Below are 57,671 nucleotides of genomic sequence, written 5' to 3'. Positions count from 1 at the left end.
CGTGGCTGGACCGCGTCGTGACGACCGTCGGACTCGCCGGAAGGCTCAAGCACCGCCCGGCGCAGCTCTCCGGGGGCCAGCAGCAGCGTGTCGCCGTGGCCCGCGCCCTCGCCGCCCGGCCCGAGATCATCTTCGGGGACGAGCCGACCGGCAACCTCGACTCCCGCGCCGGGGCCGAGATCCTCGGCTTCCTGCGCCGGTCGGTCGACGAGCTCGGGCAGACCATCGTCATGGTGACCCACGACCCGGTGGCCGCCTCCTACGCCGACCGCGTGCTCTACCTCGCCGACGGCCGCATCGTCGACGAGATGCACGCCCCGACGGCCGACGCCGTCCTGGAGCGGATGAAGTCCTTCGACTCGCGAGGCAGGACGTCATGACCGTGCTGCGGACCTCCCTGCGCAACTTCCTCGCGCACAAGGGCCGGATGGCCCTCTCCGCGGTCGCGGTGCTGCTGTCGGTGGCGTTCGTCTGCGGGACGCTGGTCTTCACCGACACGATGAACGCGACCTTCGACAAGCTCGTCGCCACCTCCGCCTCCGACGTCACCGTCAGCCCCGCGAAGGTGGACAACGCGCAGCAGACCGGGACGCCGGACACCCTGCCCGCCTCGCTGCAGGCCCGACTCGCGCGGGTGCCCGGCGTGGCCGCCGTCGTGCCGGAGGTCAGCAGCCAGCAGGCCACCGTCGCCGACGGCCGCAACCAGGACATCGGCTCCACCACCGGCGCGCCGACCATCGTGGCGAACTGGAACCCGACCCAGACCAGGACCGTCGCCATCACCTCCGGCCACACCCCGCTCGCACCGGGCGACGCGGTCCTGGACGCCGACACCGCGGCCAAGCACCACCTGGGCATCGGCGACACGCTCCGCGTCATCGCGGGCTCCGGCGACTTCAGGGTGACGATCAGCGGGATCGCCACCTTCAAGACCACCAACCCGGGCGCGGCCGTCGTCTACCTCGACACCCCGACCGCGCAGCAGGGGCTGCTGGGCTCGCGGAACGCGTACACCGACTTCGCCCTGGACGCCGCGCCCGGCGTCAGCGACGACCAGCTCAAGGCCCGGGTCGACGCGGCCGTCGGTCACGGCTACCAGGTGCAGACGGCCGCCGAGATGCAGGCCCAGAACCAGAAGGACATCGGCTCCTTCCTGGGCCCGATGAAGTCCGTGCTGCTCGGCTTCGCCGGGATCGCGGTCCTCGTGGGCGTCTTCCTGATCGTCAACACCTTCTCCATGCTGGTGGCTCAGCGCACCCGGGAGATCGGGCTGATGCGGGCGATCGGTGCGAGCCGTCGTCAGATGAACCGCTCGGTGCTGGTCGAGGCGGTGCTGCTCGGCGTCGTCGGCTCGCTCGCCGGGATCGGCGCGGGGATCGGCCTGGCCGTCGGCCTGATCAGGCTCATGAGCGCGCTGGGGATGCACCTGAGCACCGCGGATCTGACGGTCAAGGCGGCGACGCCGCTGATCGGCCTGGCCGTGGGCGTCGTGGTGACCGTGGTGTCCGCGATGCTGCCGGCCCGCCGGGCCGGGGCGATCTCCCCGATGGCGGCGATGCGCGACGCGGGCACCCCGGCCGACGCCCGCGCGGGTCGCGTCCGTGCGGCGCTCGGGGTGCTGCTGACGGCGGCGGGCGGGACCGCGCTGGCCCTGGCCGCGACCGCCTCCTCCGCCTCGGCCGGCTCCGGGCTGCTCGCGGTCGGCGTGCTGCTGACCCTGGTCGGCTTCGTCGTGGTCGGCCCGCTGCTCGCCGGGCTCGTCGTGCGGATCCTGGGCGCGGTCACGCTGCGGTGGTTCGGGCCGGTGGGCCGTCTGGCCGAGCGCAACGCGCTGCGCAACCCGCGGCGCACCGGGGCCACCGCCGCCGCGCTGATGATCGGTCTGGCGCTGGTCGCGGGGCTGTCGGTGGTCGGCGACTCCCTGGTCGCCTCGGCGACCTCCCAGATGGACCGGTCCGTCGGCGCCGACTTCATCATCCAGGCCGGAAACGGCAACCCGATCAGCCCGGCCGCCGCGAGGGCCGTCCACGCGGCCGGTCACCTGGCCCACGTCACCGACCGCACGGACGTCGCCGCGACCGTCACCGCTCCCGACGGCTCGAAGGACAGGACGACGATCGCGGCGGCCACGCCGTCCTACACCGACGACCTCCAGGCCAAGACCGTGCAGGGACGGCTGATCGACGCCTACGCGCCCGGCGCGATGTCGGTGCCCGCGGGGTGGGCCAAGTCCCACAAGGTCGCCCTCGGCGACCGGCTCGACGTCGCCTTCACCAGCGGCAGGGCGACACGGCTCACGGTGGAGGCGATCACGTCGGACGACACGGTCTTCGACCGGGGCGCGATGTACATGAACATCGCCGACGCGAGGAAGTACCTGCCTGCCGACAAGTTCCCCGCGAACGACATGATGTTCGCCGCTGCGCTCCCCGGTCAGCAGAGCCAGGCGGCCGCCGCGCTCAAGGCCGCGACCGCCGACTACCCGCAGATCAAGGTCCGCGACCAGACCGACTACAAGAACATGATCCAGCAGCAGCTCGACCAGCTGCTCAACATGATCTACGCCCTGCTGGCGCTCGCCATCGTGGTCGCCGTCCTCGGTGTGGTGAACACCCTCGCCCTCTCGGTCGTCGAGCGCACCCGCGAGATCGGCCTGATGCGCGCGATCGGGCTCTCCCGCCGCCAGTTGCGCCGGATGGTGCGGCTGGAGTCGGTCGTCATCGCCCTGTTCGGCGCGGTGCTCGGCGTGGGCCTCGGCATGGGCTGGGGCGTCGCGGCCCAGAAGCTGCTGGCCCTGTCGGGACTGGGGGTGCTCAGCATCCCGTGGACCACGATCGGCGTCGTCTTCCTCGGCTCCGCAGTGGTGGGCCTGTTGGCGGCGCTCTTCCCGGCCTTCCGTGCCGGTCGGATGAGCATCCTCAAGGCCATCGCCACGGACTGACGGGACCGGCTGAACCAACGGAGACGAAGGCGGACGAAGCAGTGACGGAGCGACCGGGGCCCACGCAGGGCCCCGGTCGCTCCGTCGTGCGCGGGCGCTACCGATCGGCTGTCGTCCGAGGCGTGGTGACCTGCCCCGAGTCGTGGGTGCACGACGGGCGGAGGGTGACGGGGTCGGTGGCGGCGTGCGAGTCCGCTCCACGCGCGACAAACCCGGCGACGTCGGCGGTCACCCCCCGCGATACTGGTCGCCCATGGACGAGGTCGAAGTCGTGGTCGCCCACTCCGAGCGCGCGACCCTGCGCGTCGGTGACGTGTTCCTGAAGGTGGACGCCGATCAGGCGCGCCTCGACGTCGAGGTCGAGGCGATGGCCCTCGCGCCGGTCCCGACCCCGGAGATCCTTTGGCGCAAGCCGTCCGTGCTCGCGGTCGCCGCGCTCCCGGGGGCGACGCTCGGGCGCCTCGGCGGGCCGTCGACCGGGTCGCCGGCGGCGTGGGCCGCGGCGGGTACCGCCATCCGGAAGCTGCACGACGCGCCACTGCCGCCCCGGCCGGGCCGGGCCGGGCGGAGCATCAGCGCGCTGGCGGCGGAACTCGACGACGAGTGCGGGTTGCTCGTGACCAACGGCGTCCTGCCCGCCGACCTGGTCCGCCGCAACCGCCAGGTCGCCGAGGCCGCGCTCCGGCCGTGGACGCCGGCGTTCACACACGGCGACCTGCAGATCGCGCACGTCTTCGTCGACGACGGCGAGGTCACCGGCATCATCGACTGGTCCGAGGCGGGCCAGGGTGACGCCCTGTACGACCTGGCCACCTTCACGCTCGGACACGAGGAGCACCTCGGCGACGTCCTCGCCGGCTACGGCACCGACGTCGACCTCGACGTGATCCACGCCTGGTGGTCGCTGCGGAGCCTGCTGGCGGTCCGCTGGCTGATCGAGCACGGCTTCGACGCCTTCGCGCCGGGCTGCGAGGTCGACGTGCTCAGATCCCGGATGTGAGGCTGCGTGCGGCCGCGGGGATGGACTGTCGGCGGGGATGCGCGCGGTCTGCCTGCCCGCGCCGTCGAACGCCAGGAACTCCTTGCCGTCCTGCACGTTCGGCCCGTTGATGGTGCTCATCGACGAACCGACGTACAGCACCACCGGGTTGGTCGAGACCACCGCCCGCAAGCCGTAGTCCTGCCCGGGCGGGGTGGCCGCTCCGATCCTCACCGACCGCCGGGCGCACCGAGGAGCAGGTCGGCGATTTCTGCGACGCGTGCTGCGGTGATGCCGTCACGCTGTTCGACCGCCAGGGGGTGGTCGGTGGGCTCCAGTTCGATGAACGGGCGACGGCCGAGCGTGCGGGTGTGCACATGGGTCTTGAGGTTGACCGTGGTGGTGCCGTACAGCGGCAGTTCGGTGGAGAGCCAGCCGAAGTACGGCGGCTCGTCCTCCCGGTTCGGGTCCTCCCAGTGCTCGAGCGTACGCGCCCAGCTCTGCGGGCTCAGGGAGGCCCACACGCCCCAGGAGAAGGTCTCGCCGGTATCGCGGACGGGTATCTCGATCAGGCCGTGGATGAAGAAGGCCTGGCCCTTGATGGCACACAGGTCGTCCGTGAGCATGCTGGCCGGGTCGGTGGCGAAGTCCGGATGCCACAGGTCCGGGGCTTCCGCGCCGTAGGACAGCGAGGGTCCGGTGTGCTCGCCCTGGCAGCAGGGGCAGGTGAAGGAGTGCGCGGTGTCGGACATGGTCCGGGAGCGTAGCGCGATGGGCTGACGTCCTCGCCGGCCACCGCGTGGGCCAGGTCGAGCCACGGTACCGCGGCAAGCCCAACACCTGGACGCCACCGGCCCGTTCTCGCGGAGGGCGGCGAGGCGAGCATTCCTTCAGAAGAGTTGGGGGTAAGCGGGCCGTGCCGCTGCCGGTTCGTCAGCAGGGGCACGGCCGTCACGCCGTGCGGACGTCGTCGTCAGCGGGATTCCGCGGAGCCCGACACCCGGGCGATCCACGCCTCCACGTCGTGGGAGCTGCGTGGCATCGCCGCGGACAGGTTCTCGTAGCCGTCCTCGGTGACCAGCACGTCGTCCTCGATGCGCACGCCGATGCCGCGGTACTCCTCCGGCGCGAGGAGGTCGTCGGCCTTGAAGTACAGGCCCGGCTCGACCGTGAGGACCATGCCCGGCTTCAGTTCGCCGTCCATGTAGTCCTTGCGCAGCAGCAGCTGGCAGTCGTGCACGTCCATGCCGAGGTGGTGGCTGGTCCCGTGGACCATCCAGCGGCGGTGCCAGCCGCCGTGCTCCGGGTCGAGGGTCTGCTCCAGGGTGACCCCCTCCGGCAGCAGGCCCCAGGCGTGCAGGTACTCGGCGATGACCTTGTTCGCCGCGGCGTGGATGTCGCTGAACTTGTTGCCGGGCTTCACCGCCTCCATGCCGGCCTGCTGGGCCGCGTGGACCGCGTCGTAGATCTTGCGCTGGATGTTCGTGAAGCGGCCGCTCACCGGAAGGGTGCGGGTGATGTCGGCGGTGAACAGGGAGTCGATCTCGATCCCGGCGTCGACCAGGATCAGGTCGCCCTCGCGGACCTCGCCGGTGTTCTTGATCCAGTGGATGGTGTTGGCGTGGTCGCCGGACGCACAGATCGACTCGTATCCGACGCCGTTGCCCTCGTGCCGGGCGTAGAGGCCGAAGACGCCCTCGACCCACCGCTCGCCGCGGCCCTTGCTGACCGCCTCCGGCAGGGTGGAGATGATCGCCTCGAACCCCTTGTGGGTGGCGGCGATCGCCTTGCGCATCTCGCCGACCTCCCACGCGTCCTTGACGAGGCGCATCGCCGACAGCGCGTGGGCCAACTCGCCGTCGGCCTCCTCCTGCTGCTCGGCCGTCAGGGACGTGCCCGCCTGGGTGCGGGTGGCGTCGACGAGCTCCGCGACCTTCGCGTCGGCCGAACGGACCACGCGCAGCCGGGCGGCGGCCTCGTCCTTGGCCAAGTCGTCCTCCAGCGTGTCGATGTGACGGGCGCTGAGGCCGAGCTCGGACTCCAGGTCGGCGAGGGTCGGGCGGTAGCCGACCCAGAACTCCCCGTACCGGGAGTCGGTGTAGAACTCCTCGGTGTCGCGCGGGGCCGGCGGGCGGACGTACAGGACGGCCTCGTGGCCGCCCTCGATGCCGGGGTGCAGGACGAGGACGCTGTCGGGCTCGGCCTGCGAGGCGAGGCCGGACAGGTGGGCGAAGGCGGTGTGCGGCCGGAAGGTGTAGTCGGTGTCGTTGCTGCGCACCTTCAGACCGCCGCCGGGGATGACGAGCCGCTCGCCGGGGAACCGCTGGGACAGGGCCTCCCGTCGGCGGGCGGCGGGATCGGCCGCCTCGGCGCGGGGCGTGGGCGGCCGGTCGTCGGCCGCCCATCCGGAGGCCATGAAGTCGCGGAACTCGGTGCTGACGGGAGTCTCGCGGTGGCCGGCCTTGGGCTGATTCTCGCTGGTCATGAAGAATATCCTGTCATATTGTACTGGCGTACGGGAGCCTGATAACAGGTCAGGACTGCTCTGCGGTGGCTTGGTTGCGACAGCGCACCAGGAACGACCGCTCGAAGACGATGACGTCCTCACCCGTGGACTTCGTGCCCGTCGTCTCCACCGTGATGATCCCCTGCCCGGGTCGGGACCGGGACAGCCGCTTGCCGAGGATCCGGCTCGTCGCGTAGAGGGTGTCGCCGACGAAGACGGGCTCCTTCAGCCGGACCCTGTCCCACCCCAGATTGGCCACCGCCCGCGCGGACAGCGCCTGCACGGTCATCCCGCCGATCAGGCACAGCGTGATGCCGCTGTTCACCAGCACCTTGCCGTACTCCGCGCCGGCACCGTAGTGCTGGTCGAAGTGGAGGGGGTGCTGGTTCATCGTCAGCAGGGTGAGCCAGGTGTTGTCGGCCTCGGAGAGGGTGCGGCCCGGCCAGTGCCGGATCACCATGCCCGGCTCGAAGTCCTCGTAGTCCCCGCCGTGTTCCTCGACGTACTCGTTGTCGCCGACATGACGCAGGGTCATATCGCCACCATCACGTTGTCGGAGCTGCTCGTCCGTCCGCGGACGCTGACGATCCCGGCCGTCCCGTCGCCGAAGAAGCGGCAGAACAACCCGGCCGGACGTCGGCCGAACACCAGCGGTCCCAGCACCGGGGCGACATCGACGTCGTGGGGTTCGTCGGAGCCGTCGGCGATCAGCGCGACCCGGCAGGTCTGCGGCTGCACGAACTCCTGCACGATGCTGCTGCCGAAGCCGTCACGGACTCCGTCACGCACGTCGGCGCCGACGGCCTCGCCGACGGCGGACTCCCAGGCGGCCTGGTCGACCTCGCGGCCGAGGACGACCTGCTTCCCGCACTCCCCCAGGCCCGCCTTGAGCACCAGCAGCTCCCGGTTCGCCAGCACGAACGGGACCAGGTCGACCTGCTCACCCCGACGGTCGGTCTTGCGCTCCGACAGGATCCGCGTCCACGGCAGGTACCGCTCGACGAGCCTGCGCTCGCCCTCCGTCATCCACGGCCGCCCCTCCGACAGCAGGCCCATGGTGAGCTTGCTGTGCATGAAGGTCGAGGTCTGCGTGCCCACCAGGACGCAGCCGTGGTCCAGGGCGTGCTGGACGGGCGTCGTGTCGAGACCCACCTCCAGCCAGTCCGGAATGGTGAAGTTGCGCAGCCCGACCGGGTAGCGCAGGTGCGGCGGGCAGTCCCACGCCTGGTGCAGTTCCTCCGGCTCGAAGAAGCGGGCGGTCAGGCCGTGGGCGTTGTAGTAGTCGGCCTCCATCTCGAAGTACCGCGGCTGCACGCCGATCACCCGGGAGCTGCCGACGACGGCCACCCGCGGCGCCAGCGCCAGCTCCGCGCTCAGCGAGCGGAACATCTCGGCGCGGACGGCGAGCGGGCTCGGCGACCGGTACGGGGTGCGGCCCTCCTCGTCGGCGTGGAGCCTGTTCCACACCGCCAGCCGGCTCTGCGTCTCCACCACGCCGCCGAGCGCGCCGCTGACGTTGAACTCCAGGAACTGCGGCCCGTCCGGGCCGATCACCAGGTCCGGACGGACCACGCTGTCGGCGTACTGCTCCTCGATGAACGTGTCGTCCATCCACAGCCGGTCCTCCTCGGCGGGCATGCCGTAGGCGGCCAGCCGGTCGGCGGTGGTGCGCCCGGTCTCCAGGGCGGTGCGGCGCAGCAGCTCGATCAGCGCGACGCTCACGCGGAAGATCTCGGCGTAGGTCGCGCGCGGGATCGCCATCGGCGCCGCCGGAAGGACCGGCTGGTACGGCCAGCCGGTGTCCCGCAGCTCGTGCCGCAGCATCTGCCGGATGGTGTCCGCGGACGCGGCGGGCCGGATCCGGTGCTCCCCGAACCACGGGTGCCCGGTTCCCGCACCGAGGTGCTCAAGCGTGTCCATCCGGCACTCCCTTGCTTGTCGGTGGAACGGCGGATGTCGTCGGAACGGCGGACGGCTCGACCGGTCCCGGCCCGGCCGCGCCGCACTGCTCGAACAGCGCCACCGCGGCGGCGGTGTCCTCGATGGCCATGCCGACCGTCCGCAGGACCGAGGTCCGGCCGGCGACGGCGACCTCGCCGCTCACCAGCCTGCCCAGCTCGTACAGGTCCTCGGCCTTGATCAGGCCGCCGGCCAGGGCCGCGCGGATCTCCCCCGCGCCGTCCAGGGCCGCGGCGCGTTCCTCGACGACGGTCACGGCGTCGGCCAGGAGGGCCGGGTCGAGCTCGACCGCGTCGGAGTGGGTGCCGCCGATCACGTTCACATGCGCCCCGGCGGCCACCCAGTCCCGCTCCACCACGGGCGTGGCGTCATCGGTGGAGGTGGCGGTACAGATGATCATCGCGTCGGTGACGGCCTCGCGCGCGGTGTCGCAGACCGTGGCGCGGACGGGACGCGGGGCGGTGTCCCGGATCCAGTCCGCGAGCCGCTCGGCGCCGGCGCGCGTGCGCGAGTGGATCCGGACGGAGCGGATCGGGCGTACCGCCGAGACCGCCCTGATCAGGGCGCGCGCCTGCACGCCCGCGCCGATCACGGTCAGGTCGTCGGCGTCGTCGGCCGTGCACCAGCGGGTCGCCAGGGCGGCGACCGCGCCGGTGCGGACAGCGGTGAGCTCGGCGCCGTCCAGCAGGGCGGTGATCCGCCCGGTCTCCAGGTCGGTGAGCGCGACGATCCCGTGGATCAGGGGCAGCCCGCGCGCGGGGTTGTCCGGGGTGAGCGTGGTGACCTTGACGCTGCCCACCCCGCGCTGCTCCCAGACGGCGGGGCTGGCCAGCAGGACGCGCCGGTCACCGTGCTCGACGACGGTGCGGGCCGGGGAGTTGGTCAGGCCGGCGGCGAGGTCCGTGAACATGTCGCCGAGCACGTCGATCACGCGCCTCATCGGCAGGACCCCGGACATGTCGGCCGCGCCGACCATCACCGGTGCGGCGGTCATGACGTGCCGCCTTCGCCGCCGTCGGCGGTGCCTCCCGCGACTTCCGCACCGTCTCCGGCGTCAGTGTCGGCGGCGTCGGCGTCGGTGCCGTCCTCCCGGCCGAAGCGGCTCGTCCAGGCGTCCTCGCGGGCGACCGTGTCGCGTGCCAGGCGGGCGAACGGCGGGCCGACCATGTTGCCGTCCAGGACGGCGATCCCGCCGTTGGCCGCGGCCACGGCCTCCGCCACCCGGCGCGCCAGCGCCAGTTCGTCGGACCGGGGCCGCAGGAGGCGGTTGATGACCTCGAGTTCGCGCGGGTGCACCGTCGCCTTGCCGTGGAAGCCCAGCGCCCGCACCCGGTTGGTCTCCTCGGCGAGGACGTCGGGTTCGGCGAGCCGGTAGTTGGCCGTGTCGATGCACGCCGTGCCGAACCGGGCGCAGGCCATCGCCATCGCCTGGCGGGCGGCCTGCATGGCCTCCCAGGTGATGTCGACCCCCAGTGTGGCGGCCAGATCGGCGGAGCCGAACACCAGGCCGTCGGCACAGCGCGCGACCTCGTCGATGCGGTCGACCGCCTCGACGGTCTCCACGGTCACGTACACCTCCGGACGCGCGCCCGCCGACGCCAGCATCCGGCGCAGCAGCTCGACCTCGTCCGCCGAGGTCACCATCGTCATCAGGACGATGCCGGGCCTGACCGGGCTGTCGGCCAGCATCAGCACGTCCTGCACGGCGGCGAGGCTGCCGAGTTCGTTCATGCGCACGGCGACGTTCGCCGGGCGCGGCGCCTTCTCCAGCGCGGCCCGGCAGACCGTGCGGGCGGCCGGCTTGTCGGCCGGCGGCACGGAGTCCTCGAGGTCGATCAGGTGGACGTCCGCGTCGTACGACCAGGACTTCACCACCCGTTCCAGCGACAGGGCCGGGGTGTACAGGATGCTGCGCGGTACGGCCCGGGCCACACCGGTCACTCGGCCACCGACCCGGCCGGCGCTGCCTGCGCGGCGGCCCCCGGACGCGCGCCGGCCTTGACCAGTGCGGCGGCGAGGCGCCTGATCTGGTCCTCGGTCTGGCCGGCCCGCAGCATCACGCGGAGCCCCGCGGTGCCGCGCGCGACGATCGGGAAGAAGACCGGCGAGGTGTAGAACCCAGCCGCGAAGACCTGCTTGGCGGCCTCGACGACCGTCTCGTCGGTCATCGGCACGACGCGGATCGGGAACGTGCTCTCGGCCTGCTCGGTCGCGACGAGCGAGTCGAACAGCGCGATGTTGGCCCGCAGGCGCCCCTGGAGCTGGGTCAGTTCCTCGGTGCGGTGGATCTCGGCCGAGGCCATCGCCGCACCGACCGCGGCAGCGTTCATCTTCTGCGAGTACCCGAGGGGGCCGGCGAAGCGCTCGATGAGCCGACGGGTCTCCTGGGAGTAGCCGTCGAGCAGGATCGCCGTGCCGCCGGCCCCGAACCCCTTGGTCAGGGTCGCCACGGTGATGGTCCGCTCGTCCAGCACCGGCGAGTGCGTGCGCACGTAGCCGATGCCGCGCTCGCCGTAGGCGGACAGCGAGTGGGAGTCGTCGTAGAAGACCAGGAGGTTGTACTTCTCCTGGAGTTCGGCCAGCTCGACCACGGGCGCGTACCCACCGAGGCTGTCGGAGCCGTCGACCACGTAGCAGACGCGCTCGTAGGTGCGGCACATGTCCTCGAGGAATTCGAGGTCGTGGTGACGGCTGGTCACCACCTCGGTCTCGTCCGCGCAGTTCGGCTTGGCGTTGCCCATGGAGACGTGGGCGTTCTTGTCGAAGACCATCAGCGGCCGGGTGCCGTTGCCGAGGTGCCCCGACGCGATCAGCGGCAGCAGGCCGGTGGAGGCCGCCGCGGTGGAGACCGCGTTGATGACCATGGCGCCGAACAGCTCGCCGAGCGACTCCTCCAGCTCCAGCACGACCGGCGTCTGGACGCGGGTGCGCGGGATGCAGTGGTCCAGCATGCCGAAGCGGCGCAGCGACTCGACCGCACCGTCGATGACCTTGGGGTGGGTGTCCAGGTCCAGGTAGGAGCAGACCGTGAAGTTGACGAACTCGTGCCCGTCGGCCATCCGGAACACGCCGTCCTTGAGGTCGCCGACGACTCCGGCGACCCCGTTGTCGTAGGACGTGTCCCAGAAGGCGTTGCCGATCCCGACGAGCTTGTCGTTGTTGCGGTACCGGTGCGTGGGAGTGATGGTCTTGCGCTCGCTCATCAGGAGTTCACCTCGGTGGGCTGGTAGCTGTAGACACCCTTGAGCCTCCGGTAGGCGAACGTGTACAGCGCGACGCCGAGCACGTGCGGCCTGCGGAGGATCTTCTTGGACTTGAGCCAGAAGTTGACGTTGATGTTCATGTCGTCCAGCGACTCGGCCTGGTGCCACCAGCCGAGCGGCAGGTACAGCATGTGGCCGGGTTCGAGGACGAAGTCCCGGCGCTGCGCGAGCCGGGCCGCCAGCCTCGGGTAGCGCCTGAGGTCCACGTCGCCGAGGTCGACCACCTGCGACTTGTCGCCGAAGCCCCGCAGCACCGACCGCGGGTAGTAGTCCCGCACGCCCGGCGGGGCGATGATGAACCGCTTGCGGCCCTCGAGGGCGACGTTGAAGTTCTCGAACTCGTCGAAGTGGCTCTTGGTGAAGACGCCCCGGTGGCTGATCCACAGGTTGGCGGCGTACAGGGCGTTGCCGTAGCCGAAGAGCTTCTCGGCGTCGAAGCCGATGACGGCGTTGACGTCGGCCGGGCTGCTGCGGATGTTGGACACCACCCGGTGCCAGGTGTCCGTGCTGGTGAGGTGGCGCTCGTCGGCGAAGAACTCGCGGAGCTTGATGTCCCGTGTCTCCCAGCGTCCCGGGTGGTTCTTGTCGCCGGGCTCGGTGAACAGGGTGACGGTCAACTCGGCCAGGCGCGCCGCTACTTCGTCCCGGCCGAGCCCCTGCACGCTGCTCGGCAGCTTGATCACCACGGGCTGGTCGGCCGCGTACAGCCCCTGCGGACCGACGGCCATGAATTCCTCGAACGACATGCGGGCTACTTCGACGCCCGCTGTCCCGTTCGACTCGGGCAGGGCTTCCGATACTGCCATGTCGTCTGTCCTCTTCTCTGAAGCCGGGTCACATACCGTCGTCAGCCGTCGGTCCTGCGGCTGCTCAGCTCCGCCACCACGTCCACGATCAGGTCCTCCTGGCCGGCGATGGCCTGCCGTCGCCCGAGCTCGAAGAAGACGTCGCGCGGGTCCACACCGGCGGCCGCCGAGAGTTCGACGACCCGGTGCTTGAATCCGGAGAACACTCCCGCGAGGCCGCTGACGATGCTCATCGAGGCGGTCACCGGCGGCGCGGGCATGAGTTCGCGCTCGGCGAGGTCGGCGGCGTCGAGCAGCGCGTACAGGTCGATGCCGGTGGCGTACCCGCTCCGTTCCAGCACCGGGACCAGGACCTCGAGCTGGGTGTTGCCCGCCCCGGCGCCGAAGCCGCGGGCGCAGCCGTCGATGATCAGGGCGCCGGCGTCGGCCGCGGCCACCGAGTTGGCCACGGCCATCCCGAGGTTGTTGTGCCCGTGGAAGATCACCGGGACGGCGTCGACCGCCTCGACGATCGCGCCGATGCGTGCGGTGACGTCCGCGGGCAGGAAGTGGCCCGCGGAGTCCATGATCCCCACGGCCTGCGCCCCGTACCCGACGGCCCGCACGGCCTGCTCGGCCAGCTCCTCGGGGGCGGCCATATGACTCATCATCAGGACGCAGTGGGCCTCGGCGCCGGCGTCCCGCAGGACGCCCAGGTGGCGCTCGGCCAGCGACGCCTCGGTGGCGTGCACCCCGACGCGGAAGACGTCGACCCCGTGGGCCATGGCCCGGCGCAGGTCGTCCGAGGTGCCCCAGCCGGGCAGCATGAACACGCCCATCCGGCTGTGGCGCAGCGCCTCCCGGACGGTCGCGAGCATCTCCTCGTCGCCCACCGCCGCCTGCCCGACCTGGAGCGAGGAGGCTCCCAGACCGTTGCCGTGGCCGACCTCCACCACCGGGATCCGTGCGGCGTCCGCCGCCTCGGCGTAGCGGCGCAGCTCGGCGAGCCCGAGGCGGTGGCGGACCGCGTGCTGGCCGTCCCGCAGCGTCGGGTCGTGGATCACCAGCTGCCTCACGAGGCCACCCCCGCCCGCAGTGCCCGGTCCGGTCGGGTCGCGTACTGCTCGGCGACCATGACGGCGGCGGAGTTGATGATGTCGAGGTTCCCGGCGTAGGGCGGCAGGACGTCGCTGTGCGCCATGACCTCCAGGGTGATGGTCACCAGGTCGCCGGTCGCGGTGCAGGCGACGACCTCGTACCCGGGAGCGAACGACCGCACCTGCTCGGCGGCCCGTTCGGCCACCGCGCGCACCGCCACCGGGTCGGCGTCCGCCATCCGGGCGTGGACGGCGGTGCGGAAGGTCGCCGGAGGCACGGCGGGGCTGATGTTGAGGATCGCCTTGACGTCGGTCACGCCGGAGAACGTCGTCACGGCGTTCGCGGTGGTCGCCACGTACTCGTCGAGGTTCAGCCTGGTCGCACGGCCCGCGACGTCACTGGCCACCGTCGAGACGACCTCGAAGTAGGACACCGGGAAGTGGGCGGCGAGTGCGTGCACGACCGGGACGGACGCCTGACCGCCGCAGCTGATCAGATTGACGTTGCGTCCGGTGGCCGGAGACACCCCGGTCACGGTGGGCGCCACCATCTGTCCGACCTTGCTGGGCGTCAGGTCGATCACCAGCGTCCCGAGCGGTTCGAGCAGCGGCCAGTGGTCCCGGTGGGACGCGGCGCTGGTGGCGTCGAAGACGACGTCGAAGGGGCGCGGGGCCGTCAGCAGGGCCTCGATTCCGTCCGCGGTGGTGGCGTAGCCGAGGCTCTCGGCGTACCGCAGGCCTGCGGAGGCCGGATTGCGCCCGGCCACCAGCCGACAGTCCAGCGCCGGGGACCGGTCGATCTTGCTCACCAGGTCCCGGCCGATCGCCCCGGTCCCGATGACGGCGACGGTCACCGGATCGGCGACCTTCGGACGGGCGCTCGTCAGCCCCGCCGCGGGGCTCAACGTATGCCTCTGTGGGACCCGAGGTGGCAGGTCCGCTGTTGACTCTGGAGGCAACGGCGAGTGGCGTTGGTAGGCCTCACCGCATCCGGTTCGCAGGTTCCCATTGAACGTTGTCCTCATCTTTCGATGTGCACGGCTGCTCCGTGGCAGCCCTGACTGCAACACTCAGGTGACTCACCGGGACGTCCTCGACCCCGGACGCGCGTCGACGACGTCCGCCGCGGGGCGCGGCATGACGGAGTCGATGTGGTCGGGTGTGTGGAGGACCAAGGAAGACCGCTCGGCCGATCGTCGGCGCACCGGGTCGACCGGGTGCGGTTACGAGCCAAGGGTTCTGACGCCGTGTGTGAAAGCCTGGCCGTCGGCATGCCCTCCCACGCATGCACGCTGGCTGCCACCGAAAGCGCCCGACGGCGGCGAACATATCAGAAGTCCGCAGCGCGCACCCCTCCTCCAGGGCAAGGGATTTGATCTTCTTCGCGGGCGTCCGGCCGTTCACCCGGCGGACCCGATCTTTTCCTCGACGCCGCCGCTGACGCCGACTATTGTCGAAATCCGCGTGCTCCTCAGCCGTGCGAGCCCGGCGGGCGACGCCGGACTGATGGAGCGTCAACGATCTTGCGGCTTCTCGGGGGGACAACCAGTGGACTGCTCGCTGCGCTGCCACGCGGCCTCATGACCGCCTCGACAGCGGAACGGGCCGGCTCGCAACAGCTGCGCCTGGGCGGTGACTTCTCCCGGCTGTGGTGGTCCGCCGCCATCTCCTCGCTCGGCGACGGGGCCACGATCGCCGCCAGCCCCCTGCTGGCCTCCCGGCTGACCGACGACCCCCGCCTGATCGGCGCGGCCTCGGTCGCCTTCACCGCGCCGTTCATCCTGTTCGGCATCCCCGCGGGGCTGCTGGGCGACCGCCTCGACATCCGGAAGATGATGGTGCGGGTCGACTTCACCCGGGCCGTCGTGCAGGCGGTGCTCGCGGTGGGGATCATCGGCGGCTGGGGCGGGTTGCCGCTGCTCTACGGGTGCATGTTCCTGCTCGGCGTCGGCGAGGTGCTCAACCGCAACGCCGCCCAGGTGCTCGTCCCGTTCATCGCCCCGAAGGACGGGCTCTCCATCGCCAACGCCCGCATCATGGGCGCGCAGGAGGCGGGCACCGGCTTCGTCGGCCCGCTCATCGGCGCGCTGGTCTTCTCGGTGGCGGCCGCCCTGCCCTTCGGCATGGACGCGGCCACCTTCCTGTGCTCCGCCGTCCTGGTCAGCCGCATCCGCCGCACCCGGCCGATCGAGCACGGACCGGACCGCGGCGGCGTGATGTCGGAGATGATGGCCGGCGCCACATGGCTGTTCTCGCACCATCTGCTGCGCAGCCTCGCCGTGGTGTCCTGCGTCATCAACCTGGCCGGGAACGCGATGCTCGCCGTGCTCGTGGTGTACAGCGGGAAGGTGCTCCATCTGGGCGCGTTCGGGTACGGCGTGCTGCTCGCCTGCCAGGCCCTGGGAGCCGTCACGGCCTCACGGTTCGCCCCCGCCCTGACCGCGCGTCTCGGCCGGGAGGCGGCGCTGGTGGCCACCGCCGTCCTGATCACCGTGAGCGAGACGGTGCTGGCCGCCGTCCCCTCGGCCTACGCGGCCGGTGCGGCCCTCATGGTCTTCGCGTGCGGGACGGTGACGTGGAACATCGTCGTGGTCGTCCTGCGGCAGACCCTGGTGCCGCAGCACCTGCTCGGGCGGGCGAACAGCGTGTACCGGCTCGTCGCCTGGGGCGGACTGCCCATCGGTGCGGCGACCGGCGGCTTCGTGGCCGCCGCGGTCGGCACCCGCGCCGTGTTCGGCGCCGGCGCGGTCGTCATGGCGCTCGTCGCGGTGGCCCTCCTCATGGGCGCACGCCGCCAGTGGATCACCCGCGCCCAGCAGAGCGCCGAGCAGGCCCTGCTCTCCGCGGAAGCGGTCTGACCGGACAGTCGGCCGACGGTCCGGTCCTTCGATCACTAGCGAACCAGGACACGCCATGACGACCACGACCCTGCCCAAGCCGTCCAGATCGAGGCTGGGCCACACGTACGCCGAGCAGCTCACCCGGCCCGCGTCGCCGGGCGAACAGCACCCCACGGCGGCCGCCCGGGAGTCGGCCACCCTCACCCTGGCGTACCAGGACCGGTTCCTGAACGGCCCGGCCTTCCTCGGCGAGACCGAGCGCCGGGCCGTCGTCGAGGACCTCCACACGGTCTACGACCTGCTGCGCTCACTGCCGGAGCGGCTGTTCGGCGGAAGCATCACCGAGCTGGCGACGGCGGTCGGCCTGGACCCGCTGCAGTCGGCGCTGATCACGCGCAGCGCCCGGACCGGGACCCTGCTCCCGCTCGGGCGGGCCGATCTCTACCACGACGGCACGGGGTTCCAACTGCTGGAGTTCAACCTCACCAGCGCGCTCGGCGGATTCGAGAACGCCGACATCAACCGGGCGATGCTGGCCTATCCGCCGCTGGAGGAGTTCGTACGGCGCCACGGGCTCCGCTACCGGGACACGCTGGGCCTCATGGTGCGGACCATGCTCGCCGAGTGCGCCGCGAACATCCCCGCCGACCGGCCCCCCGTCGTCGCCGTGGTGGACACCGTGCCGAACTTCGCCGAGATCGCCGCCCGGATGGGGGTGTTCGCCGCCAAGCTGGCCGACTACGGGGTCGACGGGATCGCCTGCGACATCAGCGAGTTCACCTACCCCGACGGCCGTCCCACGGTCTCCGGCCGGGCCGTCGACGTCGTCTTCCGGTACTTCCTGCCCGAGGACCTCGCCGACCCCGTCGCGGCGGCCCAGGTGGAGCCGCTGCTGCTCGCCGTCGAGCAGGGCAAGGTCGGCCTGTTCAGCCGACTGGACGCCGAACTGTACGGCAACAAGGGCACCTTGGCGATGCTCTCGGACGACCGGCACCGCGACCTGTTCGACGCCGCCGAACAGGCGTGCATCGACCGGATCCTGCCCTGGACGCGCTATGTGCGCCCGCACACCACGGACCGCGGCGGCGCCGGCGTCGACATGCTGGCCCACGCCCTGGCCCACCAGCAGGAGCTGATCCTGAAGCCGACCCTGCTGCACGGCGGCCACGGGATCACCCCCGGCTGGGAGGCCGACCCGGCGCAGTGGGAGCAGCGCGTCACCGCGGCCATGAACGGCCCGTTCGTGCTCCAGCACCGCGTGCGTCCCGCCGCCGAGCCGTTCCCCGACGGCGCCGGCGGGCTGCAGGACCTGTTCCTCAACTGGGGCCTTTACCTGGGCGAGCGCAGCGCCGACGACGACGGGTACGGCGGAGGCTTCGTACGGGCCAGCGCCGACCCGGCCGTGGGCGTGGTCAGCGTGGGCACGGGCAGCGGGGTCGGCTGCGTCTTCGACGGCGGTCACTGAGCCTGCCGCGGGTGGAGCGTCGGCCTACGACGCTCCACCGCTCGGCCGCAGACGCACCGTCAGGCCGCTGTACCCGCGCAGGAACGTCGAGTACACCGGCTCGGGCTCGCCCAGTGCCTCGATCGTGTCCACGGTCCGCAGCAGGGCGTCGATCACGGCGGAGATCTCGGCCCGGCCCAGGTAGGCGCCCAGGCAGAAGTGCGGTCCGTAACCGAACGTCAGGTGCCGGTTCGGGGTGCGGGCCGGATCGAAGACATAGGGGTCGGCGAAGACCGTCTCGTCGCGGTTGGCGGAGACGTTCCAGGCCGTGACGGTGTCCCCCGCGGCGATGGTGCGGCCGCCGATCTCGACCTCGGCGGTCGCGGTGCGACCGAGGTGCATCGCCGGGGTCGTCCAGCGCAGGATCTCCTCCACGGCGGCCGGCAGTGCCACCGTGCCGCTCCTGAGCGCCTGCCACTGGTCGGGGTTCTGGCTGAAGTGCCAGACCGCGGCGGTCGCCGCCAGCCGGCTGGTCTCGTCCCCGGCCAGGATCAGCCCGTAGCAGTTGAGGACCAGCTCCTCCTCGGTCAGCGGCGCGCCGTCGACCTGGGCCGTGGCCAGCGTGCTGACCAGGTCGTCCTGCGGCGCCGACCGGCGCAGCTCGGCGAGTTCGGCGAAGTAGAGCAGGATCTCGTTGCGGGCCAGCCAGACGTCCTCGTCGGACTGCTCGGCGTCGTCCGAGCTCAGGGCCTGCTTGCTCAGGCGCAGCAGTTCCGCCCGGTCGGACGCCGGCACGCCCAGCAGGTCGCAGATCGTCCCCATCGGGATGTGCTCGGCGACCTCGGTCGCGAAGTCGCACGTCCCGGCGGCGACCGCCGCCGCGACGCGCTCGTCGGCCCGCACCCGCACCTTGTCCACGACGTGCTGGAGGGCGCGCGGGGAGAAGGACTTCAGCAGCGTGGTGCGCAGCGCGGTGTGACGCGGAGCGTCCATCACCGCCAGCAGCTTGCCGCCCGCCGGGTCGCCTCCGTTCATCAGCGAGGTGAGCATGTTGCCGCGCCGCGAGGCGAACCGCTCGGGGTTCTTGTAGACCGAGAGGACGTCCTCGTAGCGGGTCAGCACCCAGAACTCCGGCGTGGTCTCGGTCGCCGGGTGGAGGTAGACGGGGTGCTCCTCGCGCAGGCGCCTCCAGACGTCCTCCATCGCGGGCTGGACGAAGGTGGCCGGGTCGGTGAGGTTCACATGGCCGAGGTCTTCGGCGACCGTACGTGACGACATGGTGATCGTTCTCTCAAGGGGCTCGGGCCGCACGGCGGTTGGCCGGCGTCGGGGCGTCGGGTCAGGCGGTGGGGTCGAGTCGGCGGGCGAGGATCGGGCCGACGACGTCCAGCGCGGCGGGCGTCATCAGACGCAGGTGCCCGACGCCGACGACATGGCGCTCGATGGCCCCGCCGATGTACGGCCGCCACACCTCGGCGAGCCCGGTCGGCTCCCCCGCCTGGTCGGTCGCCTCGAAGAAGAGCAGGTCGCCGTCGAAGCGGGCCGGGCGCGCCGCGTCGCTGACCCGGATGTTGTTGGCGGTGACGGCGGTGATCGCCTCGATCACCGAGGGGCCGACGCCGGCCAGCGGGCTGCCGTGCTCCTGGAGGATCTCCTGGACCCGCGCCGCGCTCAGCGGCCCGTCGCCGGGCTCCGCGTGGAAGGCGTCGAGACCGTCGAAGGCCAGGTGCTGCACCTCGCGCGGGGACGGCGACCGGGGAGCCGTCCTGGCTCCGCCGTGGTGCGAGTCGAGGACGGCGAGCAGCTCGACGCGCCCGCCCTCCTCGCTCAGCCGGGCCGCCACGGACTGGGCGACGTTGCCGCCGAACGACCAGCCGATCAGCCGGTAGGGGCCGGTCGGCTGGATGCGGCGGATCTGGTCGAGGTAGTCCCCGACCATCTCCTCCATGGTCCGCGCGACGGGCTCGGTGCCCGCCAGGCCGCGCGCCTGGAGCCCGTACACCGGGACGTCCTTGGGCAGATGGCGCAGCAGTGCCGAGTAGCACCAGGCCATGCCGCCGCCGGGGTGGACGCAGAAGACGGGCGTGCCCGCGCCGGTGGCCCGGAGGGCGAGCACCGGCGTCAGGACGTCGTCCGCGCCGTCCGCGTCGCCGTGCGCGCCGCCGGGCTTGCGCGCGCCGGACTCCTGCGCACCGGGCTCGCGCGCGCCGTTGGGGCCGGCGGCGCTGTCCGAGCCGGCCGCGTCCGCGGCCTTGTGCACCGCCTCCGCCAGACCGGCCGGGGTGCGCAGCTTGAGCAGGTCGCGCATGGTCAGCCGGACGCCGAGCTCGGCCCTGATCCGGCCGACCAGCTTCGTCGCGCCCAGCGAGGTGCCGCCGCCCTCGAAGAAGTCGGTGTGCACGCCGACCGTCGGCACGGCGAGGGCCTGGGCGAACAGCCGGCAGATGACCTCCTCGCGCGGATCGCGGGGTGCGACGTCCGCGCCGGGGTCGGGCTCGGCGCGCTGCGGCTCCGGCAGAGCCCGGTAGTCGACCTTGCCGTTGGGCGTCAGCGGAAGGCCGGCCAGCACGACGAAGGCGGACGGCACCATGTAGGCGGGCAGCGTCTCCGCGAGCCGTCGCAGGATCGTCTCCTGGTCGGGCGCGGGCGTGCCCTCCTCCGGCACCAGGTAGGCGACCAGGCGCCTGTCGTCGGCCTCGTCCCCGCGCGCCACGACCACCGCCTGGACGTCCGGCGCCACGGCGGCCAGGGCCGTCTCGACCTCGCCGAGCTCCACCCGGAAGCCCCTGATCTTCACCTGGTTCCCGACCCGGCCGAGGAACTCCAGGTCCCCCTGCTCGTTGCGCCGGCCCAGATCGCCGGTGCGGTACATGCGGGTTCCGGGCCGGCCGAAGGGGTCGGCGACGAACCGCTCGGCGGTCAGGTCGGCGCGGCCGAGGTAGCCCCGCGCGACACCGGCGCCCGCGATGTACAGCTCCCCGGCCTCGCCCTGTGGGGCCGGTCGCAGCTCGTCGTCGAGGACGTGCACCCGCATGCCGTCGAGCGCGCGGCCGAGCGGCACGTCGCCGCCGGGGCGCGCGGTCATCGGGTGGTGCGTGGCGAACAGGGTCGTCTCGGTGGGCCCGTACATGGCCCGCACGACGATGCCGGGGCACGCGTCGAGGACCCGCCCGACCGCCGTCGGGGAGACCACGTCCCCGCCCGTCATCACCTCGCGGACGCCAGCGAAGCAGTCCGGCGCCTCGTCCGCGACGACGCGGAAGAGGCCGGCGGTGAGCTGCAGGCCGGTGATGCCCTCCTGCCGGATCAGGCCCCGCAGGGTGTCGACGTCGATGTCGGGCGGGGCCATCACCAGCTGTCCGCCGCGCAGCAGCGGCACCCACAGCTCGTAGGTCGACACGTCGAAGGCGTACGGGGCGAGCATCAGCACCCGCTGGTGCGCGTCGCCCTCCCACAGGCCGTCGTCGACCAGGGCCAGCACGTCCCGGTGCGTCACCGCGACGCCCTTCGGTGTGCCGGTGGAGCCCGAGGTGTAGATCACGTAGGCCAGTTGGTCCGCCAGCGACGCAACACCGGGGTCGGGGTCGGCGGGCGCGGCCGCTGCGGCCGGGTCCAGCACGGTGAGGCCGTCGAGCGACGGCAGCCCGCGCGCGAGCATGGCCTCGTCGGCCAGCAGGACCTGCACGCCCGCCGCACCCATCGTCAGCCGGTGGCGTTCGGACGGGTTTCCGCTGTGCAGCGGGAGGTAGGCGCCGCCCGCCTTGAGCACGCCCAGGATCGCCACCGCCAGGTCGACCGAGCGCTCCATGAGGACCGCCACGGGCTCCTCGGGGCGCACGCCCAGCTCCAGCAGCCGGTGGGCCAGGCCGTTCGCCCGTCGGTCCAGCTCCGCGAAGGTCAGCCGGTTCCCGCCGCAGGCGACCGCGACCGTGTCCGGCGCGAGCCTCGCCTGCGCGGCGAAGCGCTGCTGGATGGACTCCAGAGCCATCACTTGCTCCACTCCGTTATCAGGGCCTTGAGGCGGTCCAGCCCGAGATCGATCTGCTCCGGTGCCACGGTGCTCACGGCCAGCCGCAGTTGGTTCTCGCCACCGGGACCGTCGTAGAAGTGGCGCATGGGCGTCCACAGCACGCCGTACTCCCTGGCCGAGTGCTCCAGCAGGGCGTCGTCGACCGGGAACGGCAGCGTCATGACGACGAAGAACCCTCCGGTCGGGGCGTTCCACTCCACCCCGGCAGACCCGGGGGCGCCCGCCGGGAACCTGGCCGCCAGACCGTCGAGGACCTGCCGGAGATTGCGGCTGTACGCCTGGTGTTCGCGGACGTTGGCGGCGACCAGGCTGCATCCGTGCGCGATGAGCTTGCCGCCCACCACCGCCTGGGCGATGGGCGAGGTGTTCACCGTCAGCATGCTCTTGATCTTCGAGAGCTGGTCGGCCAGCAGGCCGATCCGGCCGGCGGCATCGGCCACCCGCTGGTCGGCCACCACATAGCCCACCCGGGCGCCGGGCAGCGCCGTCTTGGCGAACGACCCGAGGTAGACCACGGTGCGGTGCTCGTCGAGCGCCTTGAGGGTCGGCGTCCGCTCCTCGCCCCCGTGGAACAGGCCGTACGGGTTGTCCTCCAGGAGCAGCAGACCCTCCTCGCGGGCGACGTCCAGCAGGCGTCGCCGCATGGCGTGGGTCAGGCTCAGGCCGGAGGGGTTGGCGAAGTCGGGCATCACGTAGCAGGCCCTCGGCCGCAGCCCGTCGCGCCGGGCGCGGCGCGCCACCGCGACGAGGTCGTCGAAGTCCACGCCGTCGGCCCCGCCCGAGACGGGCAGGACCGGCATGTCGACCAGCCGGGCCGCGCCGGTGAGGCCGACATAGGTCGGCGCCACGGCGAGCAGCACGTCCTCGGGGCCGGTCCGCAGCGCCCGCAGGACCAGGTACATGGCCTCCTGGCAGCCCACCGTGACCACGACGGACTCGGGATCGGCCTCGATGCCCTCGTCGACCGCCAGGTTCCGTGCCACCAGCTCGTGCACGATGCCCTTGGTCCGGCCGTACTGGTAGAGCGTGCGCCGGACCTCCGCGGGCGACATGCCGCGGTCGCGGGCGAGATGGTCGGTGAAGGCCCGCAGGTAGGCGTGGACGTCCTCGAGGTCGAAGAACTCCTCGCCGGGCCGGCCGGCCGCGAACTGGACGGCCTGCGGATAGTGGCCCGCTATCTCGTTCAGCAGGTTCATCGACGACAGCGCCGGGGCCTCGAGCGCCTCGTGCAGGTCCGCCGTGCTGAGGTCGGCCGTGCTGAGGTCGGCCGTCAGCCGCTCAGGGATCCGCCCGGTCTCAGTGGTCTCCGAGGTCTCAGTGATCTCCGAGGTCTCAGTGGTCATGTCCGCCTCCTCCGCGTCCACGTGGTCCTTGTCGCAGGACGGCCTTCGGGCCCAGCAGGGTGCGCAGTTCGCCGGCCTCGCCGGGGTCGGCGCAGCCGGCCAGCGTCAGGCAGTCGGCGAACTCCGCTCGCAGCAGGGACAGGACCTGCCCGGCTCCCGCCGCGCCGCCGAGCGCCAGGCCCCACAGCAGCGGCCGGCCCACCATGACCCCCGACGCTCCCAGGGCGAGGGCCCGCAGGATGTCGGTCCCGCTGCGCACGCCGCTGTCCAGCAGCACCTGGCAGTCGTCCGGCACGGCTTCGCGCACCTGCGGCAGCACCGCCACGCTGGCGGGTGAGCCGTCGAGTTGCCGGCCCCCGTGGTTGGAGACCACCACGGCGTCGGCGCCGCAGGCGGCGGCCCGTGCGGCGTCCCCGCCGTCGAGGACGCCCTTCACGATCAGCGGCAGCGTGGTCTGCTCCCGCAGCCACTCCAGGTCCTGCCAGGTCACCGCCGGGTCGAACACCGTCCTGGTGTGTTCGGCGACCGCCGATCCGCCGGCGACCCGCCCGTGCGCCGCGGAAGGGCCGTCCTCCAGGTTGACGGCGCTCACCCAGGAGGGAAGCACGAACTCGTTGCGCAGGTCGCGCAGTCGGCGACCCATCACGGGCACGTCGACGGTGATCACCAGTGCCTGGCAGCCGGCGCGTTCGGCGCGCCCGATCAGGTCGAGCATCCGTCTCCGGTCGCTCAGCCAGTACAGCTGGAACCAGATCGACGCCCCCACCTGGGCGATGCTCTCCAGGGAGCAGCTGCTGAGCATGCCGACGGTGAACGGCACCTGCGCGGCCAGCGCCGCGGCGGCTGTCGCCAACTCACCCTCGGGGTGCAGCAGTCGGTGGTAGGCCATGGGTGCGATCGCGACGGGCATCGCGCAGGCGGTGCCGACCAGTCGGCTCCGCGTGTCGCCGGCCCCGGCCCCGCGCAGCACGCGGGGCACGACGGCCACGTCGTCCAGCGCGGACCGGTTGGCGGCCAGGGTGCGCTCGCCGCCGCTGCCGCCCTGGACGAAGTCCCGGACGTCGGCCGGGACCTGGGAGACGGCCAGCCGTTCCACGTCGGCGAGGCAGACCGGGGCCGGTTCCGCGAGCCGGACCCCGGCCTCGATACGGCCGGTGTCGGCGGGGCTCACGCTCACCTGAACGCCCCTTCGTTGGCGCGCTGCAACTCGACCGCCTCGTAGAGCGCCTTGATGTTGGCCGAGCCGAACGTGCGCGCGCCGGCGCGCTCGATCACCTCCATGAAGAGGGTCCGACGCGGGTGCACCGACCTGGTGAAGATCTGGAACAGCTGCCCGTCGTGGTCCTCGTCGATCAGGATGTCGTGGTTGCGCAGGTCCTCGACGGAGTGCCAACGCGTCGTCAGCCGCTCGGCCAGCAGCGTGTAGTAGGTGCTCGGGGTGTTGAGGAACTCGACGCCGCTCGACCTCATGTTGCGCACCGAGCGCACGATGTCGTCGGTGTTCCAGGCGACGTGCTGGACGCCGGAGCCGTCGTGGCGCTTCAGGAACTCGTCGATCTGGCCGGGCTCGCGGGACAGGTCGGGCTCGATCAGGGTGAAGGTGACCGCTCCGGACCTGCTCTGCGCCACCTTGGAGATCATCGCCTGGGCGCCTACGACGATGTCCTCGGCGAAGATCATCTCGAAGCCGAGGACCCTCCGGTAGTAGTCGAGGGTCGCGTCGAGGGTGCCGGCCTCCAGGCAGACGGCGAAGTGGTCCACGCCGGTCAGCCCCATGTCCTGAGCGGGCTCACGCCGGGGGACCGGGCGCAGGCCGGGAAGCGTCCCCTTCGGGACACCGGCCCGGCGCTCCACGAACAGGTGCGTCACGTCGCCGAACGCCCCGATCGCCGCGGTCACCACGCCGTCGCGGGCGACGGGCGACGCCACGGGGTGCGCCCCGCGGCGGACGGCCTCGTCGAAGGCGGCGGTGGCGTCGGGCACCCGCAGGGCGATGCTCCCCACACCGTCGCCGTGCCGCGCGACGTACACCGCCGCCGGGTGCTCCTCGTCCAGGGCCTCGGTCAGCACCACGCTGATGCCGCGGCTGCCGAGCGCCACCGAGCGGACGCCGGCCCCGGCCGCCTCGTGCTCGTTGTCGGCCTCGACGGTGAGGCCGTACTGGTCCACCATCCAGGCCGTCTTCGCCTGGATGTCGCTGACGTACAACTCGATGTGATCGACGGTCATGTCGCCGAACGGAACTTCGCTCGCCGTGGTCATCCGGGCAATCCCCCCAACTCGTCGGCCGCCGTCAGACGGTCGCGTCCAGTTGCGCCGCGAGGGTTCGCGGCCGCATGTCGGTCCAGTGCTCGTTCACGTAGTCGAGGCAGTCCGGACGGCCTGCCGGACCGTGGGCCGTGTTCCAGCCGTCGGGTACGGAGGCGAACACCGGCCACAGCGAGTGCTGGCCCTCCTCGTTGACCAGCACCAGGTACTGGGCGTCCGGGTCCTCGAAGGGGTTGCTCATGCTGGCTCCTCGTGTTCACAGGCGGTTCGGTCGGTTGCGGAACGGTCATGGGTCACGGCACAGGGCTCGGTTCACAGCCCAGGGCCCAGGGCTCAGGGTTCACAGCTCAGGGTTCACAGCTCAGGGCTCGGCGAGGACTCCGTATCTCAGCCGGGTCCGTTCGGCCCAGCCCACGACAGCGGGCATCGCCAGTCCGACGACGACGAAGACCGCCCCCATCACCAGCCAGCCGGGCGCGCCCCAGGTGATGCAGAGCAGACCGAGGACGGACGGCGCGCCGGCGCTCGCGAGCCCGGGACCGAGCCCGAACAGCCCCGAGTACTGCCCCTGGGCGTGCGCGGGCGCGAGCGAGAAGTTCAGCTCGAAGGTGGCCGCGGACGTCCAGAGTTCGCCGACCGTGTGCACCACCACGCCCACCGCGATCAGCGCCGCGGCGAGCCATCCGGGCATCCCCGCCGTGGTGGCGATCAGGGCCATGGCGATCAGGAACGCCACTCCGGAGCGGAGCATCGCGCGGGCGGCGGCGGACGGACTGTCGATCCCCCGGCTCGCCTTGACCTGGAGCAGCACCACCAGGCCGGTGTTCAGGACGGCGCTCGCGCCGACCAGCCATCTGGGCGCGTGGCTCTGGTCGACGATCCACAACGGCAGGGCGAAGACCAGGACGTAGCCCTGGATCGACATGATCCCGTCGAGCACGGTGACCACCACGAAGGGGGTGTCCCTCAGCGCGATCCACCGACTGGTGCCGGGCGGCGCCTTCACCGGCGGCAGCGACGGGAGCCGGGAGACCACGGCCGCGCTCACCGCGAACGACAGCGCGTTGCCCAGCACCAGCGCCAGATACGCGGCCCTGGTGTCCAGTTGCACGACGACTCCGGCCGCGATGGCGCTGGTGCCGCCCGCCAGGTTGCCGATCGCGCGCAGGTAGGAGCGGTAGCGCACCGGGTCCGGTCCGGCGAAGCCGCGGATCAGCGGCCCGCGCGCCGCCTCGCTGGACGCGGCGGCCACCTGGCTCAGGGCGACGACCACCACGAAGAGCCAGAAGGCGTGGACGAGCACGAGCGACGCCATCGCGAGGGCCTCGGCGCTCAGGGTCACCAGGTAGGTCCCGCGCGGCCCGCACCGGTCGGCGACCTGCCCGATCGGGACCCCGGCGAGCAGCCCGACGACGGCGGCCACGCCCATGCCGAGACCGACCTGTGTCACCGAGAGGCCGACCGAGCGGGTGAAGAAGATCGCGGCGCTGATCAGGTACAGGCCGTTGCCGACCTGCCGGACGAAGCTCGCGAGCGCGAGGGTGCGCCGTGGGCCGGCCTCGGGGACCAGCCCGCGGGCGACCCAGAAGCTCTGCCGCTGCCGCCCGCTCGCGCTGCCGTCGTCGTGGGTGCGCGCGGTGCTGTCCGTGGTGTCCGTGGTGTCCGCTGTCATCGCTTCCCGGTTCCGTCGAGGAGACGCTCGGTGAGCACGCGTCCGATCACCGCGGCGGACCGCGGCGTGGTCATCTCCGCGTGCGCGCAGTCCAGGCCGTGGACCTCGGCCGCGCCCGTCACCAGTCGCCGCCACTCGGCGGCCGGCGACGCCGCCGACTCCGAGGACTCCGACGACGAGGAGCGCTCGGCGACGAAGAGCAGCACGTCGCCGTCGAGGCCGGGCGCCCGGTACCGCGCGCCGAGGCGCTGGTTGTTCAGCAGGACCTCCACCAGGGCGTCGGAGGTCCCGCCGTCCAGGTCGGACAGCTCGGGGTAGGCCGCGCGGACGGCCTCCAGGAAGCGTGGCCGGGTCAACGCCTGGTGGGGATGACCGTCCGGGACGCCGAGTCCGTCGAGGACCTCGGCCAGCAAGCCGGCCTCGCCCGGCCGGTCCTGCTCGCCCGCGGCGGGTGGGGCTCCGGTCCCGTCGGGGTGGGCGTCCAGGACGGCGAGCAGTTCCACCCGCTCGCCCTGCTCCTGGAGGAGCGCGGTCATGGCCTGCGCGACCATGCCGCCGAACGACCAGCCCAGCAGCCGGTACGGTCCCTCCGGCTGCACGGATCTGATCAACCCGAGGTAGTCGGCGGCCATCTCCTCGACGCGGCCTGGCAGTTGGTCCTTCCCGTTCAGGCCGCGGGCCTGCAGCCCGTACACCGGCACCTCCGCCGGGAGGTGCGGCAGCAGGTTGGCGTAGCCCCAGCTCACCGCGAGGCCCGGGTGGACGCAGAAGAGCGGCGGCAGGGCGCCGGTCGGGCGCAGCGGCAGCAGCGGACGCAGGGCGTCGGCGCCGGCACCGACGCCGGCACCGCCGTCGGCGTCGGACAGCCGCTCGGCGAGCGCGGCGACCGTCGAGGCGTCGAACACGGCCCGCAGCGGGAGGTCGTGTCCGAGCTCGTCGCGGATCCGGCCGACCAGCCGGGTCACCAGGAGCGAATGGCCGCCCAGGGTGAAGAAGTTGTCGTCGACGCCCACCCGGTCGAGTCCCAGCACCTGTGCGAACAGTCCGCAGAGCTGCCGCTCCAGTTCGGTGCGCGGGGCGCGGCCCGCCGACAGCGCGGCGAAATCGGGGGCGGGCAGCGCACGCCGGTCGAGCTTGCCGCTCGGGTTCAGCGGCAGCGCGTCCAGGACGAGGAACGCCGACGGGACCATGTACTCGGGCAGCTCGGCGGCGGCCAGCTCCCGCAGCTCGGCGGTGTCGAATCCGGGGCCGTCCGGTCCGGGGGTCGCGCGCGGCACGACGTAGCCGACGATCCGCTGGTCCCCCGGCTGGTCCTCGCGCACGACGACGGCCGCCTGGGCCAGCCCGTCGTGCCGGGCCAGCACGCTCTCGATCTCGCCGAGCTCGATCCGGAAGCCGCGGACCTTGACCTGGCCGTCCGTACGCCCGAGGTAGTCGATCTCGCCGTCGGCCGTCCAGCGGACGATGTCGCCGGTGCGGTACATCCGGCTGCCGGCCGGACCGAACGGATCCGCCGTGAAGCGCTCCGCCGTCAGACCGGGGCGGTTCAGGTAGCCCCGCGCCAGGCCGGGGCCCGCGAGATACAGCTCGCCGGGCACCCCGGGCGGCACCGGGCGCAGCGCCGCGTCCAGGACGTACGCGCGGGTGTTCCGGATCGGTCGGCCGATCGGCGGGGCGTCGTGAGCCTCCTGGTCCGTGTACCAGGCGGTGGCGTAGACGGTGACCTCGGTGGGTCCGTAGATGTTGGCGATCCGGCTCCCGGGGACCGCCGCCCGGATGGTGTTCAGCGTGTGCGCGGACAGCGCCTCGCCCGCCAGCACCACCATGTCCGCCGTGACCGCGCCCCGACCCTGCCCGAGCATGTGGGACATCGCGGACGGCACCGCGCTGACGAGGCTTCCGCTCCACCCGCCGGCCGGGCTCTCCAGGACGGCCAGCACGTCACGGACGATCTCGATGCAGCCACCGCTCAGCAGCGGGCCGAACATCTCGAAGACGGACACGTCGAAGTTGAACGAGGTGGCCGCCAGGACCTGCGAGAGGTGCCGCGGGCCGATGTCGGCTGCCGCCCACGCGGCGAGGTCGGCGACGTTGCGGTGCGGGACGACGACGCCCTTGGGACGGCCGGTGGAGCCGGACGTGTAGATGACGTAGGCGGCGTTCGCCGGGCGCAGCGGGGCCCGCCGGTCCCGGTCCGTCGGCGCGGTGTCCGGCACAGTGTCCAGCAGCTCCCGCACCTCGGGCGCGTCGAGCAGGATCCGGGCGCCGGGCGCCGCCTCGTCCGGAAGCACCGGGACGACCTCGCTGCTCGTCAGGATCAGGGCGGGCCGGGCGTCCTGGAGCATGAAGGCGATCCGGTCGGCCGGGTAGCCCGGGTCCACCGGCAGGTACGCCGCCCCCGACTTCAGGACGGCGAGCAGCGCGACCATCGACTCCGCCGAACGCGGCAGCGACAGCGCGACGAAGGACTCCGGTCCCGCGCCCCGGGCGATCAGCAGACGGGCGAGCCGGTTCGCCCGCGCGTCCAGCTCCGCGTAGCCGAGAACGGCTCCCTCGAAGCGGACGGCCGGTGCGTCCGGTGTCCGCCGCACCTGCGCCTCGAACAGCTGCGGCACGGTGGCGTCCGGCACCTCGGCGTCCGTCGCGTTCCACTCGACCAGCAGCTGCCGGCGTTCGTCGGCCGACAGCACCTCGCAGCTGCCGACGGGGGCGTCCGGGTCGGCGGTCACGGCCGCCAGCAGCCGCTTGAGCCTGGCCACCAGCGCCTCGACCGACTCGCGGTCGAACAGGTCCGTCGCGAACTCGACGCTGCAGTCGAAGGCCCGGCCGTGGTCGGTGAACGCGAACGACAGGTCGAACTTCGCGGTGTCCGCCCCGGTCTCCCACGGCGCCGCCGTCGCGCCCGGCAGGTCGAGCCCGCCCGCCGCGGTCGCGTCGTCGACCGACAGCATCACCTGGAAGAGCGGGTGCCTGGACATCGAGCGCACCGGGTTGAGGACCTCCACCAGCCGCTCGAACGGCACGTCCTGGTGCGCGAACGCGGCCAGGTCCGTCTCGCGCACCCGCTCGATCAGCCGCCGGAACGAGGGGTCCCCGGAGACGTCCGTCCGCAGCACCAGCGTGTTCACGAAGAACCCGACGAGATCGTCCAGCCCGGCGTCGGGTCGTCCGGCCACCGGGGTGCCCAGCACGATGTCCGTTCCGGCCCCCAGGCGGGACAGCAGCGCCGCCAACGCGGCCTGCACCACCATGAACACCGTCGCGCCGGACTCCCTGGCCAGGCCGACGAGCGAGTCGCGCAGCCCCGCGTCGAGCTGGAACTCCAGCAGGTCGCCGCGGTAGCTCGCCTCCGCGGGACGCGGCCGGTCGGTCGGCAGTTCGATCAGTTCGGGCAGGTCCGCGAGCGCGGCCCGCCAGTAGTCCAGCTGCGCGGAGATCAGGCTGTCCCGGTCGTCCTCGCGGCCCAGCAGCTCGCGCTGCCAGAGGGTGTAGTCCGCGTACTGCACCGGCAGCGGGGCCCACCGCGGCGGGCCGCCGGCCAGCCGGGCCCGGTAGGCGGCGCCGAGGTCGGCGCCCAGCGGTCCCCTGGACATGCCGTCACCGGCGATGTGGTGGAAGAGCACCATCAGCACGTGGTCGTCCGCGCCGAGGGAGACCAACGTGCCCCGGATCGGCAGCTCCGCCGACAGGTCGAACGGGTGGGAGCCGACGGCTCTGAGCACGTCGGTCAGGTCCCGCTCGGCGCAGTCGGCCCGGTGCAGGGTGACCGGGGCCGGCGGCAGGACGACCTGCACCACGCGTCCCCCGGCGTCCCGGAACACCGTGCGCAGGCTCTCGTGACGCTCGACCACGTCACCGAGCGCCAGTTCCAGGGCGTCCGCGTCGACCGGGCCGGAGATGCGGTAGGCCACCGGCAGGTTGTAGGTGGCGCCGGGCCCCTCCAACTGGGCCAGGAACCACAGCCGCTGCTGCGCGTACGAGGCCGGCACCTCGGCGGGGCGCTCCGCCGCCGCCAAGGCCGGGCGGGCGCGGCCCGCCGCGTCCAGCCGCCGCGCCAGGCCGCCCGGGGTCGGCGCCTCGAACACGGCACGGACCGGCAGCTCCAGGCCCAGGGTCGCGCGCACCCGGTTCACCAGTCGGGTGACCAGCAGCGAGTGACCCCCCAGTTCGAAGAAGCCGTCGTCCGCACCGACGGACTCCGCGCCCAGGATCTCCGCGAACAGTCCGCACAGCACCCGCTCGTTGGGGGTGCGCGGGGCCCTGCCCGAGACGCCGGAGTAGGTCGGCGCGGGCAGGGCCCTGCGGTCGAGCTTTCCGTTGGACGTCAGCGGGAGCGAGGGCAGGGCGACGAACGCGGCCGGGACCAGGGCCTCGGGCACGGCGGCCGCGACATGGCGGCGCAGTGCGTCGGCGGGCGGGGGGACCTCCCCGGCCTGGGCCACCACGTAGGCGACCAGGCGCTTGTCGCCGGGCCGGTCCTCCCGCAGCACCGTCGCGGCCTGGACCACCCCGGGGTGGCCCGCGATCACCGAGTTGAGCTCCCCGAGCTCGACCCGGATGCCCCGGATCTTCACCTGGTCGTCGGCGCGCCCGCGGAACTCCAGGGTTCCGTCGGACCGCCACCGGACCAGGTCGCCGCTGCGGTACATGCGCGCGCCCGGTGCGCCGAACGGGTCGGCGACGAACCGTTGCGCCGTCAGCTCGGGCCGGTTGAGGTACCCGTGGGCCAGGCATTCCCCAGCCAGGTACAGCTCGCCGACCACGCCGACCGGGACCGGGTGCATCCGCTCGTCCAGGACGTAGGTCCTGGTGTTCCAGATCGGCGTCCCCAGCGGCGCGGTGACCGGCCAGTCCTCCACCGCGGTCGGCAGCGTCGCGCCGGTGACGACGTGGGTCTCGGAGGGGCCGTAGTGGTTGTGCAGCAGCAGCGACGGCCGGGCCGAGTGGAACTGGGCGGCCGTGGCGGTCAGTTGGAGCGCCTCGCCGGCCTGGAGCACATGCCTGAGGGCGTCCAGCCCGAGGCCCTGTTCGACGGCGGCCTCGTAGACGGCCGCGATCACCAGGTCGGGGGCGTGGAACTCGGTGATCCGCTCGCGGTCCAACCACTCGGCGAGCTTGGCCGGGTCGAGCCGGGTCTCCTCGTCGGGCACGCACAGGGTCGCGCCGGTCAGCAGGGCGGAGAGGATCTCGTGCTCGGACACGTCGAAGCTGACGGCGCTGAACTGGGACACCCGTGAGCCCGGCCCGGACGGAACGGCGGACGCCGTCCAGGCGAGCAGGTTGGTCAGGACCCGCGCCGGGAGGACGACCCCCTTGGGGCGTCCGGTGGAGCCCGAGGTGTAGACGACGTAGCTCGGGGTCTCCCGCGTCAGTGGTGCGGGCCGGTCGGCGTCGCCCGGGTCGTGCGCGGGGGACGCGGCGAGCCCAGCGCCCACCGACCGGGAGTCCAGCGCCAGGACGTCGCCCGGGAGGACCCCGGCGGCCGCCTCGGTGGTCAGCACCAGGGCGGGACGGGCGTCGTCCAGGATGAAGCGGACGCGGTCCTGCGGATATCCCGGGTCGACGGGCAGATAGGCGGCCCCCGACTTCAGGACGGCGAGGAAGGCCGTGATCAGGCCGGTGCCGCGGGGCAGCACCACGCCGACGTAGTCGCCCGGTCCGACGCCGCGCGCGAGCAGCAGGTGCGCCAGGCGGTTCGCCCGCTCGTTCAGCTCCGCGTACGACAGTTCACCATCCGGCGCGGAGACCGCCGTCGCGGCCGGGGTGCGCGCGACCTGCCGCTGGACCAGCTCGGGCAGCGAGGACTCGGGACGCTCCGCACCGGTGGCGTTCCAGCCGGTCAGGACGCGGCCGCGCTCGCCGTCGAGGAAGAGGTCCACCTCGGACAGCCGCCGGTCGGGGTCGGCCACCGCGTCGGCCAGCAGGACCCGCAGGCGCTGCGCCAGGAGGTCGGCCGTGGTCGTCAGGAAGAGGTCGGCGGCGAACTCCAGGCGGCCGGTGATCCCGGCCGGGGTCCCGTCCGGGCCGTACTGCTCGGTGAAGCTGAACAGCAGGTCGAACTTGGCCGTGTCGGTGCCCAGTTCCTCGGACTCGGCGGTCAGGCCCGGGAGCGAGAAGCGGTACCCGCCGGGGTTCTCCAGCACCAGCATGACCTGGAAGAGCGGGTGGACCGCCAGCGAGCGGCTGGGGTTCACGGCCTCCACGACCTGCTCGAAGGGCACGTCCTGGTGCTCGTAGGCCGCCAGGTCGGTCTGCCGGACCCGGTCCAGCAGCTGCCGGAAGCTGGGGTCGCCGGAGGTGTCGGTGCGCAGGACCAGGGTGTTGACGAAGAAGCCGACCAGCCGCTCCAGGGCGGCGTCGTTGCGTCCGGCGATCGTGCTCCCGATCGGGATGTCGGTGCCGGCGCCGGTCCTGGTCAGCAGCGCGGCCAGGGCGGCCTGAAGCACCATGAACACCGTCGTGCCCGTGGTCCGGCTGAGTCGGCCGATCCGTTCGTGCAGCTCGGGACCGATCGCCAGCGGCACCGCGCCGCCCCGGTGGCTCGCCACCGGGGGGCGGGCGTGGTCGACGGGGAGTTCCAGCTCCTCGGGCGCCCCGTCCAGGGCGGCACGCCAGAAGTCCAACTGGCGGGAGGCGACGCTCTCCCGGTCCTGCTCGGAGCCCAGCAGGGCGCGCTGCCACAGGGTGTAGTCCGCGTACTGGACCGGCAGGGGCGCCCAGTCGGGCGCCTGCCCGGCCAGGCGTGCCGTGTACGCCTCGTTCAGGTCGCGGGTGAGCGGCTCCATCGACCAGCCGTCGCTGCCGATGTGGTTCATCGTCAGCAGCAGCACGTGTTCGCCGGGCCCCGCCGGGAACAGCCTGGCCCGCACGGGCACGTCGGTGGTCGGGTCGAAGGGCTCGAGCCCCGCCGACCGCAGCGCGGCGGGCAGGTCCTCGACCTGCTCCAGCGGCAGCGCGGGACGGACCCGGTCCACCGGCAGCACCACCTGGTGCGGCCTGCCCTCGTGCTCGGGGAAGACGGTGCGGAGGCTCTCGTGCCGGGCGAGGAGATCACCCAGGGCGGCCTCCAGGGCGGCCCGGTCGAGATCCCCGCGCAGCCGGACGGCGATCGGCAGGTTGTAGGTCGCCGAGCCGCCCTCCAGCCGGCTGAGGAACCACAGGCGGTACTGGGCCGCGGACAGCGGGACCGGCCCGCCGCGGTCCGCCGGGAGCAGGGCCGGCCGCGGCGCCGGCCCCAGCGTCGGGGCGTCCTCCAGCAGCTCGGCCAGAGCCGCGACCGTGGGGTTCCGGAAGACCGCCGCGACGCCCAGGTCGACGCCGAAGGCCGAACGGATCCGGCTGACCAGCCTGGTCGCGTGCAGCGAATGGCCGCCGAGCTGGAAGAAGTCGTCGTCGATGCCGAGCCCGGCCACCCCGAGAACGTCGGCGAGCAGCGCGCAGAGCTCCTCCTCGCGCCGGTTGCGCGGCGACCGGCCGCCGACCGGGCCGGCCTCCTGGGGCGGGGCGGGCAGGGCCCGGTAGTCGACCTTGTGGTTGGAGGTCAGCGGCAGCCGGTCGATGGCGACGATGGCGGAGGGGACCATGTACGCGGGCAGCTGCCGCGTCAGGTAGTCACGCACCGCGTCGACGTCGGCGCGGGTGTCCTCCTGCGCGACGACGTACGCGACCAGCTGCTTGTCGCCGGGCCGGTCCTCGCGGACGGTGACGGCGACCTGACGCAGGCCCGGGAACGCGGCGAGCGCGGACTCGACCTCGCCGGGCTCGACGCGGAATCCGCGGATCTTGACCTGGTTGTCCACCCGGCCGACGAACTCGATCAGCCCGTCGGCGCTCCAGCGGGCCAGGTCCCCGGTGCGGTACATCCTGGTGCCGGCCGGACCGAACGGGTCGGCGACGAAGCGCTCGGCCGAGAGCCCGGGTCGGTCGAGGTAGCCGCGGGCCAGTCCGGCCCCGGCCAGGTAGAGCTCACCCGTCACCCCGGTGCCGGCCGGGCTCAGGGCGTCGTCGAGGACGTAGGCCCGCATGCCGTCGAGCGGACGGCCGATCGGCACCTGGTCCGGCACCGACGCGGCCTTCGTCCACGGCGACTGCGAGGCGAACAGCGTGGTCTCGGTGGGGCCGTAGGCGCCTCGGACGATCGTGTCCGGGCACGCCTCCAGCACCCGGCGCACGGCGGTGGCGGAGATGACGTCGCCGCCGGTGATGACCTCACGGACCCCGGCGAAGCACTCCGGGTGCTCCTCGGCGATCACCCGGAACAGTCCGGCCGTGATGTCCGCGCCGGTGATCCGCTCCTCGACGAAGAGACGGGCGAGGCGGTCCACCGTGAGCTCGGACTCCGCGGCGATCACCACCGTGCCGCCGTGCAGCAGCGGGTACCAGAAGGCGTAGGTCGAGGGGTCGAACGCGTAGGAGGCGACCAGCAGCACCCGGTCGTGGGCGCCGGGAGCCGCGAACATGGAGTCGTCGACCAGGTCGAGGATGTTCTGGTGGGTGATCGCCACACCCTTCGGGGTTCCGGTGGAGCCCGAGGTGAACATCACGTAGGCGAGCTGGTCGGGATGCGCGGGGACGTCCGGAGCGGTCGACGGGCGGTCCGCCCCCTCCGCCACGTCCGCGCCGTCCCCCGCCTGCGCGGCCTGCGCGGCCTGCGCCGGATCGTCCACCAGGACGGTCGCCGGGACCTGCGGGAGCCAGCGGTCCCGCATCGTGGTGTCGGCGAGCAGCACGGAGGCCCGGCACGCGTCGGCGATCCACTGCATCCGGTCCTGCGGATAGCCGGTGTGCAGCGGCAGGTAGTACGAGCCCGACTTGAGGATGGCCAGCAGTCCGACGACCAGGTCGACCGAGCGGTCCGTCAGCACCAGCACCGGACGCTCCGGGCCCGCTCCCTCGGCCGTCAGCCGGTGGACCAGCCGGTCCGACCGGTCGTCCAGCTCCCGGTAGCTGAGGCTGCGCCCGGCACAGCGCACCGCCACCGCGTCAGGTGTGCGCCGTGCCTGCTCCCGGAAGGACCCGTGCACCGAACTCGCGATCATCTTGTCGTCTCTCCATGGGATTCAGCGGCGATGCAGCGCGCACACCTGGTCTGGGCGTCCTCCGCAGGAGGACGCCCAGACGAGTTCGAGTCAGCTTCAGACGGCTGCCGCGTGGCCGGCCAGCAGCCCGCCCGCCTCCGCCCCCTGCTTCACGTTGATCACGAGGTTTCCGCTCGCCGCGTCGGCCCGGCGGACGAGGGCGCCGGCGTACGTGTCGGCGAACACCAGCGGTCCGAGGCAGACGTAGTAGTCGCGGTACTCGGTGCCGTCGAAGCCCGGGCTCGCCCACAGCTCCAGCCGCTCCTGGCAGATGAAGCCGGAACCGGCCGCCGCGTCCCCGATGGCCGTGGCCCACTCCTCGTCGGACATCCGCTCCCCGAAGACGATGCCCCGGCCGCCGTAGTCGGAGCCCGGCTTGAGCACCATGCGGCTGCGGTGGGCGACGGCCTCGGGCGCCGTCTCCTTCGTCACCCGGAAGGTCCGCGGGATGTACCGCTGGATGAACTCCCGCTCGGCCTCGGTGAAGCACCCGGCGAACGCGTCCGAGGTCAGCAGCTCCAGATTGGCCTTGTTGTCGAAGAGCGCGCTGGTCGGCGGGGCGATGAAGTCCACCAGCCCGGCGGCGTCCGCCTCCATCAGCCGGACGGTGACCTCGGAGGGGACGAACTTCCGGGTCTCCAGCCAGGTGTACATGGTGAACACGACGTCGACGCGCCGGCCCTCGTAGTACACGCCGTCGGCCCGGACGTCGAGATCCTGGACCAGGCCGTTGGCGTAGCCGAACCCGAAGGAGCCGACCAGCTTCTCGAACTCCTGGCGGCCCGAGTTGATGTCGGCGCGGTCCGCGATGGCCTCGAAGACCACGGGCAGGCCGTCGGTCGGCCGCGGTCGCACCAGCGACTGGAAGGCCGCGCCCCAGATGCTCCGCATCTCGGGGGCGGAGACGTCGTAGCCCGCCTCCTGGAGCTGCCGGAGGTAGCCGGAGCTGCGGAACTGCTTCAGGTACGGGTCGACGGTGTTCATCCCGCCCAGCGGCGCCGAGACGTTGACCTCGACCACCTTGGGACCGCCGGTGGTGAGCACGAAGTCCGGACGGGCGAACTGGCCGGCCATGTGCAGGTTGCGCTTGTTCAGCGACCGGGTCAGCAGGTCCGACTCCTCCGCGGTGAGCCCCTGGAACTCCATCCAGGCCGCGAAGTCACCGCCGAACACCCGCTCTGGGATGCCCTGCAGCAGGCCGACCACGGTCCGTGCGGCGTACGCGAGTTCGTCGACGAACCCGGGCGAGTACAGCTGCGGCGGGTAGATGTGCGTCCACCCCTCGCGGTAGGTGCCCGCCGCGAAGGCGTCCGCGTCCTCCCGTGCCGCCTCGGCGCCCACGGTCTCCTGGTACTTCGTCCAGCTGTCCTCCAGGCCGGGGGCGAGCATGCCGGACGGCTCGTGGGCGCGCGTCATGCCGGCAGCGCCTTCAGGCGGCCGTCGCGCACCAGCGCGGCCAGGAGGTGCTCGATGACCTCCGGGGTCTTGTCGACCCCGGTCGCCAGCATCGTCCACTTGGTCGCACCCGGGTTCTCCAGGTTCAGCTCGAGGACGTAGGGGAAGGCCAGGTCGATGCCGGCGAAGTAGATGCCCTGACGCATCAGGGACTCACCGAGCTCGCGGCAGAACTTGTCCTCCTCCGGCGTGAGGTCCATGTCGGCGAAGCTGTTGCCCAGCGTGGCGTTGGCCCGGTGGTCGTCGCCGTTGTGGAACCGGCGGAAGCCGCAGACCGGCACACCGCCGGAGATCAGCACGCGCTGCTCGTTCTCCACGACGTTCGGGGCGTACTGCTGCATGGTGATGTACCTGCGGGACAGGCCGATGTTCTGGCGGCCGTAGTTCTCGTACCGCGACACCTCGTTGCCGGTCGCCGACTGGAGCAGCGCGCGGAAGTTCTTCTCGCGGGCGTTGACGTAGTAGATGTCGGCGCCGCAGCCCTCGTTGCCCGGCTTGATGATCCACGCGGTCTCGGGGTCGTCGGTCACCACCTTGTTCAGCTCCTTGAAGCTGTTCGAGACGTAGGTGGTGGGCAGGTGGTCGCGGGGCACGCCACCGGGCAGGCAGGTCTTGCTGTTCAGGAACAGCACCGCGGACGCGTCGTTGACGAAGGCGACCCGCTGGTTGAGCACCCAGAGCAGCTGGTAGGTCTCCAGGAACAGGTTCGGGTGCGGGCTGGTGAGCAGCCAGACCAGGTCGAAGTCCTCGCAACTGGCCTGCTCGAGCCGCTCCTCGGGGAACGGCATGCCGTCGAAGTACTCCTGGTCGGCCTGGAACATGTCGCACACGACGGTGCCCTCTTTGATGCCCAGGGTCTCGATGTCGGCCACGTGGACCTCGTGACCGCCTCGGAACAGTCCGTTCGGGATGATGGACTGGTTGTCGAGACGCCACTGCTGCATGTGCGAAATCAGCACGAGAACTTTGTAGCCCACGGCTCAACTCTCCTTTGGGTGGGGCAGGTTCAGCTGCGCAGATCTTGCGCGAGCTCGTCGAGGTCGGCGCTGATCGCGGCCGGGTCCGGCCCCGCCAGCAGCGCGTATCCGATCCGGTCGTAGTTGGTCTGCGCGGCCCGGTCGGACGACAGCGCACCGGGCTGTACCCGGCCGCGCTGGAAGGTGGGCAGCCGGGTGAAGCACTCGTACACGTCCTCGTGCGTCTTGCCTTCCGCGACCTCGTCCGGCAGGACGAACCTGCTGGACGCCGCGGCGAACTCCGGCTCCGGGTGCGCTTGCGGCTCCGTCTTGCGCAGGTGGAAGTCGAGGTAGTGGGCGACCATGTCGATCCCCGTGCACCAGGCCACCAGCTGGGTGATGTGGCCGCCGGGCAGCCGGGGGTTGATCTCGATCAGGTGCGGGCCGCTGTCGTTGATCCGCAGCTCGACGTGGGCCGCTCCGCACCGCAGCCCGGTGGCCTCGACCCAGCCGACCACCTGCTCGCCGACCTCCTTGGCCTGCTGCTCGGGAAGCGGCGCGGGGAAGATGTGGCCGCGCTCGACGAAGTTCGGCGGGGCGCCCAGGAACTTCCGGGTGAGGCCGGCGACCCGCCAGCCGTGCCCGGCCTCCCAGTACAGCTCGCAGCTGTACTCGTCGCCGTCGATGAACTCCTCGAACAGCACGGCCCGGACCGGCTTGTACTCCCGGACGTTCACCACGTGGCCGCGGTAGCGCTCGGTGGCGGCGAGGACGTCGGCGGGCGTGCGGCACAACTGCACCGAGACGCTGCCGCTCTCGTCCACGGGCTTGACGATGACCGGGTAGGGGATCGAGTCGAGGTCGACGGCGTCGAGCTCGTCCTCGGGGACCGACATGGTCCAGATGCCCCCGGGCAGATCCCTCGTCAACTCCCGTGCGACGTCCTTGTACCGGGCCGCCACCAGCCCGGAGACGTCGGCGTGCGGAAGGCCGAGCGCCATCGCGCACAGCGCCGCCGTCACCAGGTGGTAGTCGTCGAACGAGATGACCGCTTCCACGTCCTCGTCGCGCAGGACCCTCAGAATCTCGGCGACGTTGTAGGTGTCGCAGGTGACCACCGTGTCGCAGAGGTCCAGCGGGTTGTCCGGGAGCGTCTCGTAGAAACCACGCTGCATGGTGACAAAGACGGTGCGGTAACCCCGGCCGGCCGCCAACTTGATCGCGTCCGATGTGGTTCCGGTCGAGTTTGCCTCAAGAAAGACGATTGCCATGTGCTTTTCAGAAACCTTTGATCGTTTAGTCGTTGGCGAGCGTGAGGCCGTACTCGATCGGGACCTGCTCGTTGGCCGGGCGGGAGGCGGCCTCGATGAGCCCCTCCGGGGTGGTGATCCCGGCGGTGTCGATCTGGTCGGCGAGGCCCGCGGACCGCAGCCAGTCGGCGTCGAAGGACTCGCCGAGGTAGTTGACGCCGCCGTCGGCCGCCATCACGACGATGCGGCTGCCGGGGTACCGGTAGGCGTGGTGCACGGCGGCGAACACGGCGGCGCCCGCGGACTCGCCCACCAGCAGGCCTTCGCTCTTGGCCAGGACGCGCATGGTCGCCACGCCCTCGTAGTCCGCGACCAGGTGGACCCGGTCCACCACGGAGTGGTCGAGGTTGCCCGGCTTCCAGGCCAGCCCGAGGCCGCGCATCGAGTACTTGCTGAACGGGTAGCCGAACGCGGCCGATCCCGCGGCGTCCACGCCGACGGTGATCGCGTCGGGTAGCTCCTTCTTCACCGCCGCGGACAGGCCGCTGATGTGGCCGCCGGTGCTGACGGCGGTCACCAGCGCGTCGAACTCAGGTACGTCGTCCAGAAGTTCACGACTCGTCAGCTCGAAGTGCGCCCTGACGTTGTCGGGGTTGTTGTACTGATCCGGCCAGAACGCGTCGGGGGTCACCGACAGCAACTGCTGGACCCGCTCGATGCGCGGCCACTGGTAGCCGCCCGACTCGTCGGGCGTGTCCACCATCTCGATCTCCGCACCGAGAGCGGTGACGAACTCGACCATGCTCCTGGGCGCCTTGGGGTCGATGACCAGGATGACCCGGTAGCCGCGCGTCGCGCCGATCAGCGCCAGCGACTTGCCCAGGTTCCCGGACGTCGACTCGATGATCGTGCCGTTCGGCTTCAGCCGGCCGTCGCGCTCCGCCGCGGTGATCATCGAAACCGCCGCGCGGTCCTTGATGCTTCCCCCGGGATTGAAGGATTCGAGCTTTACAAGAATTTCCGAACCGAATGCGCTCAGGCTCCGCAGCCTGACCACGGGCGTACGGCCCACGGCTTCGAGAATCGAGTTGTAAATCACTTGTCATCCCCCCATGACTCAGACAGCGTCGTTCCCGAACGGAACGACCGGAGTGTTGTCCCGGCTAAGCAGGAACCGGGTGCCTTGCTCAGGGCGTTGCAGGTGACGAGAAAAAGCGCACGACCAACAGGTGACAATTCTCCGGACGACGAGTGAACAATGCCCGCGCAAAGCCCGGGGACCGACCGGGCCGAGCCGGGCCCGAGATCGCTCCGGGACGCCCGCGCCCGCCCCACCAGGGGCGGCAGGCCTGCCAGCGGGGCAGGAACCCCCTTGGGGAGGCGGCGCTCGCCCCTCCCGCCGACCTTCGTGCCGGCACCCCCGCAGGCGACGTTCGGGAGAATTTCCCGGAATGTTTCTCCGACGCTTCGCCGAATTATCTCGGACACAGATCCTTCGGACGGTGCAGGAAGCCCGTTCCAACCGTTTCCTGCAAGGTCGAACGTGGCCCTCTGACGCAGTTCGTTCGGTGCAGTCAAAACCCAAACCCCCCGAATGACCAACGCTTTCCAAGACGTTTTCGGTCGCTCGTCGAGACGCTATCACCCGGGTCGACTCGATGGCGAGCATGTCTCGATCAGAAGCCGGTTCCGCTGGCTGGATTTCGACGTGAAGATACACGACCAAATGGACAATCAGGCCAAGCTCCCGCCTCATTGGCCCACCTACGTCACACCAGTCACTTCAGCACCAACACCGGAAGCAACACTTCTGTATTAGTGACGCATCGTCAGTACTGCGAGGTCGGAGGGCCGATAGCCACTTCCCCGCCCGCTCGACCCGCGGCCCGCGAACCGCCGGCGGCGGGAGATGAAGCTCGCCCTCCGGTATGACGGGACGCCATATCTGTGCTATGGGGCTGCGGTTGCGCTCAGGGCCGAAGGTGACCAAACGTCAGAGGCCGCGCTGCCGACTACGTCGGCGGCGCGGCCTCCAGCAGGCTCCGGCGCGGGCTACGCCTCGCTGCCGACCTCCTGCTCCCGCTCCGGCTCGGCCTCGACCGGGGCCTCCGAGACGATCACGTCGGCCAGTTGATTCCTCAGCAGCCAGTAGCCCACCGCGGCGATCGTCCCGACCGCCGCACAACCGGCCCAGAGGGCGTCGGCGCCGAAGCTGTCGATGACGAAGCCGCCGAGCAGCGGCCCCGCGAACGTCGCGCCGGACCACGCCAGCGAGTAGACGCCCTGGTAGCGCCCGCGGGCGGTGGTCGGCGACAGTGCGGCCGCGAGCGCCATGCTGGTGGGGTTGTGCATGATCTCGCCGAGGGTCCAGATGCACACGGTCAGGATGTAGACGGGGACCGCGTGCGCGAGGGCGGTCAGTCCGAAGCCGAGTCCGGTGAGCAGCGACGCCACGATCAGCACGGTGATGGGCTTGGCCCGTCGCACCGCCCTGTTCATCGGGATCTGGCCGAGGACGACCACCAGTCCGTTCATGCTGATGACCACGCCGTAGTCCGCGCTGGAGAAGCCTTCCTTGCCCATGGAGACCGGCAGGGAGGTGGTGTACTGCATGAGGACCATCGCCACGAGGAAGCACAGGCCCACCACCACCATGAACCTGGTGTCACGGAGCACGGTGCCGAGGCTGACGCGGCCGCCGGCCGCCTCGGCCGCCGCGGCGTCGAGCGTGCCGTCGGCCGCAACGGCCGCCTCCTCGGGCCTGGTCTCCGGGACCTTGAAGAAGATCACGATCGCGCACACCAGCACGGACACGGAGTTGCACAGGAACAGCAGCACATAGCCGTTCTCGGCGATCAGCCCGGCGGCCGCCGAGGCCACACCGAAGCCGATGTTGACGGCCCAGTAGTTGAGCGAGAACGCACGGACCCGGTCCTCCGCAGGCACCAGGTCCGCGATGATGGCCTGGATGCAGGGCCTCGCCGCGTTGGCGGTGACGCCGAGCAGGCAGACCAGCACCGCGATGAGGGCGGGCTCGTGCACGAAGCCGAGCACCGCCATCGCCGCCGCGGTCGCGAGCTGGGAGACCAGCAGCGTGGGGCGGCGGCCGACGCGGTCCGCCAGCACACCGCCCAGCACCGAGGCGACCGATCCGCCGGCCCCGTACAGGGCTGCGACCAGGCCCGCGAAGCTCGCCGAGAGACCGCGGTCGGCGGTCAGGTACAGCGCCATGAAGGTGGTGACGAAGCCACCGAGTCGGTTGATCAGCGTGCTCGTCCACAGCCACCAGAACTCGCTCGGCAGGCCGGACATCGCACCTTTCACGGCTCGCGACACGGATGTCGGGCTGGGCAGGACGGACACGGGACCCCCTCGGTCATGCTGCACGGTCACCGAGAAATGTATCGGGTGAACACCGCCGCTGCATATTACTCACCCAGCTGACCGGGTACGTGCGCACGTGTCGACGATGAGTCAACCACGGGCGGGGCAACACCTTGTGACGAGTCGTGAGCGTGCGCGACCTCCTACGGGGTCGGTGTCGTCCTGGCAGTCGGCGTCGGGGTCGGGACCGGGGTCGGCTGCGCCGTGCTGCCCGGGGGCCGGCTGGGGGACGCGGTCGCACCGCTGCCGTGGGTCGACTGCCCACTCCCGGCGCCCGCTCCGGCGGATGTCCCGGGCGTGGCGCTGGTCGCGGGCCCGACCGACGACGCCGACGCCGACGGTCCGACCGACGCACCGGCCGAGGGGATGGCGGACGGCGTGGCCGAGGGCGTGGGGAAGGGCGACGCAGACCCGGTGTGCGCCACCGAGGCCGGCGGGGCGATCGGCGTGACCCGCGCCGGTCGGGACGGTCCCGTGGTCAGCAGCACCGGAACCAGGATCGCGGCGACCACGGCGAGACCCGCCCCGCCCCCGACCGCCACGCGCCGGAACCGCCGCCGCGCGCCGACGCGCAGCGAGCGCTCGAACGCGCCGGGCGGTGGTGTCAGGTGCAGTGCCTCGGGACGCAACAGCACCACGAGCTCGTCGTCGGCCCCGTCGGCGTCGTCGTATCCGTCAATGGGTGTGATCAAGGTGTCCCCCGAGTCTCGCGCGCAGGAGCTCCCGGGCCGCGTGCAGATCAGCCCTGACCGTACCTTCCTTGCGTCCCATCTGCAGGGCGACCTCTCTGATCGGCAGATCGGCGTAGTAGTAGAGGAGGACAGGCGTGCGCAGCCGCTCCGGCAGCGACTGCACCAGCAGTCGGACCGGCACGGCGGCCACCGCGCTCTCTCCGTGGCGGGCCGCGTCCAAGGCGACCTGCGCGGTGACGTGCCGCATGGCCCGGCGTTCCCGCTCCAGCCTGCGCCACTGGTCGCGCACGAGGTTGGCCGCCGTGACGTACAGGAATCCGCGCGGCTCCTCCACGCTGGACCAGCGCGCCCAGAGGCGCGCGAACGCCTCCGCGGCGATCTCGTGGGCGGTGTCGTCGTCGTCCACCAGACGACGACACCAACCCGCGAGGCTCGGGTAGAGGGCGGCGAACAGCTCGGACGCTGCGCTCTTCTCGGACCGTTTCAACGCTCTCCATGCCGAATCGTGCGGGTCGCGCGGGGCGTCCGGCGGAGCAAGGGCCGCCGGACGCCCACTGGCGCGGTACTAACTCGCGGTGGACACCAAGGAGGCGTAGACCACCACGTTGTCGAGGTAGCCGCCCCCCGCGCGGTCGCGGGGACCGCCGCAGGTGATCAGACGCAGCTCAGGGCGGTCCACGTTCCCGTAGACCGCGCGGGTGGGGAACTGCGCCTTGGCGACGGTCTGCACCCGGTCGACCGCGAAGACGGCGGACGCGCCGTCCTGGAGCCGTACGGTGACGCGCTCGCCGGGCCTGAGCCGCGACAGGTGCAGGAAGACCCCGTCCCCGTAGCGGCCCACGGTCACGTGCGCGAGGATCACCGAGGGCCCGGTCTGGCCGGGCGTCGGTGAACCCCGGTACCAGCCGGCCGGCGCGTTCGCCGCGATCGGCGGCACCTGGACGGTGCCGTCCGAGGCCAGGCCGAGGGACATGACCGGGGTGTCCACACCGATGTCCGGGATCACCAGCCGGACGGGCGTCGACCGGGCGATCGGACGCGCGGCCGCCCCGGCCGTGGTCGGCCCCGAGGGCGCCGACGGGCTGTCAGAGCCGGCGCCGATCACGGCGGCCGGTGGGGCGGGCGCGGCAGCGGGGGCTCCCCCGCACGCCGAAGTGAGCGCCACCGAGGCCAGCACCGTCGCCGTCAGCGCGGCCGCACGCATCCGTCGCAAGGGTCAGCCCCGGACCTTGGCCCGGCGGCGCAGCACGACGGCGCCGGCACCGGCGAGCAGCACCGCCCCGCCCAGTCCCGCGCCCAGGGCCGTCCCGTCACCGCTGTCGCCGGCCGCGACCGGGGCCACCCCGGTGTCCGGCGCCCCCACGGGCACCGCACCGACCTGCGTCGGCATCGCGGACGGCGTCGCGGACGGCACCGCGCTCGGCTCCCCCGCCCCGGAACCGCCGCCCTGCGTGGGCGTCGCGGTCGGCACGGCGCTCGGCTGTCCGGACCCCGAGCCACCGCCGGGGGTCGGCGTCGCGGACGCGACCGCGCTCGGCTGCGCGGACCCCGAACGGCCGGCGGCGACGGCGGGACCCGTCCCCGCCAGCACGGCCGCGAAGGTCAGGGCGACGGCAGCGACAACATGTGTGCGCATCAACAGCTTCTCTCTGCTCGGTCCACCGGGTTCCCTGAGGGGCGACACCAGCGGGTTGCGTTCCAGATCGGCCGAAGAGACGACGCACGTGGGGGTCCTGCTGTAAAGAGATGGCAAAGTTCAAAAAGAAGGCCCGAGCAGAAGGCTCAGCCGGGGAGCAGGTCGACGTTGCCGTCGAACTGCCACAGCGGGTTCGGCGAGGCCTTTCCGCCGGTCAGGATCAGGAAGTAGCCGTTCACCTGGACCGGTCCGTCCCCGTCGGCGGTATACCGTCCGTTGGCGGTGACGTTGAGTTGGTAGATGGCCTGGGCGGTGGAGTTGTAGCCGGGGACGTTCCAGGAGACGGTGCAGCGCCAGTCGTTGCCCGATCCTTGCTGCGCGCCGAGTCCCTCGCTCTTGTCGCAGGCGGCGACGGTCTGCAGTTGTGCCTCGGTGACCGGCGGCTGGCGCATCTGCGCCTGCTGGTACCGGTAGAGGTGGGCGAACGCCGTGGCCACCGATCGTTGCACCTTGGCCTGGGTGATGCCGGAACCGCCCGCGTCCGTCGCCACCGCGACGAGGCCGACCGTCGCCGCCAGCACGCCAGCCAGCGGCAGGACGCCCAGGGTCAACGCCCGGCGCCCGGCGCCGTCGTTGTTGAGGTTGGTGAAGTCCCGGCGGACGAACACCAGGTAGGCCAGTGCCGTGGCGACGACCGCCCAGAGCAGGCTGACGCCGACGCCGATCAGCAGCGGACCGAGCTGCTGAGGAGCGGCGAAGAGGCCGTTCCAGGAGATGAAGGCGTAGCCGGGCAGGGCGAGGCGCACCGCGACCGGCAGCGGCAGCATCTGCGCGACCTGCATCCCCAGGGCGGCGAGCATGGGCAGCAGCAGGCCCATCGGGGAACGGCCCAGGGCGACGGATCCGAGCAGCCCGACGGCCGCCAGGGCGAGCGTCGGCGCGAGCACGCAGAGCCAGGCCAGCAGGACGTCGCCGGCCGCGTCCGGGCCGCTGAGCAGGTGGCCGTCGAGCCCGACCAGCGGTTGGCTCCCCTCCGCGAGCAGTCCGCCGACGATACTGGAGAGGGCCAGTCCCGCCACGAGCAGCCCGATCACGGCGAGGCTGGCGACGGCCTTGGCCGCGAAGATCCGCCGGTGCGAGCGGACCGCGATGAGCAGGTGCCGCCAGGTGCCGATTCGGTCCTCGGAGGCGAACACGTCGCCGGCGACCATGGAGGTGACCAGCGGCAGCGCCCAGGTGCCGGCGAAGCCGAGCACCACCAACGGCCCGGCCCAGCCTGTCGCGTGCATCCAGCGGCCGAACAGGGTGTCCGAGGGCAGGGTGCTCTGCTGGTCGATCGCGAAGACCATCAGGCCGGGACCGAGCCAGCACAGCCCGATCAGCAGGCGCACCCGCCAGGCGGAGAACTGCTTGAGCAGCTCGAAGCGGAGGATGCGGGCCACCGGGACCGGGCGCCGGCCCGCCGTACCGGTCCCGGCCCCCGCCCGGGCGGCGGGCGCGTCGGCGACGGTCGCGGTCATCGGGCGGCCTCCTGCTCGGTCGGAGCGGTCGAAGCGGTCGAAGTGGCCGGGGAGATGGGGGCGGCCGGGGAGATGGGGGCGGTCGGGGCGGGCTGCTCGGTGAGGGCGAGGAAGGCGGCTTCCAACGGCGAGACGACGGGCGTCAGCTCACGTACCGCGACGTCCTCGCGCACCATGCGGGCCACGAGTTCGTCCACGGCCGCCACCCGTGCGCGGACCACGATCACGTCCGTGTCCGGTCCCGGCGCGGCCTCGTGGCCTTCGACGATGCTCACGCCCGGCGTTCCGGCCGCGACCGCGCGAGCGGCGGACGGATCCGAGGCGCGCAGCCGGTAGTCGAGGTCACGGTTCTCGTCGGAGAGCTTGTTCACCGGGCCGGAGAAGACCACGCGTCCGGTGGACAGGATGGTGATCTCGGAACAGAGCGCCTCCAGGTCGTCCATCCGATGGCTGGACAGGACGACGGTGGCGCCTTCGGCGGCCATCCGCCTGAGCACCCGGTGCACGTGCTTCTTTCCGGCGGGGTCCAGGCCGTTGGACGGCTCGTCGAGCACCAGCAGCCTCGGCCTGGTCAGCAGTGCGGCGGCCAGCCCCAGGCGCTGGCGCATGCCGAGGGAGAAGCCGCGGACCTTGGCGTCGGCGGCGTCGATGAGTCCGACCTGTTCCAGGGCCTCCTCGACATTCGCGGCCGGCGCGTCGTCCGGACGCAGCGCCGCGAGAGTGGCGAGGTTCTGGCGCGCGGTGAGCGTGGGGTAGAGCCCGGGTCCGTCGACGAACCCGGAGATGCCGTCGGGCGGGGGCAGGGCGCGTCCCACCGGAGCGCCCAGGATCTCCAGACTCCCCTCGTCGGCGACGGCCAGGCCCAGGAGGAGGCCGAGAAGCGTGGTCTTGCCCGCGCCGTTCGGGCCGACCAGCCCGTGGATCTGACCTTGCGTCATGCTTACGTCGATATGGTCGAGTGCGACGACATCACCGAAGACCTTGGTGATGCCGCGGCCCCGCACCGCGACGGGTGCTTCCATGCGTCCGTCCATCCGTCCGTCCCAGGGCCGGGTGGCGCACCGCGGCGCGCCACCCGGCAGGTTGTGCGATCAGCTGACGTTCAGCGCGGTGTCGTCGAGCACGAACGAGGTCTGGTACTCGGAGTCCTCCGCACCGGTGAACTTCAGCGTCACCTGCTGGCCGGCATACGCGCCGAGGTTGAAGGTGTGCTGCGCGTACCCGGTGTTGTGGTTGAGGTTGGAGTAGGTGGCCAGGGTGCCGAGGACGGTGCCGGAGCTGTTCAGCACCTGCACCTTGAGGGTGTCGTAGGCGGTGGTCGTGGTGGTTTCGGCCGTGTTGACGTGGAGCCAGAAGCTGAAGTTGTAGGTACTGCAGCCGCTGGGCAGCGTGACGGTCTGGGCCAGGGTGTCGGTGGTGGTCTTGCCCCATCCGTCGAGCCAGGCGTCATAGGTGCCGCTGTGCGGCGGCTCCGTGCTGCTGCTGTTGATCACCTCGACGGGGCTGTGCGTCGAGGTGACGGTCCACGGCGCGGTGTTGGAACTGCCGTTCTCGAAGCCCGGGTTGCCGATCAGCTGCTGCGCCTGGCAGCCCGTGCCGGTGGGGGTGGCGGTGGTCTCGTTGCTCACCGGTCCCTCGCCCACGCCGTTCACCGCGCTGACGGTGTAGTAGTAGGTCTGACCCGCCGTCAACCCCGTGTCGGTGCACGAGGTCACCGCGCCGAGGCCGCTGCATCCGCCGCTGGTCAGCAGGGTCTCACCGCCGCTCGCGGTGCCGCGGTACACCTTGTACGAGGTGATGTTCTCGCCGCCGGTGCTGGCGGGCGGGGTCCAGCTCAGCGAGACCTGACCGGTTCCGGCGGTCCCTGTCAGGCCGGTGGGCGCGCCCGGAACCGTCGCGGCGATCGGGTCGGCCGTGATGGTCACCGTCGAGGAGGCGGAGTTGGCGGGCGAGGCGCTGTCGGTGACGGTCAGCGTCGCGGTGTAGGTGCCCGCGGTGCCGTAGGTGTGGCTCGGGTTCTGCGTCGTGCTGGTCGAACCGTCACCGAAGTTCCAGCTGTAGTGGTACCCGGGGGTGCCCCCGGTGCCGGTTCCGGTGAAGGCGACGCTCAGCGGCACCTGGCCGGAGGTCGGGGTGGCCGAGGCCGTGGCCGCCAGCGGGTTGCCGACGGCGTTGACCGTGGTCGTCACCTGCGACGTCGCGGTGTTGGCGGGCGAGGCGCTGTCGGTGACGGTCAGCGTCGCGGTGTAGGTGCCCGCGGCGTTGTAGGTGTGGCTCGGGTTCTGCGTCGTGCTGGTCGAACCGTCGCCGAAGTTCCAGCTGTACGTGTACGGGGCCGTGCCGCCGGTCGCCGAGCCGGTGAAGTTCTCCGTCAGCGGCGCGTTGCCCGTGGTCGGGGAGCCCGTGGCACTGGCGGACAGGGGCGTCGAGCCCTGGACCCAGAAGTCCTCGAGCGGGTCGCCGAGCGCCGCCTGGTCGGCGGTGGTCATCGGGAAGGTGCTCGAGCCCAGGTTGTCGTTCGGGTCGATGACCCCGGAGTGCACGTTCTGCATCGTGCGCTCCATCGCCGCCAGCACGTTGGCCGTGGTGTACGCCACGTGCGAGACGTAGTGCTGCTTGACGTAGGCGGGGTTCCCGATGACGAGCAGCGGCACGCGGTAGGTGTTGCTGACGTGGTCCGCGCCGTTGTTGCCGTTCTGCGTGTCGTCCTCGGTGACGATGATCAGGGTGTTGTTCTTGTACGTCGGGTTGCTCATAATGGAGCTGACGATGTTGTTGGTGGCGGTGTCGTTGCCGGGGATGTCCTGGTAGGTGCCCGGGTGGTCGTTGAACAGCTCGACGTAGTTGTAGGCCGGCATCCCGTACTGGTTGACGAAGTTCAGGTAGTCGGTGGCTACCGTGCTGTCGGGGATGCTCTGGTTCTGGCAGGTGTACTCGTTGGTGTGCAGCTCCTCGGGGATGGTCGTCCCCGGGCGGTTGGGCGGCAGGACCTCGACCTTGCCGTCGGCGGGGTTCTTCCAGTAGCCGCTGCCGCTGTTGAGCATCCAGTAGATGTCGCCGTTCACGATGAACGAGTACGGGCTGGTGCCGCTACTGGTGCCGGAGGGAGCCGTACAGGCGTTGGTGCCCTCGTCCGTGGGACCGTCGTCGCTCTGCAGGAACCGGTCGAACTGCGTGCCGTTCGACGGGTACGACTGCTGCTGGCTGCTGGACGAGGACTGCCCCGAGAACAGGAACCAGTGGTTGGGGCCGGACGGCGGCTGGACTCCGGTGCTGTAGGAGTCGGACAGCGAGTAGGTCTTGGCCAACTGGTGCAGGAGCGGCACGGAGCTGATGTGGTTGGTGCTCTCCACCTGGCCGTTGCAGCCGGCGGCGATGGTGGTCGCACAGTCGCCGAGGTAGTCGTCGAAGGTGTGGTTCTCGCGGTAGATGATCACGAAGTGCTGGAACGGCGGGAAGTACGGCGCCAGCGGGTTGACCGCCGCGGCGGGTTTTCCGACGACCGCCTGGTGGCCGGCGACCTTCTGCACCACGCTCTTGTTGGTGATCGTGAAGTTCTTCGGCTGCGGGAACTTCGCGAACTCGACCCCGGGTGCCGCGAACTTCGCGCCGGAGCAGTCGAAGTCGTCCGGCTTGTAGGTCATCGGCCGCTGACCGATCGGCAGGTTCTTCGCGTTCGTCGGGCTCGTCGTCGGGTTGAATCCCCTCAGCGTGCACGAGCCGGGGCCGGTGGTGGGGCGTCCTCCCGCCTCGGCTGTCGCCAGCGAGGCCCCACCCAGGGCGATGGCGGCGACTAAGGCCACACTCGCCGTTCTCTTCTTCCACTTCCTCATCGTTTCGCCTCCACACGATGACGGTGCATGGTCAGATGACTGCCGTCCGTATGGTCACCGCGAAACGGTCGCCGAGCAAGTAGATGCGCGTAGAATTTTCAGGAACCGCAGCGCCGTGCGGCGTTCGCCCCTCTGTTGCCATTGCCGCCGGCGTGGCCCTCGCCGCCGCTGTCGACGCTGTTCCCGCCCGGCACGCGACCAGCACGCGGCCGGGCGGGAACAGACGCTTCGTCACCAGGCGACGGGCAGCTCCTCGACACCGTAGACGACGGTGTCCGTGCGGAACCGCACCTGCTCGACGGGAACCGCGAGCCGCAGCCCCGGCAGCCGCCGGATCAGCGTCTCCAGCGCGATCTGCAACTCCAGCCTGGCCAGCGGCTGTCCGAGACACTGGTGCACGCCGAACCCGAAAGCGACGTGCCGCCTGGCGTCCCTCCCCACGTCCAACCGGTCCGGCGCGGCGAAGACGGAGTCGTCCCGGTTGGCCGTGGAGAGCATGCACACCACGCCCTCCCCCGCCTCGATGGTGGTGCCGCCGACCTCCGCGGTCTCGACCGCGACCCGGACCGTGCCGCTCTGGACGATGCTCAGGAAGCGCAGCAACTCCTCGACCGCACCCTTGATCAGCGCCGGGTCCTCCCGGAGCCGGGCGAGCTGCGCGGGGTCGCGCAGCAGCGCCAGCGTGGACAGCGCGGTCATGTTGGCCGTGGTCTCATGGCCGGCGACCAGCAGCAACAGGCTCATGCCGGCCACCTCCGCGCGCGTAAGATCCCCCCGCGCGACCAGGCGGCTGATGATCCGGTCGTCCGGCTCCCGCTCCTTGCGCTCAGCCAACTCCTCCAGATAGTCGAACAGTTCGTCGCGCGCCCGGCGCACCTGATCCGCCGGGCTGTGGTTGTGCAGCAGGATCCGGCTGCGCTCCTGGAAGTAGGCGTGGTCCTGGTACGGCACGCCCAGCAGCATGCAGATCACCAGCGACGGCACCGGCAGCGCGAACTCCGCGACCAGGTCGGCCGGGGGGTGGTGCGCGGTCATCGAGTCGAGGAAGCCGTCGACGATCCGCTGGACCTCGGGCCGCAGCGCCTCCACCCGCTTGATGATGAAGTCGCCGGTCAGCATGCGCCGGAACCGCGCGTGTTCGGGGTCGTCCATCCGGATGAACGACGGGTTCTCCACCGCGAGCTCCCGCCGTCCGTTGCTGAGGAACGGGAAGCCGGAGTTGCGCGCGTCGGCGCTGAACCGCCGGTCGCCCATGACCGCGCGGACGTCCTCGTGCCGGGTGACGAGCCAGGCGCGGGAGCCGTCCCAGAGCGAGATGCGGGTGATCGGCCGCTGTTCCAGGGCCTCCTGGTAGGCGGGCGGCGGCGCGAACGGGCAGCCGCCTCCGCGGGCGGCCGGGAAGGTGATGGCGTCGGTCGGCTCCACAGCGGTCACGAGTGGTTCTCCTCCACGGTTCCGCTCAGGGCTCCTGCACGGAGATGGCCCGAGCCGGGCAGATTCCGGCCGCCGTACGCACCGCGAACCACAGCTCCGCCGGGGGTCGCGACTGGATCAACAGGACGACCCCGTCGTCCTCGGACTGGTCGAACACCTCAGGGACGGCTGCCACGCACTGCCCCGAACTGCAGCAACGGTCCGGGTCGACACTGACGCGCATGGCGGGCCTCCACGTAGATGGCATGAACACCTAACTACGTCGCCAACGTAGTCCACGACCTCCCGTAGGTGTAGTACGCAACGGCACTCGGGGGCACAATGGCCGGAAATGCTCCGTACTCGTCCCATGGTCGGGGCTGGGCGGCCAGCGTGCTCGGGGAGGACCGCGGCCTCGGTTGAGCAGGCCGGTTGAGTAGGCCGGTTGAGTACGGTGACTCAGGCGCGGCATCCCCGCCGCGCGCGATGATCGCGCCATGCTCAGTGACCTCGCCCGCCGGGTCGTGCCCGTACTGGGGCGCTTCCGCGTCGGCCCCGGACAGTTGCCCGAGGGGCCGTGCATCGTGGCGGCCAATCACAGCTCGCTGATCGACCCGGGGGTGGTGCTGGCCGCGCTCCGGCGGCTGGGCGAGCCGCGGCCGGTGGTGCTCGCGACGGCCGGGCTCTGGCGGATCCCCGTGCTGGGGAGACTGCTCCGGACGGAAGGTCACATTCCCGTGCGTCGCGGCACAGCGCAGGCCGCTGCCGCGCTGGAGGCGGCCGAGCGGGAGCTGCGGCGGGGCCGGGTCGTGGTGATCTACCCCGAGGGGCGTCTCCCTCGCCGCCCGGACTCGGGAGACGGCGCTCCGCAGGAGTTCCGCACCGGACTGGCCCGGCTGGCGCTGGCCACCGGCGCGCCCGTGGTGCCGCTGGGCCAGGCCGGATCACGCAGGATCACCTCAGGCAGCACCCTCAAGCAGCTGGCCGGACTGGCCACCTCGCCGTTGCGGCGGCCCGGCATCCAGGTCGCCCTCGGCACGCCGATCCGGCTCACGGGCTCGGTGGAGGAGGCGACCGCCCAGGCCCGCACGGCCGTGACGGAGGCGTGGCAACTGGCGGTGGACGGGCTCGCACCGCGCACCTCGTACCGGCCTGCGGCGTAGAGCCTGCGGCGTGGGACCGGTGGCCCCGCGCACTTCGGCGGCCCCTGACGTCCGGTGGTCTGGTCCAGGAACGACGGTGCGCCGGGCAGGACCGTCCGTCCTGCCCGGCGCTCGCCCCCCGGCCCGGTCAGTCGGCGCGCAGGCGCGCCCGGGGAGGCTGAGCGGGCCGAGGCGACCGAGGGGGCTGCGCCCGAGTCACCACCTCATGTGACGGTGGTGCCTGCCGGTCCCCGTGGCGTAAGCGGTGGGGATGGGCGAGCCGTTGGCAGCCGTGTCCGTCGCCGTGGGCGCGGTCGGCGCGACCGGAGCCGCGGTGGCGCAGGCGCCCGCCGGGGAGGGCCCGTTCGCGGTCGGGGCTGCCATGGAGGAGGTCGGCATGGCGGTCGGCATGGCCGCACCCGAGGGCATGGCGGTCGGCATGGCCGCACCCGAGGGCGTCGCGGTCGGCATGGCGGCACCCGTGGGCATCGCCGTCGCCGTGCCGTTCTGCCCACCGGCTGCGGGGGCCGAGGCGGAGACGGAAGCCGAAGCGGAGGCCGGGGCCGAAGCGGAGGCGGTCGGGCCGGTCCCCATGGCGCCGGCCGTTGTGGTCGGGGACGCAGCGGTGCACGACGGCATCGCCGACGGGGTCGCCGCGCCCGACGCGGGTGCGGCCGGGGTCTGGCCGAGCGGCGTGAACGTCGCGTTGATCACCACGCCGTTGCCGTCCGTGGTCAGCGTGATCGGGTTGGCGACGTTGAGCAGGCCGCCGCAGTTGAGGTTGGTGAAGGTTTGGTTGGCGCGCATGGCCAGGAAGGTGAAGAGGTTGTTGGCCATGGCCGCGTCGACCGAGGGGCCGTTCACGAAGGTGGCCTGGTCCTTGAAGACGCGCTGGATGCCCATCGCGTTGCCGAACAGGTTCTGGCAGTAGGTGGTGCCGCTGCCGTTGTCGGCCGCGCCGATCGGGTTCATGTCGACGCCGGCGCGGTAGAGGTTGGTCTTGGTGTTGCTGGCGTTGTTGTTGTTCAGCGTCATCGGGTCGGTCAGCGGGACCAGCGCGATGGGGGCCTGCTGGTTGGCCGCCGCCGAGAGCTCGTCCAGCGGCAGGGCGCCGGCGGCCATGCCGTCGCTGGACTGGTCGGGGCGGGTCCAGGGGGTGCACCCCAGGGTCGGGTCGATGAACTGGGTGAGCAGCAGGTTGTCACTGCCGTTGGCCAGGTCCACCAGCTGCTGGTTCTGCAACGCGGCCTTGTTGGCGGCGTTGTTCTGCGCGATCTGGCCGTTCGCGGTGGCCAGGTAGTGGGTCACCACGTTGTCGCTCTGGTCCTGGTCCACCACGGAGAAGTCGCGGGTGGTCGGGCAGGGCAGGCCGTCGTTGGCGGTGCCGACCGCCGGAACCTGCAACTGGTTGGCTGCGATCTGCCGGTTCGCGTTGCGGAAGAACGCCGGGGCGTTGCAGTCGGCGAACTGGCCGAACTTCGAGCCCTGTTGTCCGTTCACGCAACGCCCAGCGGTCAGGGCGTTGGTGCCGCGGGTGTTCTTCAGGGTCAGGGTGGTGCCGTTGAAGCCGAACCAGATCCCCACGGTCGATCCCGCCGGGACGGTGGCGGGCGTGGTGGGTGCGGCGGGCTGGGTGCCCTGGTCGATCACCAGCGGGTCGTACAGCGTGATCTGCCCGCCCGGCGCGACGATCGCGGCCTCGACGAACGCGGACTGGTTGGCGTTGGCCTCGTTGCACGGGCCCCCGGCCGCGTCGGTGGCCACCAGTTGGTACGGGGTCGCCAGGCCCTTGGCGGTGAGCGGGTTCGGCGGCACGACCAGCGTGCAGTTGGGATTGGGGGCCGCGGCGGCCTGTTGGTTGTTCGCCGCCAGCGCGGTGGCGAGCCCACCGGCCACCAGTGGCAGGCCGACCAGCAGGGTGATCAAGGTGGCCTTCCTCCCGCCGCGTCGACGCCGGCGATCCGGCGTGAACCGGGAGTGTCGGGGCTTGTCCGAATGGCGCATGTGCGACTCAACTCCAATCCGGCCCAACGATCATGGGCCGCGATCCACGCGACTCCTGTGACCAGTGAGGCCCCAGGGTCGTGTGTGCCGTATGCGTGTTCCCCCGGCGGCGAGCCTCGCAGACCAACGACGGGTTACCCCGGCTGCGAACGCTCACGTTAGGAATCGGTAATCGATCCTCCGAACCCGCACCGGGCGCGGAAACCCTCCTCTGACCAGCCGTCATGACCAGGGCTGGAGAAGAGGAACGGCCCCCGGGGGGAGCGGGGGCCGCGTAGTGGGCGGGCGGGTCAGAAGTGCGTGCCCGCGACCGTGCTCGGCGCCGCGGGGAGGCTGGGCACGGTGGTGGGCATGCTCGTGGGCATGGGCGACATCGACGCGGTGGGGGCGGTCGGGGTCGCGGTCGGCATCGGGGTCGGGGAGGCCGAGCCGGTCACGGTGAGGCTCACGTGCAGGCGGGCCAGGAACAGCGAGGTGACGGTCGGCCACCGGTGCATCCGGTGCCCGTAGACGGGCGTCTCCCGGACGAACGCCCAGACCAGGTCGCCGTTGGCGAGCACGGTGACGGGGCCCGAGACGTGGACGGCCAACACCAGGTCCGGGGTGAGGAACCGGCCGCTCAGGTCGACCAGCCGGAAGTGGGTGCCGGTGAAGCTCCCGTGCCGGACCGACTCCCAGCTGACCAGCAGGGCGGTCTTGCCGTACGGCGCGACGTGGACGTTGACGTTCCCGGTCCCCGGCGTGCTGGTGAGGCTGACCGAACGGGCGGTGTGGGAGGCCGAGTCGACGAAGAACAGCACCGCCTGGTCGGTGCTCCAGCGCGGGGTGACCTTCCAGGTGAGGGAGTTCTTCCGGTAGGAGACCGGGCCCCGGGAGGAGAGCGCGGTCACCCAACTCCCGTTGCCGGTCTGCACCATGTCGTCACCGGTGGTCAGCGCCGAGCCGGCGGCGGTGCCGTCGTCGTAGCAGTTGTACACCGCCGACGATCCCGACCAGCCGAGGGTGCGACCGGTGTCACCGCGGCACCCCCACGAACGACCGCCGGACAGCATCCGTCCGGAGGCGTCGACGTAGACCATCTTGTCGCCCCACCGGCCGTTCTGGGAGCCGCCTGCGCCGTGCACGGTGAAGACGGCGGCGTAGCGGCTGCCGTTCCAGCTGAGTTGGCCGTCCAGCATGGGGGCGGTGTCGTGACTGGCGGTGCCGGTCAGCTTGACAGCGAAGGCGACGTGGCCGTTGCGCACCCGGATCAGCTCGGCGGCGGTCTCCCCCCAGCGGTTGTGGTCCGGGAAGCGGGTGAGCAGCGCGAAGCCGTCATTGAACGCCACCAGGCCGCCGATCTCGTGGGCGCCGGTGATGACGGCGTCGGGGCCGGTGCGGTGAAGCCAGCGGTCGACCGGGGTGACGTGGACGGCGTTCGCCGCCTGCCAGGCGACTTCCAGCCTGCCGTTCGGGGCGACGGCCGTGACCGTGCGCGTCCACTGCGGCATGCCGTGACCGTCCGGGGAGAGATAGCTGAACGCGCTGCTCAGCTTGAGGGTGGACACCGAGATGTTGGCCGCGATGACGCTGCTGCTCGTCATCGACGGGGCGTTGCCGGCCGTCTGGTTGCTGACGGCACCCCAGTTCGTCGGCGCGGGGCTCGCGCTGGTGACCGGAGGGGTCGTCGGGGTGACGTCGGCGAAGGCCAGGCCTCCGCCGACGACCACCGTCAAAGCCAGTGGCAAACCGATGAGGACGCGGCGCCTGCGCCGCTCCAGTCGAGCCCTGTCGGCCGTGAGTCGCTTGCCGGGCATGTCTGCTCCTTTGCGCTCGGGTGGGGAACAGACTGCCGCCGCGAAGGGCCGCGGTCGCCGGTGCGCAAGCTGGTGTAAGAGACGCGTAATCCCTTCCGGGGCACGGGAGAAGGGAGTTGCCGATGGGCTCCGACGGGTGCCGCGGAGCGCCTCGCGCGCCGTCTGCCTGGGCCTTCGCGCAGCCTCACCCCACCCCCGCCCAGCCGCGCTGCGGGGCCTGGAAGCCGCCGATGCTCTGCTCGAGCAGTTCGGCCAGCCGCAGCGGGGTGCGGTCCTCGAAGGCCGGGCCGACGAGTTGCACTCCCACCGGCAGCCCCTGCGGGGACCGGCCCGCCGGTACGGCGGTGGCGGGCAGGCCGGGCATGGTGGCCAGCCCGGCCCAGACC

The 57,671-nt window shown here is 71.8% G+C and carries 42 protein-coding genes (1 of these 42 cut by a window edge); 7 read left to right on the top strand and 35 right to left on the bottom strand.

The window, feature by feature from the left end:
* From TR50_RS23270 to TR50_RS46920, 4 genes are all read left to right on the top strand, one after another.
* Positions 1–380, top strand: partial view of an ABC transporter ATP-binding protein gene (locus tag TR50_RS23270; protein WP_042425059.1) — the 3' portion only. 409 nt of this gene lie to the left of the window's left edge; only the last 380 of its 789 coding nucleotides appear in the window; its start codon lies off the left edge, out of view; it ends in the stop codon at positions 378–380.
* Complete coding sequence (locus TR50_RS23265) at positions 377–2,941, top strand: ABC transporter permease (RefSeq protein WP_042425056.1); 2,565 nt, start codon at positions 377–379, stop codon at positions 2,939–2,941. Before TR50_RS23270 ends, TR50_RS23265 begins: the two co-directional genes overlap by 4 nt.
* Before the next feature lie 253 nt (positions 2,942–3,194).
* On the top strand, positions 3,195–3,941 hold the full coding sequence (locus TR50_RS23260; RefSeq protein WP_042425053.1) for a phosphotransferase family protein: 747 nt from the start codon (positions 3,195–3,197) through the stop codon (positions 3,939–3,941).
* Positions 3,942–3,978: 37 nt separating this feature from the next.
* Positions 3,979–4,119, top strand: coding sequence for a hypothetical protein (locus TR50_RS46920; RefSeq protein WP_160311166.1), 141 nt, complete (start codon positions 3,979–3,981; stop codon positions 4,117–4,119).
* A gap of 31 nt (positions 4,120–4,150) precedes the next feature.
* Here TR50_RS46920 and TR50_RS23255 read toward each other — a convergent pair whose 3' ends face one another.
* From TR50_RS23255 to TR50_RS23210, 10 genes are all read right to left on the bottom strand, one after another.
* Positions 4,151–4,672: a DUF2199 domain-containing protein gene (locus tag TR50_RS23255; protein WP_084700817.1), complete on the bottom strand. Its 522-nt coding sequence runs from the start codon at positions 4,670–4,672 to the stop codon at positions 4,151–4,153.
* Positions 4,673–4,893: 221 nt separating this feature from the next.
* Positions 4,894–6,405, bottom strand: a complete 1,512-nt coding sequence (locus tag TR50_RS23250) for an aminopeptidase P family protein (protein ID WP_042425050.1) — start codon at positions 6,403–6,405, stop codon at positions 4,894–4,896.
* Between the two features lie 49 nt (positions 6,406–6,454).
* Positions 6,455–6,961 (bottom strand): MaoC family dehydratase, encoded by a 507-nt coding sequence (locus TR50_RS23245; RefSeq protein WP_042425047.1) that lies wholly within the window; start codon positions 6,959–6,961, stop codon positions 6,455–6,457.
* A complete protein-coding gene (locus TR50_RS23240; RefSeq protein ID WP_042425044.1) occupies positions 6,958–8,346 on the bottom strand; it encodes a hypothetical protein in 1,389 nt (462 codons plus the stop codon). Before TR50_RS23240 ends, TR50_RS23245 begins: the two co-directional genes overlap by 4 nt.
* A complete protein-coding gene (locus TR50_RS23235; protein ID WP_042425041.1) occupies positions 8,333–9,379 on the bottom strand; it encodes an ornithine cyclodeaminase family protein in 1,047 nt (348 codons plus the stop codon). Before TR50_RS23235 ends, TR50_RS23240 begins: the two co-directional genes overlap by 14 nt.
* Positions 9,376–10,326: an HpcH/HpaI aldolase/citrate lyase family protein gene (locus TR50_RS23230; RefSeq protein WP_084700815.1), complete on the bottom strand. Its 951-nt coding sequence runs from the start codon at positions 10,324–10,326 to the stop codon at positions 9,376–9,378. Before TR50_RS23230 ends, TR50_RS23235 begins: the two co-directional genes overlap by 4 nt.
* The gene (locus TR50_RS23225; protein WP_042425037.1) at positions 10,323–11,588 is read right to left on the bottom strand and encodes an 8-amino-7-oxononanoate synthase family protein; all 1,266 of its coding nucleotides are present in this window, start codon (positions 11,586–11,588) and stop codon (positions 10,323–10,325) included. The genes TR50_RS23230 and TR50_RS23225 overlap by 4 nt, the downstream gene beginning before the upstream one ends.
* Positions 11,588–12,454, bottom strand: coding sequence for a cupin-like domain-containing protein (locus TR50_RS23220; RefSeq protein WP_201776860.1), 867 nt, complete (start codon positions 12,452–12,454; stop codon positions 11,588–11,590). Before TR50_RS23220 ends, TR50_RS23225 begins: the two co-directional genes overlap by 1 nt.
* 41 nt (positions 12,455–12,495) lie before the next feature.
* Positions 12,496–13,509: a 4-hydroxy-2-oxovalerate aldolase gene (dmpG, locus tag TR50_RS23215; protein WP_042425030.1), complete on the bottom strand. Its 1,014-nt coding sequence runs from the start codon at positions 13,507–13,509 to the stop codon at positions 12,496–12,498.
* Positions 13,506–14,435: an acetaldehyde dehydrogenase (acetylating) gene (locus TR50_RS23210; protein WP_042425027.1), complete on the bottom strand. Its 930-nt coding sequence runs from the start codon at positions 14,433–14,435 to the stop codon at positions 13,506–13,508. Before TR50_RS23210 ends, dmpG begins: the two co-directional genes overlap by 4 nt.
* A gap of 675 nt (positions 14,436–15,110) precedes the next feature.
* Here TR50_RS23210 and TR50_RS23205 point away from each other — a divergent pair.
* Positions 15,111–16,388, top strand: a complete 1,278-nt coding sequence (locus TR50_RS23205) for an MFS transporter (protein WP_042425025.1) — start codon at positions 15,111–15,113, stop codon at positions 16,386–16,388.
* A gap of 55 nt (positions 16,389–16,443) precedes the next feature.
* The gene (locus tag TR50_RS23200; protein ID WP_042425022.1) at positions 16,444–17,835 is read left to right on the top strand and encodes a hypothetical protein; all 1,392 of its coding nucleotides are present in this window, start codon (positions 16,444–16,446) and stop codon (positions 17,833–17,835) included.
* 24 nt (positions 17,836–17,859) lie between these two features.
* Here the strand turns inward: TR50_RS23200 and TR50_RS23195 are convergent, their stop codons facing one another.
* From TR50_RS23195 to TR50_RS23090, 22 genes are all read right to left on the bottom strand, one after another.
* Positions 17,860–19,092, bottom strand: coding sequence for a cytochrome P450 (locus tag TR50_RS23195; protein ID WP_042425019.1), 1,233 nt, complete (start codon positions 19,090–19,092; stop codon positions 17,860–17,862).
* A 61-nt stretch (positions 19,093–19,153) separates the two neighbouring features.
* Positions 19,154–21,802 (bottom strand): amino acid adenylation domain-containing protein, encoded by a 2,649-nt coding sequence (locus TR50_RS46915; protein WP_063775130.1) that lies wholly within the window; start codon positions 21,800–21,802, stop codon positions 19,154–19,156.
* Positions 21,802–23,187, bottom strand: coding sequence for an aminotransferase-like domain-containing protein (locus TR50_RS23185; RefSeq protein WP_084700813.1), 1,386 nt, complete (start codon positions 23,185–23,187; stop codon positions 21,802–21,804). Before TR50_RS23185 ends, TR50_RS46915 begins: the two co-directional genes overlap by 1 nt.
* Positions 23,177–24,364 (bottom strand): alpha-hydroxy acid oxidase, encoded by a 1,188-nt coding sequence (locus TR50_RS23180; protein WP_063775129.1) that lies wholly within the window; start codon positions 24,362–24,364, stop codon positions 23,177–23,179. Before TR50_RS23180 ends, TR50_RS23185 begins: the two co-directional genes overlap by 11 nt.
* Positions 24,361–25,416, bottom strand: coding sequence for a 4-hydroxyphenylpyruvate dioxygenase (gene hppD / locus TR50_RS23175; RefSeq protein WP_236654551.1), 1,056 nt, complete (start codon positions 25,414–25,416; stop codon positions 24,361–24,363). Before hppD ends, TR50_RS23180 begins: the two co-directional genes overlap by 4 nt.
* A 64-nt stretch (positions 25,417–25,480) precedes the next feature.
* Positions 25,481–25,696, bottom strand: coding sequence for an MbtH family protein (locus TR50_RS23170; RefSeq protein WP_042425013.1), 216 nt, complete (start codon positions 25,694–25,696; stop codon positions 25,481–25,483).
* Positions 25,697–25,816: 120 nt separating this feature from the next.
* A complete protein-coding gene (locus TR50_RS23165) occupies positions 25,817–27,127 on the bottom strand; it encodes an MFS transporter (protein ID WP_084700811.1) in 1,311 nt (436 codons plus the stop codon).
* Positions 27,124–36,165: a non-ribosomal peptide synthetase gene (locus tag TR50_RS23160; protein WP_063775128.1), complete on the bottom strand. Its 9,042-nt coding sequence runs from the start codon at positions 36,163–36,165 to the stop codon at positions 27,124–27,126. Before TR50_RS23160 ends, TR50_RS23165 begins: the two co-directional genes overlap by 4 nt.
* Before the next feature lie 96 nt (positions 36,166–36,261).
* On the bottom strand, positions 36,262–37,620 hold the full coding sequence (locus TR50_RS23155; protein WP_042425010.1) for a hypothetical protein: 1,359 nt from the start codon (positions 37,618–37,620) through the stop codon (positions 36,262–36,264).
* Positions 37,617–38,618, bottom strand: a complete 1,002-nt coding sequence (locus TR50_RS23150) for an ATP-grasp domain-containing protein (protein ID WP_236654550.1) — start codon at positions 38,616–38,618, stop codon at positions 37,617–37,619. The genes TR50_RS23155 and TR50_RS23150 overlap by 4 nt, the downstream gene beginning before the upstream one ends.
* A gap of 47 nt (positions 38,619–38,665) precedes the next feature.
* Complete coding sequence (locus TR50_RS23145) at positions 38,666–39,790, bottom strand: ATP-grasp domain-containing protein (protein WP_160311165.1); 1,125 nt, start codon at positions 39,788–39,790, stop codon at positions 38,666–38,668.
* Positions 39,791–39,911: 121 nt separating this feature from the next.
* Positions 39,912–40,937, bottom strand: coding sequence for a cysteine synthase family protein (locus TR50_RS23140; protein ID WP_201776859.1), 1,026 nt, complete (start codon positions 40,935–40,937; stop codon positions 39,912–39,914).
* 980 nt (positions 40,938–41,917) lie between these two features.
* Positions 41,918–43,177 (bottom strand): MDR family MFS transporter, encoded by a 1,260-nt coding sequence (locus TR50_RS23135; RefSeq protein WP_042424999.1) that lies wholly within the window; start codon positions 43,175–43,177, stop codon positions 41,918–41,920.
* A gap of 215 nt (positions 43,178–43,392) precedes the next feature.
* Positions 43,393–43,941, bottom strand: coding sequence for a RodZ family helix-turn-helix domain-containing protein (locus TR50_RS23130; RefSeq protein ID WP_042424996.1), 549 nt, complete (start codon positions 43,939–43,941; stop codon positions 43,393–43,395).
* Positions 43,925–44,428 (bottom strand): RNA polymerase sigma factor, encoded by a 504-nt coding sequence (locus TR50_RS23125; RefSeq protein ID WP_042424988.1) that lies wholly within the window; start codon positions 44,426–44,428, stop codon positions 43,925–43,927. Before TR50_RS23125 ends, TR50_RS23130 begins: the two co-directional genes overlap by 17 nt.
* A 78-nt stretch (positions 44,429–44,506) precedes the next feature.
* A complete protein-coding gene (locus tag TR50_RS23120) occupies positions 44,507–45,145 on the bottom strand; it encodes a class F sortase (protein ID WP_042424984.1) in 639 nt (212 codons plus the stop codon).
* A gap of 12 nt (positions 45,146–45,157) precedes the next feature.
* Complete coding sequence (locus TR50_RS23115) at positions 45,158–45,577, bottom strand: hypothetical protein (RefSeq protein ID WP_042424981.1); 420 nt, start codon at positions 45,575–45,577, stop codon at positions 45,158–45,160.
* A gap of 146 nt (positions 45,578–45,723) precedes the next feature.
* The gene (locus tag TR50_RS23110; protein ID WP_042424978.1) at positions 45,724–47,097 is read right to left on the bottom strand and encodes an ABC transporter permease; all 1,374 of its coding nucleotides are present in this window, start codon (positions 47,095–47,097) and stop codon (positions 45,724–45,726) included.
* A complete protein-coding gene (locus TR50_RS23105) occupies positions 47,094–48,119 on the bottom strand; it encodes an ABC transporter ATP-binding protein (RefSeq protein ID WP_084700807.1) in 1,026 nt (341 codons plus the stop codon). Before TR50_RS23105 ends, TR50_RS23110 begins: the two co-directional genes overlap by 4 nt.
* 69 nt (positions 48,120–48,188) lie before the next feature.
* On the bottom strand, positions 48,189–50,930 hold the full coding sequence (locus tag TR50_RS50010) for a PKD domain-containing protein (protein ID WP_084700805.1): 2,742 nt from the start codon (positions 50,928–50,930) through the stop codon (positions 48,189–48,191).
* 231 nt (positions 50,931–51,161) lie between these two features.
* A complete protein-coding gene (locus tag TR50_RS23095) occupies positions 51,162–52,364 on the bottom strand; it encodes a cytochrome P450 (protein WP_042424975.1) in 1,203 nt (400 codons plus the stop codon).
* 25 nt (positions 52,365–52,389) lie between these two features.
* Positions 52,390–52,587, bottom strand: a complete 198-nt coding sequence (locus TR50_RS23090; RefSeq protein ID WP_042424973.1) for a ferredoxin — start codon at positions 52,585–52,587, stop codon at positions 52,390–52,392.
* A 253-nt stretch (positions 52,588–52,840) separates the two neighbouring features.
* Between TR50_RS23090 and TR50_RS23085 the strand changes: the two genes are divergently transcribed.
* Positions 52,841–53,506, top strand: coding sequence for a lysophospholipid acyltransferase family protein (locus TR50_RS23085; RefSeq protein WP_042424970.1), 666 nt, complete (start codon positions 52,841–52,843; stop codon positions 53,504–53,506).
* A gap of 195 nt (positions 53,507–53,701) precedes the next feature.
* On the opposite strand, the gene TR50_RS47930 is transcribed toward TR50_RS23085, so the two are convergent.
* From TR50_RS47930 to TR50_RS23070, 3 genes are all read right to left on the bottom strand, one after another.
* Positions 53,702–55,411 carry a hypothetical protein gene (locus TR50_RS47930; protein ID WP_063775127.1) on the bottom strand — a complete coding sequence of 570 codons (1,710 nt, stop codon included), beginning with the start codon at positions 55,409–55,411 and terminating at the stop codon, positions 53,702–53,704.
* Between the two features lie 368 nt (positions 55,412–55,779).
* Positions 55,780–57,285, bottom strand: coding sequence for a hypothetical protein (locus TR50_RS23075; RefSeq protein ID WP_052441252.1), 1,506 nt, complete (start codon positions 57,283–57,285; stop codon positions 55,780–55,782).
* A 184-nt stretch (positions 57,286–57,469) separates the two neighbouring features.
* The coding region (locus TR50_RS23070; protein ID WP_042424967.1) for an amidase family protein at positions 57,470–57,671 on the bottom strand (202 nt) is incomplete at its 5' end.

This window comes from Streptacidiphilus anmyonensis (genome assembly GCF_000787855.1).
Classification (GTDB): domain Bacteria; phylum Actinomycetota; class Actinomycetes; order Streptomycetales; family Streptomycetaceae; genus Streptacidiphilus; species Streptacidiphilus anmyonensis.
Note: the sequence above shows the minus strand (reverse complement) of the source record. Positions and strands in the feature narration are given on the sequence as shown.

What these genes read in the sequence shown, in the direction of transcription:
- TR50_RS23265 (WP_042425056.1), top strand. Translation starts at nt 377, where the DNA reads ATGACCGTGCTGCGGACCTCCCTGCGCAACTTCCTCGCGCACAAGGGC.
- TR50_RS23260 (WP_042425053.1), top strand. Translation starts at nt 3,195, where the DNA reads ATGGACGAGGTCGAAGTCGTGGTCGCCCACTCCGAGCGCGCGACCCTG.
- TR50_RS46920 (WP_160311166.1), top strand. Translation starts at nt 3,979, where the DNA reads ATGCGCGCGGTCTGCCTGCCCGCGCCGTCGAACGCCAGGAACTCCTTG.
- TR50_RS23255 (WP_084700817.1), bottom strand. Translation starts at nt 4,672, where the DNA reads ATGTCCGACACCGCGCACTCCTTCACCTGCCCCTGCTGCCAGGGCGAG.
- TR50_RS23250 (WP_042425050.1), bottom strand. Translation starts at nt 6,405, where the DNA reads ATGACCAGCGAGAATCAGCCCAAGGCCGGCCACCGCGAGACTCCCGTC.
- TR50_RS23245 (WP_042425047.1), bottom strand. Translation starts at nt 6,961, where the DNA reads ATGACCCTGCGTCATGTCGGCGACAACGAGTACGTCGAGGAACACGGC.
- TR50_RS23240 (WP_042425044.1), bottom strand. Translation starts at nt 8,346, where the DNA reads ATGGACACGCTTGAGCACCTCGGTGCGGGAACCGGGCACCCGTGGTTC.
- TR50_RS23235 (WP_042425041.1), bottom strand. Translation starts at nt 9,379, where the DNA reads ATGACCGCCGCACCGGTGATGGTCGGCGCGGCCGACATGTCCGGGGTC.
- TR50_RS23225 (WP_042425037.1), bottom strand. Translation starts at nt 11,588, where the DNA reads ATGAGCGAGCGCAAGACCATCACTCCCACGCACCGGTACCGCAACAAC.
- TR50_RS23220 (WP_201776860.1), bottom strand. Translation starts at nt 12,454, where the DNA reads ATGGCAGTATCGGAAGCCCTGCCCGAGTCGAACGGGACAGCGGGCGTC.
- TR50_RS23205 (WP_042425025.1), top strand. Translation starts at nt 15,111, where the DNA reads ATGACCGCCTCGACAGCGGAACGGGCCGGCTCGCAACAGCTGCGCCTG.
- TR50_RS23200 (WP_042425022.1), top strand. Translation starts at nt 16,444, where the DNA reads ATGACGACCACGACCCTGCCCAAGCCGTCCAGATCGAGGCTGGGCCAC.
- TR50_RS23195 (WP_042425019.1), bottom strand. Translation starts at nt 19,092, where the DNA reads ATGTCGTCACGTACGGTCGCCGAAGACCTCGGCCATGTGAACCTCACC.
- TR50_RS46915 (WP_063775130.1), bottom strand. Translation starts at nt 21,802, where the DNA reads ATGGCTCTGGAGTCCATCCAGCAGCGCTTCGCCGCGCAGGCGAGGCTC.
- TR50_RS23185 (WP_084700813.1), bottom strand. Translation starts at nt 23,187, where the DNA reads ATGACCACTGAGACCTCGGAGATCACTGAGACCTCGGAGACCACTGAG.
- hppD (WP_236654551.1), bottom strand. Translation starts at nt 25,416, where the DNA reads ATGACCGTCGATCACATCGAGTTGTACGTCAGCGACATCCAGGCGAAG.
- TR50_RS23170 (WP_042425013.1), bottom strand. Translation starts at nt 25,696, where the DNA reads ATGAGCAACCCCTTCGAGGACCCGGACGCCCAGTACCTGGTGCTGGTC.
- TR50_RS23165 (WP_084700811.1), bottom strand. Translation starts at nt 27,127, where the DNA reads ATGACAGCGGACACCACGGACACCACGGACAGCACCGCGCGCACCCAC.
- TR50_RS23160 (WP_063775128.1), bottom strand. Translation starts at nt 36,165, where the DNA reads ATGATCGCGAGTTCGGTGCACGGGTCCTTCCGGGAGCAGGCACGGCGC.
- TR50_RS23155 (WP_042425010.1), bottom strand. Translation starts at nt 37,620, where the DNA reads ATGACGCGCGCCCACGAGCCGTCCGGCATGCTCGCCCCCGGCCTGGAG.
- TR50_RS23145 (WP_160311165.1), bottom strand. Translation starts at nt 39,790, where the DNA reads ATGCAGCGTGGTTTCTACGAGACGCTCCCGGACAACCCGCTGGACCTC.
- TR50_RS23135 (WP_042424999.1), bottom strand. Translation starts at nt 43,177, where the DNA reads ATGTCCGGCCTGCCGAGCGAGTTCTGGTGGCTGTGGACGAGCACGCTG.
- TR50_RS23120 (WP_042424984.1), bottom strand. Translation starts at nt 45,145, where the DNA reads ATGCGTGCGGCCGCGCTGACGGCGACGGTGCTGGCCTCGGTGGCGCTC.
- TR50_RS23115 (WP_042424981.1), bottom strand. Translation starts at nt 45,577, where the DNA reads ATGCGCACACATGTTGTCGCTGCCGTCGCCCTGACCTTCGCGGCCGTG.
- TR50_RS23110 (WP_042424978.1), bottom strand. Translation starts at nt 47,097, where the DNA reads ATGACCGCGACCGTCGCCGACGCGCCCGCCGCCCGGGCGGGGGCCGGG.
- TR50_RS23105 (WP_084700807.1), bottom strand. Translation starts at nt 48,119, where the DNA reads ATGGAAGCACCCGTCGCGGTGCGGGGCCGCGGCATCACCAAGGTCTTC.
- TR50_RS50010 (WP_084700805.1), bottom strand. Translation starts at nt 50,930, where the DNA reads ATGAGGAAGTGGAAGAAGAGAACGGCGAGTGTGGCCTTAGTCGCCGCC.
- TR50_RS23090 (WP_042424973.1), bottom strand. Translation starts at nt 52,587, where the DNA reads ATGCGCGTCAGTGTCGACCCGGACCGTTGCTGCAGTTCGGGGCAGTGC.
- TR50_RS23085 (WP_042424970.1), top strand. Translation starts at nt 52,841, where the DNA reads ATGCTCAGTGACCTCGCCCGCCGGGTCGTGCCCGTACTGGGGCGCTTC.
- TR50_RS23075 (WP_052441252.1), bottom strand. Translation starts at nt 57,285, where the DNA reads ATGCCCGGCAAGCGACTCACGGCCGACAGGGCTCGACTGGAGCGGCGC.